The sequence below is a fragment of the Cricetibacter osteomyelitidis genome, assembly GCF_004340985.1.
GTDB lineage: Bacteria > Pseudomonadota > Gammaproteobacteria > Enterobacterales > Pasteurellaceae > Cricetibacter > Cricetibacter osteomyelitidis.
The window spans coordinates 1-57671 of sequence record NZ_SLYB01000013.1; the positions used below are offsets into that span (position 1 = coordinate 1).

The following is a 57671-nucleotide window of genomic DNA, read 5'->3' on the forward strand; positions in this document are numbered from 1 at the left end:
TTTGTTTAGATTGAATTTTGACACTCATATTCTAAACGGGAAACTCTCACTTTTTATAGTGATTTGTCAGATCAAGTCTGATCTTCTACAAATTAAGTAGCTTTATTAATGGTCTGAGGGCGTATTCAATACGCCCTCTAACTATATTACAACATGGTTTTATCACGCACTGCGCCTTTATCGGCAGAGGTTGCAAAGTGACCAAATACTTTCAAGGCAAAAGACACCTCACGTTCGCGATTAGTCGGTTTCCAGCCTTTAGCATCCTGCGTGGCACGGCGTTGTGCCATCTCTTCATCACTGACTTTCATATTGATTGAACGGTTTGGAATGTCGATTTCGATGATATCGCCGTCACACACTAAACCGATTGCACCGCCTGATGCTGCTTCCGGTGAAACGTGACCGATTGAAAGACCTGATGTACCGCCGGAGAAACGACCGTCGGTTAATAACGCACAGGCTTTACCCAAGCCCATGGATTTTAAGTAGCTGGTCGGATAAAGCATTTCCTGCATACCCGGGCCGCCTTTCGGACCTTCGTAACGGATCACAACTACATGGCCGGCACGCACTTTGCCACCCAAAATACCGTCAACGGCATCTTCTTGGCTTTCAAAGACAATCGCCTCGCCGGTAAATTTCCAGATTGATTCATCCACGCCCGCGGTTTTTACAATACAGCCGTCGAGTGCGATATTGCCTGATAACATTGCCAATCCGCCTTCTTGGCTATAAGCAAACTCTTTGCTGCGGATACAGCCGTTTTCTCGGTCGTTATCTACCGAATCCCAACGACAATCTTGTGAAAAGGCTTGCGTAGTACGAATCCCCGCCGGCCCCGCACGGTAGAATTTTAATAATTCCTGATCTTGATTACGCATAATATCGTATTGCTCTAACTGTTCTTTCAGGCTTAAACCTAAAATAGTACGGGTTTGGTTATGCAATAACCCTGCACGATCCAATTCGCCTAAAATTCCCATAATCCCGCCTGCACGGTGCACGTCTTCCATATGGTATTTATTGGTATTTGGCGCAACTTTACTTAAACATGGCACACGACGCGAAATGCGATCGATATCACTCATAGTGAAATTAACACCCGCTTCTTGTGCGGTTGCAAGCAGGTGCAATACGGTATTTGACGAACCACCCATGGCTACATCCAGGCTCATCGCATTTTCAAAGGCATCAAATGTGCCGATTGAACGCGGCAATACCGATGTATCGTCTTGTTCGTAATAACGTTTGGTAATTTCAACTATTTGACGCCCCGCTTTAAGAAATAACGCTTTACGATCAGCGTGCGTTGCCAGCATCGAACCGTTCCCCGGCAAACTTAAACCTAATGCTTCGGTTAAACAATTCATTGAGTTAGCGGTGAACATACCTGAACAGGAGCCACAGGTCGGGCAGGCTGAACGTTCGATTACATCAATATCCGCTTCGCTGACAGAAACATCTGCCGCATCAATCATCGCATCGACTAAATCTAAACGACGCACATCAATTAAGTTGCCGGAAAGTTTGGCTTTCCCCGCTTCCATCGGACCGCCTGAAACAAAAATAGTCGGAATATTCAAACGCATTGCTGCCATTAACATTCCCGGAGTAATTTTATCGCAGTTGGAAATACACACCATTGCATCGGCACAGTGTGCATTCACCATATATTCCACCGAATCTGCAATCAAGTCACGGCTTGGGAGAGAATACAACATACCGCCGTGTCCCATTGCAATACCGTCATCCACCGCAATGGTGTTAAATTCTTTTGCCACCGCTAAGCCGGTTTTCTCAATTTCGGCGGCAACTAATTGTCCCATATCTTTTAAATGCACATGCCCCGGCACAAATTGGGTGAATGAGTTCACCACCGCGATAATCGGTTTGCCGAAATCGTTTTCTTTCATTCCGGTAGCGCGCCATAATGCACGTGCACCTGCCATATTACGACCTTGAGTACTGGTCGCCGAACGTAGTTTAGGCATAAATATCTCCAAGTAAATTTTGTTAGGGTATTTGATTAAATTAATTCCACGGTTTCCACATCATACAACTTTACTAGCTGATTCACTAATAAGCTTGAAGTGCGGTCGGATTTTACTGAAAAATCTAACTGCACTTTTTCATCTTTTAACTGCATAGTCATTTCAGTGATCACAAATCCGCGGTGGCGGACGACACGTAAAATTCGCTCCAACACTTCAGGACGATGATGAGCAATAAGCGTTAATTTATAGTTGTTCATTATTTCATCTCCTCAAGCATATCGGAATTTGTCGCACCCGGTGGCACTAACGGCCAGACATTTTCATTTTGGTGAATACACACATGCAAGAAATACGCCCCTTCCGCATTTAACAAACGCTCCAACGCCTCTTCCACTTCGCCGGCTTTTGTGATGCTTTCCCCCGGAATATCAAAGGCATTGGCGAGCATCACAAAATTAGGATTATCCTCTAAAATGGTCTCGCTGTGGCGGGAATTAAAGAACAATGATTGCCATTGACGCACCATGCCTAAACGTTGGTTATCCAACAATAAAATCTTAATAGGCAATTTGCCGCGTTTGATCGTACCGAGTTCTTGAATATTCATCATAATAGAACCGTCGCCGGTCACCAGAATCACCGGATCTTGCGGGCGGGATTTTTGTGCCCCCACGGCGGCCGGTAAACCGAATCCCATGGTGCCGAAACCTGCGGAGGTAATAAAGTTTTCCGGTGCGAAATGATCCATATGCTGTGCCGTCCACATTTGGTGCTGACCGACATCGGTGGTAATCACGGCATTTTGCAGGCGTTTTTGCGATAAACGATGTAACACTGAAAGCGGATTAATGGCTTTGTCACCTTCATTCGGTTCATAATACGTTGCAGCCTGTTGTTTTAAACGGGTTACTTCGGCGTGCCATTCGCTGATATAAAGCGGCTGTTTTAAAAAGTGTAATACTTGCGTTAAATCGCCCAATAAAGTGACTTCGGAAGAACGCAATTTACCCATTTCCGCAATATCAATATCGGCATGAATCACTTTGGCATTCGGTGCAAAGGTATCCAGTTTGCCTGTCACGCGGTCGTCAAAACGCGCCCCGAGCACAATCAGTAAATCCGATTCCTGCGTAGCAAGATTAGATACTTTTGTACCGTGCATTCCGATCATCCCCATATAATAGGGATGATCCGGCGGAATCGCCCCCAAGCCTTTTAAGGTGGATATTGCCGGAATTTGGGTTTCTGCAATAAATTCACGTAATGCAGGAACCGCATTAGCCATTCCCACGCCGCCGCCTACATAAAGTAACGGACGTTTGGCTTGCGTTAATAAATCAAAAGCTTTTTTCAGATTTTTATCGCTGATTTCAGGTGGCGTTTCCGGATAATAAGTAAACGGTTGGGCATCAATTTCGGCAAATTGTACATCTTTCGGCACATCAATTAATACCGGTCCCGGTCTGCCGCTTCGTGCGATTTGGAAAGCACGAGCCATAATCTCCGGCAATTCGGCAACATTTTGCACAATAAAGCTATGTTTGCAGCAGGCTAAGGAAAGACCTAATACATCCGCTTCCTGGAAAGCATCCGTACCGATTAAAGGGTAAGCCACTTGCCCGGTAATGGCTACGATAGGAATGGAATCCGACAACGCATCGCCCAAACCGGTGACTAAGTTAGTAGCCCCCGGACCCGATGTGGCGATACACACGCCCACCTTGCCGCTGGCGCGGGCATAACCGATAGCCGCCATTGCCGCCCCTTGTTCGTTACGACAAAGCAGATGATCTAATCCCGAATCATAAAGAGCGTCATAAGTCGGCATAATCGCCCCGCCCGGATAACCGAATAAGGTAGTGACCTGATGAGCTTTCAAGCTTTCAATAATAAATTTTGCACCGTTCATTTTTTACCTATTTGTGCTAGTGTTGTGTTTATTTTACGCTGTAAATTTTCCCATTCTAGCTTGTTCGGCATTATTTTTTAAGCAAAAAATAATGTTTTTACAGAATTATCCGAAAGTGCGGTCATTTTAAGCAAAATTTTGTTATTATTAACCGCACTTAGTCTTTATATTGGAATATTTTATGCAAAAAATGCCTTTCCGTGCCGTGGTATCCGATCTAGACGGCACGCTGCTCAATGCAAAGCATGTTATCGGTGATTTCACTATCGATACACTCAATAAACTGGAACAAAAAGGGTTGGATATCATACTCGCAACCGGGCGTAACCATACAGATGTGGGGTCAATTCTCGGCAAAGTGGGCGCAGAACATGCGGTGATGATTACCTCAAACGGGGCACGGGTACATGATTTACAAGGTAATTTGATTTATGCTAATAATTTACCGGAACGCATTGCCTTTGAGCTGATTAATTTTCCCGTAGATACCACCAGAGTACGAACCAATATTTACCAAGATGACGGCTGGTTTATGGATTTAGATTTGCCGGAGCTGAAAAAATATCACAAAGATTCAGGCTTTATGTATAAGCTGGTGGATTTCAAGCAACATCACGGACGGGGCACGGAAAAAGTCTTTTTTATCGGTAAAACCTTGGCGGATTTAGAACCTATCGCACAGTGCCTGCGGGAAAAATACGCCGATCAAATCACCGTGGTGTATTCCACGCCGCAATGTTTGGAAGTGATGAATAAAAACGTGTCAAAAGCGACCGCCCTTGCCCATCTGATCGCACAACGGGAATACGGATTGGCCGATTGTATTGCCTTTGGTGACGGCATGAATGATGAAGAAATGCTGAAAGAAGTGGGTAAAGGTTTATTGATGGGCAATGCGGATCCGCGCCTAAAAGCGGTATGCTGTGGTCTGGAACAAATCGGCTTTAACAAAGACGAAGCGGTGGCAAGCTATCTGCGCGCGACCTTCGGTATTTATTAAAATTTACGAAATTATGACCGCACTTTTCTACGTTATCGGCGGCGCGGCAATCGGCGCGAGCTTGCGCTGGCTATTGGGATTATGGCTGAACACTTTATTTGCCGGCATCGTATTCGGCACCTTGGCGGCAAACTGTTTGGGCTGCTTATTAATGGGCATCGCAATGGGTGTACTGCTGCATTTTCCACAAATCCCGACGGAATGGCGGCTGTTTTTTATCACCGGTTTTCTCGGCAGCCTGACTACGTTTTCCTCCCTTGCAGGTGAAATTATCGATAATTTTATCAACGAAAAATGGTTCAACGGGTTTGCCGTGCTGTCCGTGCATGTCGCACTGGGTCTGGCTTTCACCGCACTCGGTTTATGGTTGTGGCGACTCGCCTCTTAAAAAACGGGCGATATGCCCGTTTCCTACAATTTCAACCAGTCTTTTACCAGATCCTGCGTCACTTCTTCATGGGACCACATTGTGCTGATATCCGGTTCCGGAAACTTGCTGTGGTTATAGCCCACCAACCGTTCGAAATCAAACACCGCATGCGGATAATCATTAATAAACAACAATGCCATTTTGCCGTTTTTCGCCCAGCAAATTTCCAGTTTCCGCAGCAATTGACGCTCTTCAACACTATTAACATTATACACAAACAAGGAATCCACAATCGGACTTTCCTTTGCTGTATCAATAGCATAGAAATAACCGCTTTCGCCGTCATCCACAAACATCACGGATAAATTCGCGTGTTCCATAGATGTCGTGCCAACTTGCTTTTCCGTGCCGATATATAAATCATCTTCCAGTGCGAGCAGCATAAGCCCTCCTCAAAATTTTCTAAAAAAATACCGCACTTTCGTGAAAAAGTGCGGTCGGATTTTTAAAAATTTTACATCATGGATGCAAAATTACGCTTGACCTTTTACCGCTTTCAAGCCTAAGAACGGAGCTTTGTCACCTAATGCTTCTTCGATACGGATTAATTGATTGTATTTAGCAACACGGTCAGAACGGCTCATTGAACCGGTTTTGATTTGACCTGCGGCAGTACCAACCGCTAAATCTGCGATAGTTGCATCTTCGGTTTCACCGCTGCGGTGAGAGATTACCGCAGTATAGCCTGCGTCTTTCGCCATTTTAATTGCATCTAAAGTTTCAGATAATGAACCGATTTGGTTGAATTTGATTAAAATTGAGTTTGCGATACCTTTTTCGATACCTTCTTTTAAGATTTTAGTGTTAGTTACGAATAAGTCATCACCTACTAATTGAACGCGGTCACCCAATACTTTGGTTTGATATGCGAAACCGTCCCAGTCAGATTCGTCTTGACCGTCTTCGATAGATACGATTGGGTATTCTTTGGTTAATTCTTCAAGGTAGTGTGTGAATTCTTGAGAAGTGAATGTACGACCTTCACCTTTTAATTCATAGTTACCGGTTTCTTTGTTATAGAATTCAGATGACGCACAGTCCATCGCTAAAGTGACATCTTTACCTAACACATAACCTGCTTTTTCAACCGCTTCTTTAATGCACGCTAATGCTTCTGCATTTGAAGATAAGTTAGGCGCGAAACCACCTTCATCACCCACAGCAGTGTTGTAACCTTTTGATTTTAATACTTTAGCCAAGTTGTGGAACACTTCGGCACCGATACGTAATGCTTCACGTAAAGTTTTCGCACCAACCGGTTGAATCATAAATTCTTGGATATCAACATTGTTGTCTGCATGTTCACCACCGTTGATGATGTTCATCATTGGAAGTGGCATAGAGTAAACGCCCGGAGTACCGTTTAATTCTGCAATGTAAGCATAAAGCGGTAAACCTTTAGATGCGGCTGCCGCTTTAGCATTTGCTAAAGAAACCGCTAAGATTGCGTTCGCACCGAATTTTGATTTGTTTTCCGTACCGTCTAAATCGATCATGATCTGGTCGATAGCACGTTGTTCAGTCGCTTCTTTACCAACGATTGCCGCAGCGATTTCGTTGTTTACCGCAGAAACGGCTTTTAATACACCTTTACCTAAGAAACGTGCTTTGTCGCCGTCACGTAATTCTAACGCTTCACGAGAACCGGTAGAAGCTCCGGATGGAGCAGCTGCAAGACCAACAAAGCCGCCTTCTAAATGTACTTCTGCTTCTACAGTAGGGTTACCACGTGAGTCGATGATTTCACGACCGATTACTTTAACGATTTTTGCCATTTTGATTTTCCTCTGTGAGTTAAAATTAAACTTGAGAACTGCCCTATATTAAAGGGATTTTTTATTTTTGTCTTGTAAAAAATCTCTTTTTGTTGATCTTGATCTAATAAATTTTAGGTATTGTACAAATATTGCTATTCTTTATTCGCCCTTCACAAACAAATGTAAACTGTAACAGCAAAAGTGCGGTGATTTTTTAACTTATTTTCGGGCACTGTTGCAATCAAAAGCAGGCCGTATTTATCAAGAATTAGCACAAGGCTAAAGTGTAAAACAACCGTCTAAAATTAAATATCGCAATCAGTTCCCAAGCATAAGCAAATTGAACCGAATAAAAAAGCTGTCTGCAAAACGCTAGACAGCTTTTAAATTCTTAGCTAAAACTTTTTAGAAAGTTACCGCACTTTAAAATTACTTCCCTTGATTCGCTTTCGCCGCTTTCACGAAACCTTCAAATAACGGATGTCCGTCACGCGGTGTAGACGTAAATTCCGGGTGGAACTGACAAGCCACAAACCAAGGGTGATTCGGCACTTCGATGATTTCCACTAATTTTCTATCCGCAGATAAACCGGTGATTTTCAACCCTGCATTTTCTACTTGCGGACGTAATACGTTGTTCACTTCATAACGGTGACGGTGGCGTTCTTTAATGGTTTCTTTGCCGTATAATTGACGGGCAAGGCTGCCTTCTGCCAAATGACATTCTTGCGAACCTAAACGCATTGTGCCGCCGAGATCGGATTCGTCCGTGCGTTTTTCCGTGTTGCCTTCCGCATCCTGCCATTCCGTAATCAAACCGATCACCGGTTGGCTACAAGTGCGGTCAAATTCTGAAGAGTTTGCTTCTTTCAAGCCGGCAACATTGCGAGCATATTCAATGTACGCCACTTGCATACCCAAACAGATGCCTAAATACGGCACGTTATTTTCACGCGCATATTGTGCAGTACGGATTTTGCCTTCTACGCCGCGATAGCCGAAACCGCCCGGCACTAAAATACCGTCCACGCCTTTTAGCACTTCAACGCCTTTGCTTTCCACATCTTCGGAGTCGATATATTTAATAGTGACAGCTAAACGATTTTTAAGACCTGCGTGTTTTAAGGCTTCATTGACGGATTTATAGGCATCCGGCAATTCGGTGTATTTGCCTACCATGCCGATGGTCACTTCGCCGGTCGGGTTGGCTTCTTGATATAACACTTGTTCCCATTCGCTAAGATCCGCTTCCGGACAAGTTAAATGGAAACGGTCACAAATGAACTGATCCAAGCCTTGTGATTTTAACATTGCCGGAATTTGATAAATAGAATTTGCATCTTTCAATGAAATGACCGCACGCTCCGGTACATTACAGAAAAGGGCAATTTTTGCACGTTCATTTGGTGGAATCATGCGATCGCTACGACAAATTAACACATCAGGCTGAATGCCGATGGAGAGTAATTCTTTCACCGAATGCTGGGTCGGTTTGGTTTTCACTTCGCCGGCAGTCGGGATATAAGGCACTAAAGTCAAGTGCATAAATAAAGTACGTTCACGACCGACCTGCACCGCAAGCTGACGCAACGCTTCTAAAAATGGTAGAGATTCGATATCGCCTACTGTGCCGCCCACTTCGATAATCGCCACATCATGACCGGCCGCACCATCAATCACACGAGCCTTAATTTCATTGGTAATGTGTGGAATCACTTGAATGGTTGCGCCAAGATAGTCACCGCGACGTTCTTTACGTAACACTTCGGAGTAAATTTTACCGGTGGTGAAATTGTTACGTTTGGTCATTTTGGTACGGATAAAACGCTCATAATGACCTAAGTCTAAATCGGTTTCTGCGCCGTCTTGGGTCACAAACACTTCGCCGTGCTGAGTCGGGCTCATTGTGCCGGGATCAACATTAATATAAGGATCAAGTTTCATCATGGTCACATTCAGACCACGAGCTTCCAAAATCGCAGCTAAAGAAGCTGCTGCAATGCCTTTACCAAGGGAAGATACAACACCGCCCGTTACAAAAATATAATTAGTTGCCATTTTGAAACCTAATTTTATGTATGGATTGAAAGAAAATAGATGAGATACCTAAGTATTAGGACGGGATAGTAGTTTACAGCAAAGATCCGCAGAATTCAAATTTTCTGTGAAACTGACCGCACTTTTTACGCGTAACGAGGAGTAACAAACGATAAAATAACCTTAGTAAAAATACATTTGATAATTAATATCATTTAAGTTAATATTCCTAATGCTTATAAATGCAGCAATTTTTATTCTAAATATTTCTAAGGAAAACTGACTTATGAAAAAATCTAACTTTGTTTTACTACCGCTTGCAGTATTTGTTGCAGCGAGTGTCCATGCTGAAAATACGGATGGACTTGATACGATTGAAGTAGTGAGTGATAACTACTCGCCGCAGGTTGCCAATGTGGCGGCTAAAGGTGTGGTAAAAGTACGTCAGGCAACCAAAATGTCCGACGTGCTGCGCGGTGTACCGGGTGTGAATGTGAACGGTGCACGTTCTATTGTGGAACGCTATAATATCCGCGGCGTAAGTGAAGAATATTTAAATATCACCGTGGACGGTGCACGTCAGGAAGGCTATTCATTCCACCATTCAGGTAACTACGGAATCGACCCTGAAATTTTAAAACGCGTAGATATTGACGTAGGCGGTAACTCCATTGCCACGGGTGCAGGCTCATTAGGCGGTTCAATGAAATTTGAAACCGTTGATGCGTCCGATATGCTGGAAGACGGTGAAAACTTCGGCGGTAAAGTGAAATACGGTTGGGGCAGCAACGGTAATTCTCATCAAACTACGGCGATGTTATTCGGGCGTGCGGGCAACTTGGATTTATTAGGTTATTTTAACTACCGTAACCAAAAAGACGGTGAAAACGGCAATGGTTTAGAGAATCGCAATAAAGGTCATTTACAAAATTATTTATTTAAAGCCAAATATAATTTCGGTGAAAATCACTGGCTGAAACTTTCCGCCGAACATTATACCAACACCGCCATTAACTGTTATCGTGCCAATATGGCGATGTGCTTGGGCGATGTACCGCAGGAAGGCCAATCTGGTTATAAACCGGCAAACCACGGTAAAGCCAGATCCGAAATCGAACGTTCAACTTATACTTTAGGCTATGCTTATAATCCGAGCGATAACAAATGGGTGAATGTTAAGGCTAACGCCTATTATACCGAAACCGAAAACTCTTCCATGAACCGCAAACAAACTAAAGTGGAAACGGCGGGCGGAACCTTATCCAACCGTTCCGAATTTGATTTGGGCGTGACCAATCACAGCGTATTGTTAGGCGGAGAATATTATAAAACCACCGCACTTCGTTACGGCGGTAAGGAAAGAAATTCTCAAACTATTCGACCTGATTACACGCAACACGCTTATTCTACATCCGTTTACTTGGAAGATGCGATCGGCATCGGTAATTTTACTATTACTCCGGGTGTGCGTTTTGACCACTTCAAAGCAGACTACATCAGTTTGGATAAAACCTATCACCGCTTCTCTAAAGCCTTGGGCTTAAAATACGGTGTTACCGACAGCTTAGTGTTATTTGCTAACTATACCGAACTGTTTAAAGGTCCGGGCTTCGGCGAATTAGCGTTGGTGGCGCCAAAACGCTACACCGGCAGCCTTGAACCGACTCGCGGTGATAATAAAGAAGTCGGCTTCAACTATGCACAAGACGGTATTTTCGCCAATACGGACGGCTTCTCTATTACGGCAAAATACTTCCGCACGGATTATGACAATATTAATCAATCCGTGACGAATCCGGCAAATGGCGGCAGAGGCGGTAAAGGCGGCAGTATTTACGCAAGTTTAGGTGAAGTTAAATTACGCGGTGTAGAAGCACAGGCTCGTTACTGGATTGATAACTTCGGTGCCAGCGTAAGTTATGCCCGTGCACGCAGCGAACAAAAATCTAATGGTTATTCTGCCTTTCCTGATTCCGGTGACCGCTATACCTTCGGTTTGAACTACCGTGTACCTAGCGTGAACATGGAAATGGGCTGGAATACGATGTGGGTACGCGGATTAGCTTATGCAGCTAACGCTAAATCTATTACCACTAAAGATGAATACGCGGTCAGCAATGCTTATATCACTTGGGCACCGCAACAAGTTAAAGGTCTGGAACTTACCTTCGGTATCGATAATATCTTCGACCGAGCTTATAAAGATCACAGTACGCAATATTATGGTGCTGTAGATTTAGATCCGGGTCGTAACTATAAACTTTCCGTTTCCTATAAATTCTAATGATATCCTCTATTTAGTCATTATGAATATCATCAAATCCGACCGCACTTTGGTCGGATTTTTTGTTATTATTCAAAACGCTGAAATCCGTACATCAAAAATGTTTGTAGGCTGTCTCCCATATTGGCGATACTCGGATAACGTCCCCATTGTTGGAAACCTAGTTTTTCAAACATAAAGCGGCTGATGTGGTTTTCCTCAATCACATACGCCATGAGTGTATTAATACCGCAATGGAGCATCTGATTTTTCATAAATTCCACCGCACTTTTCCCATAGCCTTTGCTTTTTGCTGAATTGTCGAGGTAAATGCTGATTTCAGCGGTTTGATCGAAAGCTTTACGCGGATAAAAAGGCGAAAAGCTGCACCAGCCGACAATCTGCCGTTCGTCCGTTTCCAATACCCATAAAGGATAGCGGGGATTATTATAGTGAAATGCAAACCAGCTTTGGCGCTCCTCTACTGTGACAGGATCAAGATCTGCGGTTATGCGACGACTTGGGATCGCTTGATTATAAATTTCCACGATTCTTGCCAAATCGTCGGAAAGTGCGGTTCTAATTTTCATTTTTTTATTGCTATACTAATTCTAGTGCGTTAGGTAATGTAATTTTTACTTCCGTACCGCCCTCGGGGCGATTACTAATGCTTAATACTGCGTTTAATTGTGCACTGCGTTCCGACATTATATTTAAACCGTAATGTCCGTCCGGTTCTTTTAAGCTTGGAATGCCGATACCGTTATCGGTAATAATCAATTCATTTTCACCGTCATGATTAGTGCGGGCGATCACGTCAATTTGCGTACCTTTTGAATGTTTGATGGCGTTTAAAATCGCTTCCCGAACAATTTGCAACGCATGAACCTGTTGTTGTGCGGTAAAGGTTTGCGACGGCAGACTGCAATCCAGTGAAATAGTCATATCCGTTTGATTTTTCAATGAATCAATGACTTGTTCCAATGCCAATTGTAAATTCGCTTCTTGTACCGTTAAACGGAACGTGGCCAATAATTCACGCAGTTGAATATAGCCGTCTCTTAAGGCTTGTTCAAATGCTTTAATAATTGCCATGCTTTTTTCTTTCGCCGTCTCGTCGGATTTATTCAATGCGTGCTTCAACAATGTAAGCTGAATTTGCAAAAACGACAATACTTGTGCTAATGAATCATGTAATTCCCGTGCGATAATCGACCGCTCTTCCATTAACAATAAGTGCTGTTGTTGACGCTGTGTTTGTTGGAAATATAACGCCCGCCCCAACAATTGGGCAATATTCGGCATAGTGCGCGGATCAGGACAAGGCAAACCGGATTGCCATGAAAGCTTAGCCAAACTGTGACCTTCGATTCCCACCTCTTCTTGCTCTAATTGAACGTTTTTCGGTTCATTGCCAATGGCAATGTCCCAATGCTCCATGCCGTAAATTTCTATTTTGAGAAAACGTAAATGCTCATTGGCAAATACGCTTTGCAATACTTGTTGCAGTTTATCACGATTCAATTCGCTCACCGTCAATAATTGCGAACAATAATACAACATCGACAAAGTGCGGTTGGCCTGGCTCAATTTTAAGGTTTTTTCGCTGACTCTTGACTCAAGTGCGGTATAAAATTTTTGTAATTCTGATGACATTTGGGTAAACACGCGGGCCAATGAGCCTAATTCATTTTGTTTTTGCGTATCTAATGTCACGTGATTGAATTGATGCAGTTGCACTTGTGTGCTGGCTAATGCCAATTGCTGCAAAGGAATTACCACTTGTTTACGCGTGTACCAAATCACATAAGCCACCATGGCGACAATCAACAAAAGAGAAAGCGTGATAGTCGTGGTAGCGATAATCAGTTTTTGCTCCGAGAATCGTTGCAATTCATAGACGAATTTATCCAATTGATTAACGTAATTATGAATCTCATATTGATATCGGTCAAATTGCTGTTGCAAGATATAATTTTCCATCACTTTCCAGCGATCTAAAATATCTCGATAGGCATCGGCTACCGTATCAGTCACCCAAATGCTGTTTTGTGTATCCAACAACGCATGGGAATGCAGGGTAAAACGATATTGCTTCAAATCACGAACCACATTTTCCGGCGAACGTTCAGCTTCATAAATAAGCCGATACGCCTGCATCCGCAAGGAACCGGACACGTTGATCAATTCGGCATCGGATTTATTGCTGATCATCACGACAAAACTCAAAGTAGTAATCACGCCCACAAACGCGATAATCATAAATAAATATTGAGCAATGCGGGTCGATACGGAATTTTTCTTATTCATCGGGACACTCGACTATTTCGGCGGAATAAAGCAAATTGTGCATAGTGTATCAAAAAAATGCTTTCTGTCATAACTAAAGCCGTTAATGTTAAAATATTGTTAAATCATTGTTATTTTTAATAAAGTTCGGTGTATTTTTAACGAGAAATACCCCTTTCTAGTGATTAAAACTTCATCGCCAAAGACTGATAATAACCCCCAGAAATTTCTATCTGATCTTATGGGGCTAAATGTGCGAATGACGGAAAAAGAACTGCCGCGACGACGTTTTTTACGTGGCGAGTTTCTGACCTCATTACAATCCTCAAAAGTCAAAACACAAGGGTTTCAGGGAATTCGCCCGCCCTGGTCGGTGGATAACGCCCTGTTTGTAGAAAATTGTACCCGCTGCGGCGATTGTGTCAATGTTTGTGAAACACAGATTATCATAAAAGGCAGCGGTGATTTTCCCGAAATCAGTTTCAGCAACGGTGAATGTACTTTCTGCGATAAATGTGTCGATGTGTGCCAACAACCGATTTTTCGTTCGCGAGAAGAAGCCGCATGGCCACATAAAATTGAGATTGCACAGAACTGCTTAACCAAAAGTAACGTTGAATGCCGTAGTTGCGAAGACAGTTGCGAAATGCGGGCCATTCGTTTTAGACCAATGTTGGGTATGACATCGCAAGTCAGCGTCAATCCGGATCAATGTAATGGTTGCGGAGCCTGTATTCAAACCTGTCCGGTCAATGCCATTAAGATTAGTTATCCGCGAGAAGAATATAACAATGAGTGAACAATATAATAAACAAACATCTCCGGAATGGCATGTTGTGGGGTTAATGATCCAATGTAATCCGGAAAAAATTGATGAAATAAAGACCGCACTTTTAGCGATTGAAAATACTGAAGTGTCGGCAATGGAACGGGAAAAAGGTCGTTTGGTTGTGGCGATGGAATCCTACGATCAACACGTATTATTGGACAATATTGAAAAGGCTCGTGATGTCGAAGGCGTGATTGTTGTATCTTTGGTTTATCACGAACAAGACAAGTAAACATTTTTATTTTATATAGTGGGGGAAACGCTATGAGTTTAAGTCGTCGTGACTTTATGAAAGTCAATGCGATTGCAGCAGCAAGCGCAGCAGCCGGATTAACGATTCCGGTAAAGGCCATTGCAGCCGGTGCCGATAAGACTATTTATACGGATGAAAACGGAATTAAATGGGATAAAGCCGTGTGCCGTTTCTGTGGTACCGGCTGTGCGGTACTAGTAGGCACAAAAGATGGTCGCGTAGTGGCATCACAAGGGGATCCGGAATCTCAAGTGAACCGTGGTTTGAACTGTATCAAAGGTTATTTCTTACCGAAAATTATGTACGGTGCGGACCGTCTAACCAGCCCTATGCTGCGTATGAAAAACGGTAAATATGATAAAGAAGGCGATTTCACTCCGATCAGCTGGGATGACGCGTTCAAAATCATGAAAGAAAAAATCATGGCGGCACAAGCAAAAAACGGTAAAAACGGTTTCGGAATGTTTTCTTCCGGTCAAACCACCATTTTTGAAGGTTATGCCAAAGTCAAATTGTGGAAAGGCGGTTTCCTTTCTAACAATATCGATCCGAACGCCCGTCACTGTATGGCATCTGCAGCTGTTGCCTTTATGCGTACCTTCGGTATGGATGAACCGATGGGAAGCTACGATGATATCGAAGAAGCCGATGCTTTTGTGCTTTGGGGTTCCAATATGGCGGAAATGCACCCAATCTTATGGTCACGCATATCCGATCGTCGTTTATCCAATCCAAACGTACACGTTGCTGTACTTTCCACCTATGAACAGCGCTGTTTTGAATTAGCCGATAACGGTATGGTATTTATACCGCAATCCGATTTGGCAATCATGAACTACATCATTAATTATTTGATCCAAAATGATGCGATTAACTGGGATTTCGTGAACAAACACACTAAATTCAAACGTGGTGAAACCGATATCGGTTACGGCTTGCGCGATAATCATCCGTTACAAAAAGCAGCAAAAAATCCAAACAGCGGTAAAATGTACGACAGTAACTTTGACGAACTCAAAGCGTTAGTGTCCGAATATACTTTAGATAAAGCCCACCAAATGTCCGGTGTGCCTAAAGAGCAACTTGAATCTTTGGCAAAATTATATGCGGATCCGAATAAAAAAATCGTATCGTTCTGGACTATGGGCTTTAACCAACACACCCGCGGTGTATGGGCGAACCATTTAATCTATAACATTCACTTGCTCACCGGCAAAATCTCACTACCGGGTTGCGGTCCTATGTCCTTAACCGGTCAACCGTCTGCTTGTGGTACGGCACGTGAAGTCGGAACCTTTATCCACCGTTTGCCGGCGGATATGGTGATTACTAATCCGAAACACCGTGAGTTTGCCGAAAAAATGTGGAAATTACCGGCAGGTATCCTTTCCGATAAATTAGGCTATCATGCCGTTGCACAAAGTCGTGCATTAAAAGACGGCAAAATGAATGTATTGTGGCAAATGTGTACCAACAATATGCAGGGCGGTCCGAACATCAATAAAGAAACGTTCCCCGGCTGGCGTAATCCGGAAAACTTTATTATCGTATCAGACCCATACCCGTCAGCAAGCTGCTTAGCGGCAGACTTAATGTTACCGACCGCAATGTGGGTTGAAAAAGAAGGTGCATACGGTAATGCGGAACGCCGTACCCAATTCTGGCGTCAGCAAGTAAAAGCACCGGGTGAGGCAAAATCCGATACTTGGCAGTTGGTCGAATTCTCTAAATATTTCACCACTGATGAAATGTGGCCGGCAGAAATTTTAGCGAAAAACCCGGAATACAAAGGTAAAACCTTATATGAAGTGCTTTATCGTAATGGCGAAACCGATAAATTCTCTAATGATGAAATTCCGGAAGGTCAATTAAACGATGAAGCGGAACATTTCGGTTTTTACATCCAAAAAGGATTATTCGAAGAATATGCCAATTTCGGTCGCGGCCATGGTCACGACTTGGCAAGTTTCGATATGTACCACAAAGCCCGCGGTTTACGTTGGCCGGTATTGAAAAATGCAAAAGGCGAATTTGAAGAAACCGTTATTCGTTACCGTGCCGGTTTTGACCCGTATGTAACCGAAGAAGAAGGGGTGAAATTCTACGGAAATCCGGACGGTAAAGCGGTGATTTTAGCCGTACCGTACGAGCCGCCCGGTGAAATGCCCGATGCAGAATACGATCTGTGGCTATGCACAGGTCGTGTGCTTGAACATTGGCATACCGGTACGATGACTCGCCGTGTACCGGAATTACACCGTTCGTTCCCGAATAACCTAGTGTGGATGCACCCGGAAGATGCGAAAAAACGCGGTTTACGCCACGGCGATAAAATTAAAGTCATCAGCCGTCGCGGTGAAATCGTATCGCATATTGATACTCGCGGACGTAACAAAGTACCGAAAGGTTTGATTTATACCACGTTCTTTGATGCGGGTCAGTTGACAAATAAATTAACCTTGGATGCAACGGATCCGATTTCCAAAGAAACTGACTTTAAAAAATGTGCGGTTAAAGTGGAAAAAGCGGCGTAAAAGTGACCGCACTTTACGGTTTCTACTCTAATTAGACGGGAAGTGATATTCCCGTCACGTGAGGTACTATGGATAAATCAGTCAAAGCACCGGAACGTCGCAAGTTTTTTAAAGATGCAGCCCGCACTACGGGCGGTTTGGCGGGATTGGGATTGTTACTTGCCTTACAGCAGGAACAAAGTCTGGCTCGCGAAGGCGTGGCATTGCGTCCGCCTTTTGCTATTCCCGATGAAAAACAATTTTCCGCTGCCTGCATTCGTTGCGGTCAGTGCGTGCAAGCCTGTCCTTACGATATGTTGCATTTAGCTTCCTTGCTCTCACCAATGGAAGCGGGGACACCGTATTTTATCGCACGGGATAAACCTTGCGAAATGTGTCCGGATATTCCTTGTGCCAAAGCCTGTCCCACAGGGGCATTGGACAGTACGCAAGATGATATCAACGATTCCCGTATGGGCTTATCGGTATTATTGGATCACGAAACCTGCCTGAACTGGCAGGGCTTGCGTTGTGATGTATGCTATCGTGTCTGTCCGTTAATGGGTAAAGCCATCACATTGGAAATGCAACGCAATGATCGTACCGGAAAACATGCGTTCTTTATTCCGACAGTGCATTCCGATGCCTGTACCGGTTGCGGTAAATGTGAAGAAGCTTGCGTTTTGGAAGAAGCGGCAATCAAAGTATTACCGGTATCTTTAGCAAAAGGCATGCTTGGCAAACATTATCGTTTAGGTTGGATTGAAGAAGAAAAAACCGGTCATTCATTGGCACCGGAAGACATGATCTCCTTACCAGTTCGTAAACCGGAGGGATTCTAATGGCAAATTCACCGAAATATGCCGGCAAAGAAGCCCGGGAAAAATTAGGTTGGTGGCAAGCAAATCGTTTTTTATTTTGGCGTCGTTTAAGTCAATTAGCGATTTTATCCATGTTTTTAAGCGGTCCTTGGTTCGGCGTATGGATTTTAAAAGGCAATTACAGCGGCAGTATGCTGTTTGATGTCATTCCGTTCACCGATCCCTTAATGGCGATGGAGAGTTTGGCAACCGGTTATTTACCGAATTTCACTTCCGTATTAGGTGTGATTATTATAGTCGCCTTTTATGCGTTGGTCGGCAGCAAAGTTTTTTGCGGCTGGGTATGTCCGCTTAATGTTGTCACTGACTGTGCCGCTTGGTTACGTCGTAAACTGGGAATCCGCCAAACTGCAAAAATCCCGCGTAATTTACGTTACGGCATTTTATTAATGATTTTAATCGGCAGTGCCTTAACCGGTATTTTACTCTGGGAATGGCTGAATCCGGTTGCCGCATTAGGTCGTGCATTAATCTACGGATTCGGTGCGACATTATGGTTAGTATTGGCGGTGTTCTTATTGGATTTATTGGTCGCCGAGCATGGCTGGTGCGGTCATATCTGCCCTATCGGTGCAGCTTATGGCATCATCGGTGCGAAAAGTTTGATCCGCGTTAAAGTGATTGATCGCGACAGATGTGATAATTGCATGGACTGCTATAACGTTTGTCCGGAACCGCAAGTGTTGCGTTCACCATTACACGGTAAAAAAGATGAAAGTTTATTAGTGCTTTCCAAAGATTGTATCAGTTGCGGACGTTGTATTGATGTCTGCCCTGAAAATGTATTTCAATTTTCGACAAGATTTAATCATTCGGGGGAATAAAAATGATTAAAAAACTATTATTGGCGTTTACAATGGTATTTGCCGCCAGTGCATTTGCCGCTGAACAGGAGCCGCCTAAATTAGGCAAAAACATTGAAGATGCGGCAGAAAACATTGCTCCTGCATTTCATAATCCGCCGAAAGATGTAGGTAATATTCCGACCACTTTCCCATATCAGCCGCCGCTGGTGCCGCATAGTATTCGCGGCTTACAAGTGACCAAAAACGTTAACCAATGTTTAATGTGTCACGGCTTGGATGTGTATAAAACCACCGGTGCACCGCGCGCACCTGCCAGTCACTTTATGGATCGCAGCGGTAAATCCCACGAAACCGAATCGCCGCGTCGTTATTTCTGCTTACAATGTCACGTGCAACAGGCAGAAGTGGATCCGATCGTAAATAATAAACACCAAAGTTTGCGTGCAGCTAAAGGCATTAAGGTAGAGGGAGAATAATCATTATGCTTAACTTAATTAAAAAATTTTGGCGTTGGTTCAGAACCCCAAGCCGTATTGCTATCGGCACATTACTTTCTTTAGCATTTATTGCAGGCATCGTGTTTTGGGGCGGCTTTAATACTGCATTGGAATATACCAATACGGAAGAATTTTGTTCGGATTGTCACACTAATGACGTAGTGCCGGAATATCATATGTCCAGCCACTACGCTAACCGCAGCGGTGTGAAAGCGATTTGTTCGGATTGTCACTTGCCACATGAATTTATTCCGAAATGGACACGTAAAATCCAAGCCAGCCGCGAAGTGTACGCCCATATCATGGGACACGTAGATACCAAAGAAAAATTTGAAGCGGCACGTTTGGAAATGGCGGAACGCGAATGGGCTCGTATGAAAGCCAACGATTCGCAAGAATGCCGGAACTGCCACAAATTTGACAGCATGGATTTCACCCAACAAAAAAACGTAGCGGAAAAAATGCACCGTATGGCGATTGATGAAGGCAAAACCTGTATCGACTGCCACAAAGGTATTGCCCATAAATTACCTGACATGAGCGGTGTAAAATCCGGCTTTACTTCTGACGAGAAAAAATAATTTTCACCCCAATCAAACCGCACTTTAAAGCTAATTTTGAATTTTCTTTTAAAGTGCGGTTATTTTTATCTGCATTTTTTATTATTTCACGGTAAACTATAAACAAATTTTTTATTAACGAACATCAATCAAATGCGAATACTCTTAATCTTACTTGGCGGACTACTGGTATTATTCCAATACAATTTTTGGTTTGGTAAAAACGGTTATGCGGACTACAAAGAGACAGAAGCCGAAATTGCCGTGCATAAAGCAGAAAATGAAAAGCTCACTCAACGCAATCAACAGATCGAGGCGGAAATCAAAGATCTGCAAACCGGTTTTAACGCCGTGGAAGAACGTGCCCGTTTAAATTATGAAATGGTAAAACCGAACGAAACCTTCTATCGCATTGTAAAAGATCAATAAAACGCCAAAAATTATGACCGCACTTTCCCGTCAAATTATCGCAATTGTGCCTGCTGCCGGTATCGGAACCAGAATGCTGGTGGACAAGCCGAAACAATATTTGCAATTACAAGGTAAAACCATTTTAGAACATACCTTGCAAGTGTTACTGGATTACTCGCCTATCCGTAAAATCGTGATGGCGATTGCGGAAAACGATCCTTTTATCTCGCAGTTAGCATTGATTCACAATCCCAAAATTCAACTGGTACAAGGCGGAGCAACTCGTGCGGATTCTGTTTTAGCGGGATTAAATACCATTACCGATCACCGTGCGTGGGCATTGGTACACGATGCCGCACGTCCTTGTTTAACCCACAGCGATTTAGATAAGTTAGTGCAGATTCACGATGAACAAGGGGCGATTTTAGCCACTCCGGTAATTGATACCATTAAGCGAGCCACTGCTCACAATCAAATTCAGCGAACGGAAGATCGCTCCCGGCTGTGGCACGCTCTCACGCCACAATTTTTCCACGCCCACACATTACGGAATGCCTTGGTTAAAGGCTTGAATCAAGGGCTGACCATTACCGATGAAGCATCAGCAATGGAACTTGCCGGATTTCAACCGCACTTAATTGCCGGGCGGGCGGATAATATCAAAATCACCCGACCGGAAGATTTAACACTGGCGGAATTTTATTTATCGAAAAGAACATAGGTAATACAATATGATACGAATCGGACACGGCTTTGATGTACACGCTTTCGGCGAAAACCGCCCGCTAATTATCGGCGGTGTAGAAGTGCCTTATCACACGGGGTTTATCGCTCATTCCGACGGTGATGTAGCATTACATGCACTCACTGATGCCCTGCTGGGTGCTGTTGCGTTAGGTGATATCGGCAAACTGTTCCCCGACACTGATATGCAGTTTAAAAATATAGACAGCCGTATTCTATTGCGGGAAGCCTTCCGCCAAGTACAAGAAAAGGGTTATAAAATCGGCAACATAGACGTTACCATTATCGCTCAAGCCCCGAAAATGCGTCCGCATATCGATGCTATGCGGGCAGTTATTGCTACAGATTTGGTTTGTGAGCCGGAGCAAGTCAACATCAAAGCCACCACCACAGAAAAACTAGGCTTCACCGGCCGTTCCGAAGGCATTGCTACGGAAGCGGTGGTGTTGTTAATCAAGGCATAATCACAATGCAAGAACTCACATACTTACAATCTCCCCCAAAACAGACCGCACTTTTAAAAGCCGAATGTGCGGATTTTATTGTAAAAGAACATCTCGGCTATGAAATGTCCGGTGACGGGGAATTTGTGGCGGTAAAAATCCGTAAAACCGATGCCAACACGTTATTTGTGGGGGAAAAACTGGCTCATTTTGCGGGAATTTCCGATCGCAATATGGGCTATGCCGGGTTAAAAGATCGTAAAGCAGTGACGGAACAATGGTTCTGCCTGCAAATGCCGGGGCAGCCAACGCCGGATTTCAGCCAATTTCAGTTAGATGGCGTGGAAATTTTGGAGGTTACCCGCCATAACCGCAAAATCCGCACCGGCAGTTTAGACGGCAATTATTTTGAGGTTTTACTGCGTAACGCCTCAGAAAACCACAAACTGGAAACCGACGAGCTGAAAGTGCGGTTGGAAAATTTGAAAATTCACGGTTTTCCCAATTATTTTACAGAACAACGTTTCGGACGGGACGGCAACAATCTCACCCAGGCAATGAGATGGGCAAATGGCGAAATTAAAGTGAAAGATCGCAAAAAACGCAGTTTTTATCTTTCTGCCGCCCGTAGCGAAGTGTTTAATTTAGTGGTGGCAGATCGCATTCAGAAAGGCTTACTCCACCAAGTACAGCAGGGCGACGTACTGCAATTAAACGGCTCCCACAGTTGGTTTGTAGCCGATGAAACGGAAGATCTGAATACACTTCAAATGCGACTGGAAAATCAGGATATTTTGCTCACTGCCCCGTTAATCGGGGAAAATTCGCTGGAAACCACCGCACTTTTAGAGCGGGATATTGTATTGCAGCATGAAAATTTGCTGACATTAATGAAACAAGAGCGGTTAAAATCCGCCCGTCGCCCAATGTTAATACACGCCAAAGAACTAAGCTGGCAATTTGAGCATGAAGGTTTGCGGTTAAAATTCTATTTGCCTGCAGGCAGCTATGCTACGGCATTGGTGCGGGAATTAGTAAAAATAGATGAAAAATAACCCAAAAGCACGATCCAAAATCGTGCTTTTTTCGTTATAATGCTGAACTCGATTTTAAAGGAAGGACTATGCATATTTTATTAAGCAACGACGATGGCATTCATGCGGAAGGCATTCAGGTGATGGCGGAAGCCTTACGCCGCTTTGCCGATGTGACGATAGTTGCCCCGGATCGTAACCGCAGTGCGGCATCCAGCTCGCTCACATTAATCGAGCCGTTACGCCCGCGTAAATTAGATAACGGCGATTTCTGCGTGAACGGTACACCTGCGGATTGCGTTCATCTTGCTTTAAACGGCTTTTTATCCGGCCGCGTGGATTTAGTGGTATCCGGCATTAACGCCGGCGCAAATTTGGGCGACGACACCATTTATTCCGGCACAGTAGCCGCTGCGTTGGAAGGCCGTCATTTGGGACTGCCGTCTATTGCCGTATCCCTCGACGGCCGTCAGCATTATGAAACGGCGGCACGTGTAGTATGCGATTTAATTCCTAAACTGCACAATGAAATGATTAACCAACGTGAAATTATTAATATTAACGTACCGGATGTGCCTTATGATGAGCTCAAAGGCATTAAAGTCTGTCAATTAGGTTATCGCCAACAAGCAGCGGAAATTATTAAACAGCAAGATCCCCGCGGCGAAGCTATTTATTGGGTGGGGCCTGCGGGTTTGCCGGAACACAGCAGCGAAGGCACTGATTTTCACGCGGTGGCAAACAATTATGTGTCGATCACGCCGATTCAGGCGGATATGACCGCCCACAGTTCGTTGCAATCTTTGCAACAATGGTTGGAAAAAGAATAACTTATTTAAATAAGGATAATTTGTGAATATTTTTGGTGCAATGTACGATAAAACAATGCAATGGTCACGCCACCGTTTTGCGACCTTTTGGCTGTCATTCGTGAGTTTTATCGAAGCGATTTTCTTCCCGATTCCGCCGGATGTGATGTTGATTCCAATGTCCATGACTAAACCGCAAAATGCCGTAAAATATGCGATTTATTGTGCCGTAGCATCTGCTATAGGCGGCATGATTGGCTATGCCTTGGGCTATTATGCCTTTGATTGGGTGCAACATTATGTGACACAATGGGGCTATCAACATCATCTCGATACCGCAATGTCCTGGTTTGAACAATGGGGCATTCTGATTGTATTTGTGGCCGGTTTCTCACCGATTCCTTATAAAGTATTTACAATTTGTGCCGGTGTAATGCAAATGGCATTCCTGCCTTTTGTGTTAACCGCTTTCATTTCCCGTGCCATTCGTTTCTTATTAGTGGCGAAACTCTCCGCTTGGGGCGGTAAACGTTTTGAAGCAAAATTACGCAAATATATTGAAATTATCGGTTGGGCTGTTGTTGTGCTTGCCGTGATCGTATATTTAATTTTCCGATAAGGCTGATTATGAAAAACTTATTACTTATTCTTGCTGTCACAGTATTAACAACGGCTTGCAGTTCTGAGCCGGTTTATGATGAAAACAATTTAGCACCGGGTATTATGCAACCGGTCAACGGCGCTGACGATGCAATACTTGCCGAACCTGAACTTGAGCGGCAATCCATGCCGGATACTATGAAATAAATTTTAATTGAAAGGACATTAGCAAATGAAAAAAAGATTTTTATTACTTCCGACCGCACTTTTTGTACTTGCCGCTTGTAGCTCAAACACAACCGCACCTATTGAAAATGCCGACGGTAATTTATCACCGGGTATCATGCAACCGGTAGACTCATCTTCCGGTACAACCTCAAACGGCACTTGGCAACCGGAAATTCAACAGCAAAGCATGCCTGCCGGAATGAATAATCAAACCGTTTCGCCAGCTCAAAACTATCCGAATTTGCAAGCAGTACAAGCCAATGCTCCGCAAACACAGGCGGCACAACCTTCCACAACTACACAACAAGTGACCAAAACGGTGAAAAAAGCGGAAACGCAAGATATTAATATTCCGCGTAATCCGCAAACCAATGCACCGGATTATAGCCAAATCGACAAAGGTTCTTATAAAGCCTGCAAATATCAAGTACGCAAAGGCGATACCATGTTCTTAATCGCTTATATTTCAGGGCTTGATGTGAAGGAATTGGCAGGCTTAAATAATATGAGCGAGCCATACACTTTAAAAGTAGGTCAATCATTAAATGTAAGCAGCTGTACTGAAACGGTCACCACTACAGAAACCGTGACCGTACCGGCAAAACCGATCGAGCCGCAAGTCACTTATACCCAAGCCGCTAACGGCACACAATATGGTTCCGACGGTTCTATAATCGGTCCGGTGAAAGCGGCAACCGGCGGTGTAGTTGCCGGTGTCGGCACAGCGGCATCCGGCAGCACGGTGTCAAGTGCGGTCAATAATCGTCCGATTAATGCAGGAACGGTCAGCAACTCCTCTGCTGTGGCGTCCAACATTGCATGGCAATGGCCGACCAACGGCAGAATTATTCAACAATTCTCCAGCTCAGACGGAGGTAACAAAGGTATTGATATCGGCGGTTCACGCGGTCAAGCAGTTACCGCGGCAGCGGCAGGTACGGTGGTGTATGCGGGTAACGCATTGCGTGGTTACGGTAACTTAATCATCATCAAGCATAACGATGATTTCTTAAGTGCCTATGCTCACAACGAAAGCATTTCCGTGAAAGACCAACAAACCGTTAAAGCGGGGCAACAAATTGCGAAAATGGGAAGTTCCGGTACAAACAGCGTGAAATTACACTTTGAAATTCGTTACAAAGGTAAGTCTGTTAATCCAATTAACTATTTACCGCGTCGTTAATTATTATCAGGCGGGCATTATTGCCCGCTTTTTCATCTTATAGGTATATTGTGGCATTAAAACTTCCCCCGCCTTTGGTTTGGCTGATTTGTGCACTGTTGATTTTATATTCGGCAGAAAATCAGACTGACTACAACATTACTTTTCACCGAATACTCGGGATACTGATTTTGCTGTGCTCAGTCGTTATTGCCGCATTAAGCCTGCGGATTTTTCACCAAACCCAAACCACCATAGATCCCCGTAATCCGCAACATACCAATCAACTGATTCAGCACGGCATTTTTAGTATCAGCCGCAATCCTATGTATTTAAGTCTTGCTTTGGCTTTAACTGCATTGAGCTTCTGGCTGGCAAGTGCGGTAGGTTTTATCATTATTTTACTCTTTATCGGCTATATAACTTATTTTCAAATCATTCCCGAAGAACAAACCTTACAACAAAAATTCGGCCAACAATATCACCAATATTGTCGCCGGGTCAGACGTTGGATATAACGATAAATTACCGGAATTTCAATCTCTTATCCGCACTATTTGCGACAATTTCCATTTTTTGATACAATCTATCGCTTTGAAAAATATAAACTATTTTCATTTTTTGAAAAAACATCCTATTTTTCGTATAAAAACACGTTCATTTTTCCACCTGAAAAACAAGGTATTTTTATGCTACAACTTGATGTATTCGGTATGGCGTTTATGGCATTTTTTGCCATTATGAACCCGGTTTCCAGTTTACCGATCTATCTTTCTATCACAGAACAAGAAGATAATGACACGGCACGTTTGGTCGCCCGCAAAGGATTGTTTGTTGCATTTTTAATTGTTGCCGCATTTTCATTAAGCGGAAAATTGATCTTTGAAATATTCGGCATGACCATGCCTGCACTGCGGTTAGCCGGCGGAGTGATCGTGTTTTTGATTGGTTTGCAAATGTTACAGGGCGGACAAAATTCCACGGTCACGCACCCTATTAATCCCGAAAGTGCGGTAAAAAATCGGGAAGATGTTCTTGGCGTGGCGATTTCCCCATTAGCAACCCCAATGTTAGCCGGACCGGGAACCATTGCAACCGCAATGAACTTATCGGCGGATGCCTCTTTCGTCAATGTGATTGTCACTATTATGGCCTTTGCCGTTTTGTGTTTAAGTACCTATGTTTTATTTTTATACGGTAAACGTATCGTGAAATTACTCGGTAAAAGTGCAATGCGGGTAATGACCCGAATGATGGGTTTGATTCTGGCAGTTATCGGCACACAGATGATTATCAACGGCATTTACGATGCCTTTCCAATGTTAAAATCTTAAAGGAGAAGTTTTGACTGTTAAAAATTTAATTCGACAATATTCTAGTTTTAATCCGCCGGTTATTATCGGTAGTCTCTTGATTGTATCGGCTATTTTTATCGCGGCAACCTTCTTTCCGCACGATACACTGACCGCTTTAAATGCAAGTAAACAAGCCGTATTCAGTCACTTCAGCTGGTTTTATATTCTCTCCGTAGCCGTATTCTTTGTCTTTATGCTGTTTCTCGCCTTAGGTCGCCTAGGAGATATCAAACTCGGTACCGATGAAGAAGAACCTGAATTCAAATTCAGCACTTGGCTGGCCATGCTTTTCGCTGCAGGCATGGGAGTAGGATTAATGTTCTTTGGTGTCGCCGAACCATTGAGCCATTTTTTATCACCGATTATTGACGGTTCCGGTGAACAACTAGCCAAAGAAGCTTTATTACAAACCAGCTTTCACTGGGGCATTCATGCCTGGACGATTTATGCCGTAGTCGCCTTAGCACTGGCCTATTTCGGTTTCCGCTATAAACTACCACTCTCATTGCGTTCATGTTTCTACCCGTTATTAAAAGAAAAAATCAATGGTCCGTTGGGGCACGGCATTGATATTGTGGCATTATGCGTGACTATTTTCGGTATTATCACCACTCTCGGTTTCGGTGCCGTACAGTTGACGGCAGGTTTGGAAAAAGTCGGTATTTTGAACAATAGCGGTTCATTAATGCAATCATTGATTATTGTTGCAGTCATGTCTATTGCGGTGATTTCTGCCGCATCCGGCGTAGGTAAAGGGGTTAAAATTCTCAGTGAAATCAATATCGGTTTAGCCGTGGCATTATTGATTTTCGTCTCAGTTACCGGACCGACGCTTTATTTACTTTCCGCTTACCCGGAAAACCTTGGCTATTATTTCAGCCGCTTAATTGAAGTCAGCTTCCGCACCTTTGCTTATGATACGGAACACACGGGGTGGTTCTCCGGTTGGACGGTTCTATATTGGGCTTGGTGGCTGTCCTGGTCGCCGTTTGTAGGCTTGTTTATCGCCCGTATTTCACGGGGACGCACTATTCGTGAATTTATCTTTGGCGTATTAGTGCTACCGACTTTATTTAATATTTTATGGTTTACCGTGTTTGGTAACAGTGCGATTTGGTTAAACGAACACGTTGCAAATGGTGCTTTAGGCGCGTTAGTCTCCGCACCGGAAAAATTATTATTTGAATTTTTAGATTATTTACCATTATCCACAGTAACCGGTATTGTAGCATTGTTAGTATTGGCATTATTTTTTATTACATCAGCGGATTCCGGCATTTATGTGCTGAATAATATTTCAGCGGAAGATAAATCCGTATCAGCCCCACGCTGGCAAGTGTTTATGTGGGGAATTGTGCTTTCAGTGGTGGCAATCAGTCTGCTAAATACCGGCACAGAAGGATTAAGCACCTTACAAGCCGTTACTTTAATGGTAGCACTGCCTTTCGCCTTTTTAATGATCTTAATGTGTTACAGCTTATGGCAAGCTCTGTTGGTGGATAACAAATACTTCAATACCAAACTCACCGCTACCAGCGTATTCTGGACGGGCGATAATTGGCAAGAGCGTTTAAGCCAAATCTTAAACCAAACACAAGAAGAAGATGTATTGAAGTTCTTTAAGAAAGTCGGCCTGCCTGCCATGTATCGCCTGCAGAACGAATTAGTAGAAGAACACGGCTTAACCGCTTATGTAAACAAATTACTGGATACAGAACAACCGGCTATTGAACTGGTTATCGAGAAAGATAAACTGCGCAACTTTGTGTACGGCATTCGATCCACAAGCCGCGAAGTGGGTGAGCATTTAATTGAAGATCCGAATCTGCCGAATATTCAACACAAAGAAATCGTCGAACCGCTCACCTATTTCAGCGACGGTCGCACCGGCTACGATGTACAATATATGAAAAAAGACGAGCTCATCGCCGATATTCTGAAACAATACGAACGCTATTTACAGCTATTAGATGAAGTAGGTCAAGAAATCATGGCTCACGAACAAGAAGAATTGGCAGAATAACCTTAAATAGACATGCTCTCTTCCCTCATTCTTTGCTATGATTCGCAAAAATAACAAGGAGAAAAATCATGACAACACGTTGTACTTGGGTTGGTAGCGAGCCTATTTATGTGGATTACCACGATCAAGAATGGGGAAAACCGCAGTTTGACAGTCAAAAACTATTTGAAAAAATTTGTCTGGAAGGGCAACAAGCGGGGCTTTCTTGGATTACGGTGTTAAAAAAACGGGAAAATTATCGTCAGGCATTTTTCAATTTCGAGGCGGAAAAAATCGTAAAAATGACCGCACTTGATGTAGATAAATTGATGCAAAATGCGGGGCTGATCCGTCATCGAGCCAAATTGGAAGCCATTATTAAAAATGCCAAGGCTTGCTTAGCTATGCAAAAGTGCGGTGAAAATTTCAGCGATTTTATTTGGTCTTTCGTCAATCATAAACCACAAATTAACGATGTACCGGATTTATCTGTAATACCGGCTAAAACCGAGACATCAAAAGCTTTATCCAGAGCCTTAAAAAAACGGGGTTTTGTATTTGTCGGTGAAACCACGTGCTATGCCTTTATGCAATCGATGGGGTTGGTGAATGATCATCTCAATGATTGCTTTTGTAAAGCTAAATAAATTGTGCGAAGCCCTAGATTTTCCAGTATAATCGACCCAATATTCGATGATTAATACGATGGTTAGTAAATGAAAAAACATCATTATACCTTACTTTCTCTGTCAATTTTGACCGCACTTTACAGTACGGGAGCATCGGCAGATTTACAGTCTCAATGTTTGCATGGCGTGCCGTACTTTAGCGGTGAACCGGTACAGGGCGATCCAAATGAACTGCCGGTTTATATTGAAGCGGATGATGCGGTGCTCAACCAGCCGACCAATGCAAAATATATCGGTAACGTGGATATTAAACAGGGTAACCGTCACCTCACAACCGATTCCGCGGAAATTATTCAATCCGGTGATAAAAACAATCCGCAGCGTGTGGCATTGGTTAACGGAAATATTGATTATAAAGACGACACCATTAATTTATTGGGTTCCGATGCGAAAATTAATTTAAATACCAATGATACGAATTTAAAAGATGCGGATTATCAACTGGTGAATCGTCAAGGTCGGGGAACCGCAGAAGAAGTAGAAATTCGTCAACGTTATCGTAAAATGAAAAACGCGACCTTTACTTCGTGTCTGCCTAACGATGATGCGTGGACTATCCAAGCCAGCGAGATGACGCAGGATTTAGAAGACGAAGTGGCTGAAATGTGGCATGCGCGTTTTAAAGTGAAAGGCGTACCGATTTTCTATACGCCGTATTTGCAACTGCCGATTGGTGATCGTCGCCGTTCGGGTCTGTTAATTCCGCCTGAATTCGGTCATTCCAGCCGCGACGGTTTTTTCTATGGACAGCCGATTTATTGGAACATTGCACCTAACTACGATGCGACATTCACGCCAAAATACATGACAAGCCGCGGTTGGCAACTTAACGGCGAATTCCGCTATCTGACGCATATCGGCGAAGGTAAATTTGCCGGCGAATATATTAATGATGATCGTTACACGGATTACACCGGTGAGAATCGCTCTCGTCATTTATTCTATTGGCAACATAGTTCCAGTTTCTTACAAAATTGGCGTTTGAATGTAAACTACACAAAAGTAAGCGATAAACGTTATTTTAACGACTTTGACTCAGATTACGGCTCCAGCACCGACGGTTATGCCACACAATATGCCCGCATTGCCTATTATCAACCGAATTGGAATTTCTCTGTTTCGGCGAAACAATATCAAATTTTTGATGAAAACGTAAACATCGGTCCGTATAAAGCGTTACCGCAAATTGACTTCAACTATTATAAAAACGACTTGTTAAATGGTTGGGTTGATTTCAAATTATACTCTCAAGCGGTACATTTTGATAATGATAGTGCGCTGATGCCCACAGCTTGGCGTTTTCATGCAGAACCAAGTTTGAATATTCCGTTATCCAATTCTTACGGTAGTTTGAATATTGAAACAAAATTATATGCTACCCATTATCAACAAAAAAAAGGGAAAGGCATCGGAGCGGAAAATGTGGAACGTAGAGTCAATCGTACCATTCCGCAATTGAAAGTGGATTTACAAACCGTTTTAGCCACTAAAGAAACCTTTATTAAAGACTATACGCAAACTATTGAGCCGCACGTGCAATACTTGTATCGTCCGTATCGTAATCAAAATAATATCGGTTCAAGCTTGAAAAATAACTATTTAGGTTATGGGTATGACTCAAGTTTGTTACAACAAGACTACTTTGCCCTATTTCGTGACCGTCGATACAGCGGTTTAGACCGAATTGCATCCGCTAACCAAATTACCGTCGGCGGAACCACGCGAATTTTTGATAAAAATGCCAACGAACGTTTTAATTTATCCTTAGGTCAAATTTATTACATCAATCCGTCACGCATTGATGATAGCGAAGATAGCGGCACTGCCGAGCATTCATCCTCTTGGGCGTTGGAATCCAACTGGAAAATCAATAATGAGTGGAACTGGCGGGGCAGCTATCAATATGATACGCGTTTAAATGAAACTTCATTAGCCAATATGACCTTGGAATATAATCCGGAAAAAATGAATTTGGTACAATTAAGCTATCGTTTTGCCAGCCAACGCTATATTGATCAAAACTTAGGTTCCGCCGCTAACAGTATCTATATCAATGGTGTTCGCTACGGTCAAAATATTAACCAAGTAGGAATGACCGTGGCTTGGGAAGTAGCAGACAATTGGGCGTTAGTGGGACGGTATTATCACGATATCGCATTAAACAAACCTATTGAGCAATATGCCGGTGTGCAATATAGCACTTGTTGTTGGTCGGCGGGCGTTGGCGTGCGTCGTTATGCCACCAGTAAATCCAATCAAGCCTATTCGGATTCCAAAGATGTATTTTATGACAACAGCGTACACTTTACTGTGGAATTGCGCGGTTTAGGCAGCAGTCATCACAGTGGCATCAGCAGAATGTTGGATCGCGGTTTAATTCCTTACACAAAACCTTTTGATCTGTAAACTTCGGGAGCGATAAAATGAAAGCGTACTGTTTTAAACGATACGCTCAGACCATTAACAAACCACCTGATTTCTAAAATCAGGTGGTTATCCGCTTCATTAAAACCGGTGAGATACCAGAAATAACCCTTAATGTAATACCGGTTTTTGTTGTGGTTCGGGGCGAAAATGGCTGTAGAAAATGGTGGCGATGGTTCGCACATATTCAATGATTTCTTCTAAGGCTTCCGTTAATTCTTCTTGATCGTCCTTGTCGTCGTAACCCAGTTGACAGATATCTTTTAAGTCGTCCACCGCTTCACCGATTTCGTTGCGTTCCTGATCAAGTTTCGGTTGAGCCAAGCCCAAACCAAGTAAGAAATTATTTACCCACTCCGATAAAGCATCCGCTTGAGCGAAAATTGTGATGTTTTCATCAGGCAACCATAATTCAAAATTGAAACCATCGATATCGCCTAGTTGATTATTGATTTGGCGGTGAATTTGTTCTGCTTCTTTGAGAATGGCAATGGGGTAAGCTTCATCGTTATTGGTGAATTGATAAAGCAACGGTTGCCAGCTTTGATCTGCCACGCCACCACAAATTAACCCGCTTAAAAAGCCGTGCAATTCCGCTGGTGTCACGGCAATGCCGGCAGTGCGAAGTTGGTGGGCAAATTGGGCATAAGATGAAATTTGATCTGTCATAATATTTGTCTATTTGTTGTTAATATTTGCTTTATTTTAACATTGATTGATGAAAGCATATAGATCAGCAAGGGGAAAAAATGGCATAATAGTCCACATAAAGATCGCATTTAAGGGACAAATTATGTCATCTAAAAGTATTACTTTAAATGTATTGGGCCACACATTACGGCTTAATGCGGAAGAAGAACACCATGAAGCACTACGCACATCGGTTCATCAGTTGGAACAACGGGTATCGGAAATGAAAGAACGTTCCGGCATTATTCAGCTGGAAAAAGTGCTGGCTATTGTGGCGTTGAACTTAACCTATGAACTCGGGCAAGAACAACAAAAAACCAATTCTAACGAAAATTTATTAGTCTCTCGAATTCAACAACTAGATCATTCTCTTGAGAATGTTTTAGCTCAACAAAATTTAAACAAACCGCTCAATTAGGACTAGCGAAGGATCCTAATTTGCGATACTATTGATTCAAAGATTTACCTGGAATGTTCGTCAGCGGATTACGTCCCTGAGCCGATACTTAAAACTTTTAGAATTAGTTACTAGTTATTGGTGTGCAAGCTTAGCTTGACTAAGAAGCCTAAAAATAATCTCAACTGATTCCCTTGAACCGTCGGGTTCAAGGACCGACCATCCGCAACGGCATTCCGGGTTCCTTTCTCGCTTAATGAGTTTCCCTTTATGCCACAAACCACAACGCAAACCATCGCTCAAGCCCGTCAGCAAATTCGTCGTCAAATTCGTAAAATACGGCAAAATCTCACCGCACTTAAACAGCAACAAGCAGAACAACAGATCACAGCACAAGCTCTGGCGTTAATTGTACAAAAACAGGCGCAACATATCGGTCTATATCTTTCTTTCGACGGCGAACTTTCAACAAAATTATTGATTGAAACCTTATGGCAACAAGGCAAATCCGTCTATCTACCGCTGCTTCATCCGTTTTGTAAAGGGCATTTATTATTCTTACATTACACGCCGGACACGCCGATGCTTGCCAATCAATTCAGTATTCCCGAACCGCAATTAGACGTCACGAAAATTATTCCCATCAACAAACTAGATATTATTTTCACTCCGTTGGTGGCTTTTGATCACAAGGGCAATCGCTTAGGAATGGGCGGCGGATTTTACGACCGTACATTACAAGATTGGCAACAAAAACATTTTATTCCCGTGGGATTGGCACACAAATGCCAACAAGTAGATAAACTGCCGGTGGAAAGTTGGGATATTCCTCTGGAGCGGATTTTGGCGGGATAAAAATGCCGAGCGATAAACCCGGCATTTATCATTATTTTACAAGATCACCTTTTAAGGTTACACCGCCGGTAATATGACCTGCATGACATTCATATTGTGTCGTGCTTTTGTAGGTATTCTTTTTATAGTAACTCACTAAATTACCCACTTTTTTCGCTCCCATTGATTTTGCACGATCTTGGAATTGTTTCACCGCAGATAAGAAAGCCCAAGTACAACCATCTTGGTCGGATTTATTGGCAAAATTCGTTTTCTTATTGCTCACCAAACCTGTTTTCACTACTTTACCCGGTGCAGCTTTACCAAAATATAACTTAATGTTTGGATCTAATACTTTTGACGCTTGCGGCGAATTTAACGCATCTTGAATTGAATAATAATGCATCGTATCACGTGGTGCACAAGCGGCAACACTAACTGCAGCCAGACAAACCAATAATAATTTTTTCATACTGTTTCCTTTTGGTTGTTGAATAAAAATATGACTACGATGAATATAACAAAGCTTGCTAAAATTTCAACTTAAATTTAATCGGTTTCCATTAGGAAAAACAGGACTTTACTTGAACAAGCACCTGAAATCCTATATCATTCAGAAAATAATTTTTATTCAGTTTAAGGGCGTTAATTTGCAATTTTCACTTTCCATCGCACAATATAAAACCGTGTCGCCTTTATTGCATAACCAAGCGGATTGGTTAACGTGGGCGAATGGACGGTTGTTGATGGAATTTGAACAAAAACCACTGGATTTATCCTTTTTACCTGTAATGCAACGTCGCCGTTTAAGTGCGTTGCCACGATTGGTGTTTGTCGCCGCTTGGGAAATAATGCAGGATAAACAATGTCCCGTCGTCTATCTTTCCCGTGACGGGGAATTTTCCCGCAGTTTCAGTTTATTGAAAGAATTGGGGAGCGGAGAGCAACTTTCACCCACATCTTTCGGACTATCCGTACACAATTCCGTTGTCGGGCAATGGTCTATGATCCGCAAAGATACCTCAGAAATGACCGCACTTGCCGCCCGTGAAGACGGTTTGGAAACCGCATTTTTAGAAGCCTATTTATTATTACAAAGCGGACACGATGAAGTGTTAGTAATTATCACGGATGAATCACTGTGCGAAGATAATCCGGTCGGAGAAAATTATTTAGAAAAATTCGCTTATGCCGCCGCATTTTTGGTGACGAAAGGCAATGAACTGACATTGCGTTTAACACCGCACCGGGCAAAACCGTATACAACAGACTATTCTGCCAATCTGGAAAATTTACGCAATCTTATTTTAACCAAACCACAGTGGCAACATCATTTAATTCACCAAAATAAAAGCTGGCATTGGACCTATAATAAATGACACAAAACCGCAAAAAAACACAAAATTTTGACCGCTCTTGGCGTATTTTTGCAAACGCCGTCGGTTTTTTTGTGTTCGGGTTATTCGGTGTCATCATGAAAGTGATTTTATTGCCGTTCACCTTAAGAACTGCCACAACCTTAAACCAACAATTACAAGCACGTACCATTATTTCCACCAGCTGGCGTTATTATTTGAAGTTCTTAAATTTTATCGGGGTGTTTAGTTTTGAATTTCACGGTGCAGAAAAGCTTGGCAAAAGCGGACAGCTGATTATTGCCAATCACCCGTCTTTATTGGATGTGGTGTTTATGATCGCCTATGCAAAAAATTGTAATTGCGTGGTAAAACAAAGTCTGCAGCAAAACACCTTTTTAAACAGCCCTATTCGGGCTTGCGGTTATATTCCCAACGACGGTTCGCCAGAGATGATCGAACATTGTGCTGAAGTGTTAAAGTGCGGTGAATCTTTGCTGATTTTTCCAGAAGGTACCAGAACCGGCGATGATGGTACGATTAATTTTCACCGCGGTGCTTGTGCCATTGCATTACGCGGGGCAAAAACCATTACGCCGGTGGTGATAAAAATGTCCCCACGGGCATTTAAAAAAGATCAGGCTTGGTATCAGGTAGCCGAGCATAAAATTCATTATAAATTTATTGTGGGTGATAATCTCGATCCGCAAGATTGGTTAAAAGAAAAACCGGCACCCATTGCGGCACGCCAATTAAATCAATATTTACAGCATTATTTTGAGGAGAAATTAAATGAGTGATGCCCTAGAACTCGAATTAAAACAATTAATTATTGACACCTTAGGATTAGAGGACATCAGCACGGACGATATTGAAACCGACGCCCCGTTATTTGTGGACGGTCTGGGATTGGATTCCGTGGATGCCTTGGAATTAGGTTTAGCCATTCAGAAAAAATACAATTTCCAAATGGATAACCAGAATCAGGATTTGCGTAAAAACTTTTATAGCGTTGCCACCTTAGCCGACTATATTCGCTCTCGATAGGAACAGAAAATGACCGAACAAGAAATTTATCAAACCTTGCGTAACGCATTGGAAAATCTTTTTGAAATCGAATCGGAACGCATTACGCCGGAAGCCAATTTATATACGGATTTGGAAATCGACAGCATTGATGCCATTGATTTAATGGACTATATCAAAAAAGAAACCGGTCATAAATTGCAAGCGGAAGACTTCCGTACCGTGCGTACCGTACAAGATGTCGTGACGGCGGTATTAAATAAATTCAATCAATCCGCTGAATAATTGTAATGAACAAAGGGGTAAAAATTGCTGTGGGTGCGGCCGTTGCCGTGCTATCCGTCAGTTACCCTTTTTTACTTTATTTTGCCCGCGAGTACATTGATTTTCGTTATTTATTGTTGTTGATGTTGGGATTATGGCTGTTGCGTAGTGTTTGGCAAAAAAATCAATCTCAACAAATTATTAGCTGGGTAATCAGCCTGTTTTTGGCTTGTTCGTGGTTTATCAACAATGAAAATTTAATGTATTGGTATCCGGTTCTAATAAGCGGTGCAATGTTCTTTGTTTTTGCAATGAGCTTGTTTTCAGCACAAAGTATGATAGAACGCTTTGCCCGCCTGCAATATTCGGATTTGCCGCCGGAAGGGGTGATTTATACCAGACAAGTGACTAAAATTTGGTTAGGATTTTTTATGCTTAACTCAGCAATCACCATTGTGTTAATCTATTGGGATAAAAGCTGGTGGGCTATTTATACGGGATTGATTTCCTATTTATTAATGGGCGGCTTGTTCGCCGGTGAATGGTGTTATCGCAAATTTAAATTAAAAATATAACTATGAATGCATTTTCCCCTTTTGATTTGTCACAATTTTCCTATTACGTGCAAGCTGAAAAACGTTGCGAAAACGCACCGCACTTTGCTGCAGAAACCCTTGCCCTTGCCGCACATTTACCGCCAAAAGCCAAAGTTGTATTGTGGTTTCGCGAAAGCCAATATTTTATTCAAGCGTTAATCGCCGCCTGGAAAACGCAAGCAGAAATATTTGTCTTGCCGGATTTATCGGATAGCAATCTGCAATGGGCCAATGCACAGGATTACTGTTTAACGGACGATGGAAATTTAATTCTCAGTATTCCTGTTTATTCCTTAACGGAACAAGCCCGTCATCCCGTCAATCTATTACCGGCACAAACCGTTGACAGTACGCAAGCGATTTCACCCGATGCAGTATTGTGGCTGAAAACCTCCGGTTCCAGCGGCACGCCGAAACTGATTAAGAAAACCTTGTGGCAATTCCAAGCGGAAGCGGAAATGCTGAAAAATCACTTTAAAATTTCTATTGATGATTTAATTCTCAACACGGTGAGCCAACAACATTTATACGGCTTAACATTTTGTATTATGTTGCCGCTGTTTTCTTATGCGGCGATTTGTTCGGAACAATGGATTTTTCCTGAAATGCTGATTGAGCAAACCTTGCAATCGGATCGCAAAGTCACGTGGATTGCCAGCCCGATGTTGCTCAATCATTTTGCCGAACATCATAAATGGTCGGTATTTCAAGATAAAGTTTGTCGTATTTTTTCTGCCGGCGGGAAGTTGCCGGAGACCACCGCAGAGCTGTTTGCTCAGCACGGTTTAGCCATTGATGAAATTTACGGCAGCACAGAAACCGGTGTTATTGCCACCCGCAAAGGGCAGCTTGAATGGCAAGCCATGCCGAGCGTGCAATTCCGACACAATGAAAATCAACTCAATGTAATGTCAAATTGGATCGCTCAGCCAGAGTCTTTAAATGATGTGCTGGAATTTAAAGATGAAAACCGCTTTGTGTTGCAAGGTCGTCAAGATCGCATAATGAAACTGGCGGACAAACGTATTTCCTTGGATTTGGTAGAAGACAAATTAAATCAATCGGATTGGGTGAAAGAATGTTATTGTTTTAAACATCCGGAACAACCCCGTTTAATCGCCTTAACCGTATTAACTCAAGACGGTATTCGTTTTTTGCAAGAGAAAGGGCGCAAAACCTTGATTAATGCGTTGTCTGCCGAACTCAAACAGCAATTAGGCAATTTAGCCACACCGCGTTTTTGGCGATTTATTACTGCATTACCGCGTAATACGCAGGGCAAAATTATTAAAGCCGAAGCCTTAGCGTTATTTGAACATAAACTGAAAGAACCTGCTTGGCAACCGGTTCAATCGGTGACGAGCCGGGATCTTAAACAATCTCAAGAACAACAATTTATCGGCACTATTCCCTTAGATTTACGCTATTTTACCGGTCATTTCGCCGATTTTCCTTTGGTTCCCGGCGTGGTACAGTTGCAATGGGCGATTCAGCTGGCAGAATCTTTGGGCTTGCCGCCACATATTAAAGGCGTAGAAAATTTAAAATATCAGCAATTCATCCGCCCCGATAATGACATTACAGTGAACCTGCGTTGGGATGCCTGCAAAGGCAAACTGAATTTCAGTGTGACCAAGCAAGACAATGAGCAAACCTTAACCTGTGCTTCCGGTCGTATTGTTTATCAGGTGGCAGAATGAAAACCGTAGCTTTAATTCCCTACTATAATCACCCGGCTACCATTGAGGCGGTAGTAGAAAAAATTCAAACTCAAGGGTTAAATTGCATTGTGGTGGATGATGGTTCCGATACTGAAAGCAAAGCCGCATTAATCCCCTTAAAAAACCTAAAAGGCGTGACGGTAATTCATCGGGAACAAAACGGCGGCAAGGGAGCTGCTGTAAAAACCGGATTTTTATATGCCATTGAACAAGGCTATGATTATGCCTTGCAAGTGGATGCGGATGGCCAGCACAATTTATCGGACATCGGTCAATTTCTGCAATTAAGCCAAGCCCATCCCAATGAGTTGATTTGCGGCATTCCCATTTATGGCAATGATGTGCCGAAAGCCCGTTTATACGGTCGTAAAATTACCAATTTTTGGATTGCAATCAATACATTATCAATGAGCATTCCGGACGGAATGTGTGGTTTTCGTTTATATCCGCTGCAAGCGATTAGTCGATTAAATTTTGCCGAAATCGGCGATTTTATGGATTTCGATGTGGAAATTTTAGTGCGTTTACATTGGCTCGGCATCAAAATGCAATGGTTACCCACTGCCGTACATTATACCGATGGCGGAGTTTCCCATTTCCGAGCCTGGCAGGATAATTTGCTGATTAGCAAAATGCACTCACGTTTATTTTTTACAATGATTTTTAACAAAATCAAACAATTATTGAGAATAAAATAATGAGTCATTGGGCACAAAAACGGGAACGTGGCAATCGGTTTGTTCTCAAACTCAGTGCGTTATTAGTGAAATATACTCCGGCATGGATGATGAAAATCATCACCGTGTTGATTGTAAGCTATTTTTATCTTACCTCCCCGCAAGAACGCCGAGCCATTGCGGAATATCAACAAAAATTAGCGGCTTATACGGGTAAAACACCCTTTAAAGTGCGGTCGGTTTTCACCCAGTTTTTACAATTCGCCGAAGCTATTCAAGATCGTTTCGCCGTTTGGCAACAACGGCTGACTTATGAGGATATTGCCATATTCGATCCCGATAATTTGTATGCGGATATTCGCAACAGCGGTAACGGCGAACGCGGGCAAATGCTGGTTTGCTCTCATTTGGGCAATGTGGAAATTTGCCGCACCTTAGCCGTTCATCACAAAATGCTGAAACTCAATGTATTGGTTCACAGCAAACACGCCGAAGCCTTTAATGCGGTGCTACAAGAATTAGGCGGCAGCACATTGAATTTAATTCAAGTGAGCGAGCTGGATATGGCAACTATGTTGCAATTAGAGGAACGGGTGGCACAGGGCGAATGGATTGCTATCGCCGCGGATCGCGTACCGGTGCGGGGTGAAAAAACCGTAGAAGTGGATTTTCTAAACGCCAGTGCGGATTTTCCGCAAGGCCCGTGGCTATTAGCCGGCTTACTGAAAACACCGGTAAATTTGCTGTTTTGTCATAAAGTCAGCGGCAAATATCAACTGCATTTATCTCGTTTGACGGATAAAATCAACTGGGGAAAACGTCAACGTGAGGAATCGGTAAAATACTGGTCGCAACGTTTTGCGGATGAATTGGCCAAACGCTGTGCAGAAGTGCCGTTACAATGGTTTAATTTTTATTCTTTTTGGAAAAAATAAAATGCGGAAAAAAGGTTGTTTTGCGGTCGAAACCGAAATTAAAGTACCATTTTTTGATGTGGATAGTTTAAATATCGTGTGGCACGGCAACTATGTGAAATACTTGGAAGTGGCTCGCTGTGCCTTGCTTGATGCTTTGGATTACAACTATATCACAATGAAACAATGCGGCTATATGTGGCCGGTGATTGCAGTGGAATTAAAATATGTGAAACCGGCAATATTCGGAGCGGATTTAATCGTGCGAGCCGAACTGGTGGAATGGGAAACCCGCTTAAAAGTAAATTACACTATTTTTGATAAAGCCAGCGGCGAGCGTTTAACCCGAGCCAGTACCACGCAAGTGGCGGTGGATTTAATCACCCACGAAATGCAATTTACTACACCTGAAAGCTGGCAAAGTGCGGTGAGAAAAGTGATCAATTTATAGGAAATATAATGAAAAAGTTACTCGCTATTATTTTAATTTTTACTAATTTGTGTTCTTACGCTTTCGATGTGGCGGAACTGGAACAGCAGCTACGTCAAACCAAAATCGTGCAAGGACAATTTATACAACAACGTTTTTTAAAAGGCTTGGACAAACCTATCGTAAGTTCCGGGCAATTTGCGTTGGCACAAGGGAAAGGCTTGCTATGGCAAATGGAAAAGCCGATTACTAACACAATGCGTGTCACACCGCAACAGGGCATTGAATATCTCATCAATAATCAATGGGCGAAAAAGAAACAATCTACTGCAGCGGAAACTCAACAGATTCAATTATTTTTAAACCTATTGGAAGGCAATACCCAAGGCTTAAAAGAACAATTTAATTTGCAGCTGCAAGGCAATGCCGCTCAATGGCAATTACAACTTACGCCGAATTCCTTTTTAATTAAAAATATTTTCAATAAAATTGAAATTCAAGGCGGCAAAACAGTGCAACAAATCGACCTATACGAAACCCAAGGTGATAACAGTCGGATTTTATTGCAGCAACAACGCCTCAATCAATCATTGACAGGACTACCGCCAAATGCACTCTAATTCCGAGAAAAAGCCGTTATTTGCCGCAATTTGTTATTTAATTGCGGTCACTGCATTACTTTTTTACGGAATTTGGACAGCCCAACAACGAACGGTGGTGGATGGCGATTTAATGTCGCTTTTACCGTCGGAATCACAATCTGCGTTGCAACAGCAAGCGGTAAGTCAAATCAATCAACAGCTCAATCAACAAATTCTCGCTTTAGTCGGTGCGAAAGACAGCGAAAGTGCGGTGAGTTTTGCTAAAGATTTGGTAGAAAGTTGGCAGCACAGCGACTTATTTCAACGGATTGATTGGCAAGCCAATTCAGCACCGGAAATATTACAACAAAATCTGACCGCACTTCGCCTCGCGGCCTTGCCAAAAGACATTGCGGCACTTTCACCGCAGGATTTTCTCACCCAACGGGCGCAACAAATCGCCGATCCTTTTGCTTTGTCATTATTACCGCTGTCACAAGATTGGCTTGGCTTCGGCAATGCGATATTAAGCCGCTTAAGCAATCATTCTAACGTTACCTTAGATCTCAACAGCAACAGCTTCCAAGTGCAGGAACAAGATAAAACCTGGGTGTTGGTGCGGGCAATATTAAAGCCTGCAAGCAAAGGCAATTTACTACATTTACTGCAAACGAACCAACAACATATTCAGCACCGACAAGGCGAATTATTACTTACCGGCGGGGCAATTTATGCCGCACTTGGTCAGGCTCAGGGACAACAAGAAAGCAGCATAATGTCTGCCATTGGCTTATCGGCAATGTTACTAATTTTGTGGTTGGCGTTTCGCACCGTAAGATTACTGTATTTGATTTTGCCAATGGGATTAGGCTTGGCAAGCGGGGCTGTCGCCTGTATTCTGATTTTCGGCAAAATTCATTTGCTTACCTTGGTGATTGGCACCAGCTTAATCGGCTTAGCGATTGATTTCCCGTTGCATTGGTTGGCTCATAGCTGGCAAACGCAATGGCAGGCTTTTTATTTTATCCGTACTACGTGGAAGCCTTTTGCAATCGGATTGTTTACCACTATTATCGGCTATTTAATGTTACTGTGGACACCTTTAACGATTTTGCAGCAAACCGCCGTATTTTCTATTTTTGCCTTGTTGTCGGCTTTTTGTTGCACTCTTTGGATATTGCCGTTTTGCTTTGCCAAATGGCAGCCAAAAACGACCGCACTTTTACCGCATATCATTGAAAAAGTGCGGTGTAAAATCGAGCAATTTTGGTGCATTGCTAACAGCAAAATATATTGGGTGATTGGACTAATGCTGATTGCCGGCCTTGTTAAACCACCGCTGTGGCACGATGATATTCGCGATTGGATTTCTACGCCAATGCAATGGCTTAGCCAAGCACAACAGATTGCAGAAAAAACAGGGATTAATCCGACGGGGCAATTTTTTATTTTGCAGGCAGACAACGAATCGGATTTGTTAGCTTTAGATGCCAAGGTTACCGCACAATTAGAACAAATGAAACAACAAGGCAAGTTAGGCGATTTCAATGCTATCAGTCAATTTGTAAATTCCGTGGAAAAACAACGTGAAATTCGGCAAAATCTCGGCAAAATCGCACAATTTGATGCACATTCCCCGCTTGCTCAATTAGGTGTACCGCAATCAGCGTGGCAGCAAGAAATTCAGCAACTACAACAATTAAAAACTGTGGATATCTCCACCGCACTTGCTTCTCCTTTAGCAGAACGTTGGGCGAATTTATGGTTAGGTTCGCAGCCAAAAGGTGTTGCCACAATGATCACCCTGAATCATTTAACGGATATTCAGGCGGTGGCACAAATCGCCGATCAATTTAATGAGCCGTTGAATCACGTGCAATGGGTTGATTATCGCCAAAATTTAAATCATACTTTCGACCAAGCACGCTGGCAGGCTGCGGGATTAAAATTAGTCTCGTTTTTATTGGTGTGGTTATTATTATGGCGGGTTTATGGTCGCAAGCAAGCCGGTAAAATTATTGCCGTGCCGTTGCTGTCTGTTTTGTTGACCGTGTTAATGCTTGGTTGGTTAAACGTGCCAATCGGATTATTCAGCATTTTCGGTTTACTGTTGGCATCAGCTATTGGTGTGGATTACGCCATTTACGCCCAGTTAAAAAATATCCGGCCACAAGAACGCCTGAACGGCGTATTTTTAGCTTCTGCCACTACTTTTATTTCATTCGTGCTATTGGCTTTCAGTCAAACTACGGCGGTTGCCCATTTCGGTCTGAGCGTGTCCATCGGCATTGTGTGGAATTTATTATTAGCCGTAAAATTAAATCAAACATCAACATATTTAGAGTCACATAAGGGAAAATTATGAAAACCGTTCATACTGATATTGCTATTATTGGTGCCGGTCCGTCCGGATCTGTGGCAGCAGGTTTATTGCGTAAAAAAGGCTACAAAGTGCTTGTGTTAGAACGCCAAGTCTTTCCGCGTTTTAGCATCGGTGAAAGTCTGCTACCTCATTGTATGGAACTGATTGAAAAAGCGGGAATGGCTGAAACCATTAAAGCCGCAGGCTTCCAACATAAAAACGGTGCTGCCTTTACTTGGGGTAATCGTTACACTTATTTCGATTTCACCGATAAATTCACACCGGGTCCGGGCACCACATATCAAGTGCAACGTGGCATTTTCGATAAAGTGTTAATTGATGAAGCGGAAAAACAAGGTGCGGACGTGTGGTATGAGCATACCGTTCTGGCGGCTGAAACCAATAGCGAGCGGGCAAAATTATTGGTGCGTAATGATAAAACCGGTGAGGAATTTAACGTAGCAGCCAAATTCTTATTGGATGCCAGTGGTTACGGCCGTGTACTAGCCCGTTTATTTGATTTGGAAACGCCAAGTTGTTTGCCGGTGCGTCACGCCCATTTCACCCATATTGAGGACAATATTACAGACGGCGACTTTGATCGTAATAAAATCTTAATCTGTACTCATCCGACACAACGGGATGTGTGGCTATGGTTTATTCCGTTCTCTAACGGCCGTTGTTCTATCGGTGTGGTATCCGAACCGCATAATTTTGCTCACATCAAAGAACAGACTTCCGAAGGGATTTTACGTCAATACGCCAGTGAAATTCCAATGCTAAGCCGTTTAATTCGCAATGCAAAATGGGATACGCCGTTTAACACATTGCAAGGCTATTCCGCCAATGTGAAATCCTTATACGGCGAGCGTTGGGCGTTATTAGGCAATGCCTCTGAATTTCTTGATCCGGTATTTTCATCGGGCGTGACGGTAGCAATGCACTCGTCCGATTTAGCGGTGGAAACCTTAGATAAACAACTTCGCGGCGAACCGACGGATTGGCAAAAAGACTTTGTGGAACCGCTAATGGTGGGCATTAATACCTTCCGTACCTATGTGTTCGGTTGGTATGATAATTCCTTCCAAGATGTGATTTATGAACGCAATCCGAATCCGAAAATCCGTGCAATGATTAGTTCTATCTTGGCAGGCTATGCCTGGGATAGCAATAATCCTTACGTGGAAAAATCCGAACGTCGCTTAAAAGCCTTGGCAGACATTTGCGGCACAGCAACACAAGATTAAATTTAAGATTAAAGGTAAAACTTCAATGAAATTGACCGCACTTTTTTATTCCGCCGCCGTCTTGTTGTTAACCGCCTGCACACAAAGTCAGGTGTTGCCTTCATCGGTGCCGCCGTTGGAGCAAGTACGTCAATATTCATTAGTGAATGAACAAACTCAAGAAAGTTCATTGTTGGTGGTGCAACCTTTTGAGCTTTTTGATCAGAGAGGTCAACGCTGGGTGCAAACCGATGGATTGGGTGCTCCTTTGGCACGCCAAATTCTAACGGAAAAAGGCTGGCAAAACGACGGTTTTTTGCCGCCTAACGCACAGGCTTCACGCCTTTTTTCCGCCATTTTATATTGGCAAACGCCGGAAAAAGTGCGGTCGGATTTATACCAAAATTTAGCTGTCGAGCAATATTGGCAGATCACCAATCTGGGACAACAAGCCATTATCCAAATTAAACAGGATAAATGGCGTGTAATCCCGTTAAATTAAGCAAAAGGATTTTCAATGATTTATTTGCAGCAACCGAGTTTAGTCAGTGCAATGGGCGATAGTCTCAAAGCCAATATTGATTTTTTACTCAGCAATCAACCGCATCCGTTACAACAAAGTCAAAAATGGATTGAAAATCGTTCTATTTTTGTGGGAAATACGCCTAACTTACAAGATCTGCCGGAAAATACCGCAGAAATCTATCGCACACGTAATAATCAATTATTATGGACGGCGGTGCTTCAGCTGGATGCACAAATTCGGCAAGCCATCAAAAAATACGGCAAAGATCGTATTGCAGTGATTATCGGCACGACAAATACGGGAAACGAAGAAAATGTCCCTGCATTTCAACAGCATGCCACACAGCAAAACTGGCAAAACAGCAACTATTGTCACGAATTTCAGCTGCTGTCCTCACCGGCTGATTTTATTGCGGTGCATTATGGTTTAACCGGTCCGTCTTATAGCATTTCCACCGCCTGCACATCCGGGGCGAGAGCTATTATCAGTGCAGAACGCTTGCTTAAGGCCGATTTATGCGATGTAGTGATTTGCGGTGGTGTGGATTCATTGGCACAGCTTGCCATTAATGGTTTTCACACCTTAGAAGCCTTGTCGCAGTCTGTCGCTAACCCCTTTTCCGCAAACCGTGACGGTATTAATATCGGCGAAGGTGCGGCGGTATTTTTAGCAACTCGCGAGCCTAACGGCTTGCCTTTATTAGGTTATGGCAGCAGTTCTGACGCCTATCATATGTCTGCTCCCATTCCGGACGGCAGCGGTGCAATTTCTGCAATTTCCACCGCACTTTCCAGTGCAGGTATCGCCGAGGAGCAAATCGGCTGGGTCAACCTGCACGGCACGGGCACAGTACACAATGATGCAATGGAAAGCACCGCAATGGCACATTGTTTCCCGCAAGGCGTACCTTGCACCGGCACCAAAGCCTTAACAGGGCATACATTAGGTGCTGCCGGCGCGGTGGAAGCCGCTATTTTATGGGGCATTATCAGCCGCGAATTTAATCCTGAAGGAAAATTGCCAAAGCAGCATTGGGACAATCAGCCTGATACGAATTTGCCCGCCATTCAACTCACTGATGAGCACAGCCGTTGGGCGGAAAACCGACCGCGTATCGGCTTAAGTTCATCTTTTGCCTTTGGTGGCAATAATGTCATTTTAGTGATAGGGGAAACCGAATGCAGTTACCCATAATAAATGTGGCTAAATTATTACCGCATTCCGGTGAAATGGTATTGTTGGATGAAATCACACATTATGATGAAAACAACCTGACGGCCTATGCAAATATCACCGAACAGCATATTTTTGTGCAAAACCAACGTTTACCGATGTATATTGCCATTGAAATTATGGCACAAGGCGTGGCGGCTTGGTCGGGCTGTCATTCCACCGATCGTGGCGAGCCGATTAAACTGGGCTTCTTGCTTGGCAGCCGTAAATATGAATTATTTTGTGAAAGTTTGCCCATAAACTGTAAAGTACAAATCAAGGTGGAATCATCCTTGCAAGACAGTAACGGTTTCGGTGTATTTAATGCTACAATGCATTGGATAAGCGGTGAAAAGCCCATTGATTTGCCCGCTGATCATTTATTGGCACGGGCAACGTTGAGTGTGTATAGTCCCAATAATCTTGAGGATTTGCCGCAAAAATAGCACCAAATAAGATATGTTAATTTATTTTGAGAGAAACAATGATGAAAAAAACACTTTTAGGCCTTTGTGCCATTACTGTACTAACTGGTTGTTCCGCAATTAGCAGCACCCCGGTGGAAACCCCTAATAATATTAAACATATTTGTATCCGTAATGTGAAATCACAAATTCCTGATTTTGCTGATTATTTAGCTACCAGTTTACAGAAAAAAGGCATTAAGTCAGAAAAAATGAAAAACTATGCCGGACATTGCAAATACGGTTTGAGTTATACGGTGCGAGCAGATAATCATGCCAATGTTCGCCGTGCCAAATTAATTTTAAACGAATTGCAAAATGGTCAACGCGTTGCTGTGCTAGGTTCAATCTCCTATAAACAACGGGGCGAGGAAAAACAAAAAGCACGTAATGAAGGTATTCAAGCTCAAACCGATACAATGATTGCGGAATTATTCCCGAATAAATAAGAAATATAGGATATTCTATGAAAAAATCCGTCTTAGTCACCGGTTCCAGCCGTGGTATCGGCAAAGCCATTGCATTAGAACTTGCCAAGCAAGGCTATGAAATTGTGGTACATTGCCGTAGCCGTATAGAGGAAGCGGAAGCGGTGAAACAGGAGATTGAAAGTGCGGGCGGTTTTGCCCGGGTTTTGCAATTTGACGTTTCCGACCGCAACCAATGCAAAGCCTTATTGGAAGCCGATGTAGAACAATATGGAGCATATTATGGCGTGGTACTCAATGCCGGCCTAACCCGCGATAATGCTTTTCCGGCATTAAGTGATGAGGATTGGAATCAAGTGCTCCGCACCAACTTAGACGGATTTTATAACGTATTACATCCGGTGATGATGCCAATGATCCGCCGTCGTGCCTCAGGTCGTATTGTGTGTATTACTTCGGTTTCCGGCTTAATCGGGAATCGCGGACAAGTGAATTACAGTGCATCAAAAGCCGGTGTGATTGGTGCGGCAAAATCCTTGGCTATGGAATTGGCGAAACGCAAAATTACCGTTAACTGTGTCGCACCCGGTTTGATCGATACGGATATGTTAGATGAAAACGTACCTATTGATGAAATCCTGAAAATCATTCCGATGCAACGAATGGGCAAACCGGAGGATGTGGCTGCGGCCGTATCGTTTTTAATGTCAGAACAGGCGAATTATATTACTCGCCAAGTCTTAGCTGTGAATGGTGGCTTATGTTAAAAAGAGTTGTAATAACAGGTATCGGCGGCATTACCGCTTTAGGACGTGATTGGGCAACTATTCGGAGCTTCTTTGATCGCGGCGAAAACGCCGTTGTGCGAATGGACGATTGGGATCGCTTCCCTGAACTTAACACTCGCTTAGCAGCACCGATTTTCGATTATAAAGCACCAAATCATTGGACTCGTAAACAACTACGCAGCCTAGGACCGGTATCACAATATTGCGTTGAAGCCGCAGAAATGGCACTGGCCGATGCAGGGTTATCAGACGATCCAAGCATTAAAGACGGCAGAATGGGGGTAGCCAGCGGTTCATCCACCGGTAGCACCAAAGATGTATGCGATTTGGCTCAGCTCATCAGCTTAGGCAAATCCGACGGTTTTAATGCCAATACTTATGTGCGAATGATGCCGCATACCACAGCGGCAAATGTGGCGATTTTCTTTAGCTTAAAAGGTCGTGTCATACCTACTTCCAGTGCTTGTACATCCGGCAGTCAGGCGATCGGCTATGCCTATGAAGCCATTAAATTCGGTCGAATTCCGATGATGTTAGCCGGTGGCGGCGAGGAACTTTGTCCAAGCGAATCCCATGTATTTGATGCCTTATATGCTACCAGCTTGAAAAATGATACGCCAAAACTTACCCCAAGTCCTTACGACAGTAACCGCGACGGTTTAGTTATCGGTGAAGGAGCAGGAATGTTATTGTTAGAGGAATACGAACACGCCAAAGCCCGCGGGGCAAAAATTTACGCGGAAATCGTCGGATTCGGTACAAACTGCGACGGTACACATATTACCCGCCCGGAAAGCGAAACTATGTATCAAGCAATGAAACTTGCCTTAGATGATGCGGCAATACCGCCTTCTTTGATAGGTTATGTGAATGGCCACGGCACCGCCACCGAACAAGGTGATATTGCAGAAACCATCGCCACCAATCGCCTATTTGGCAACCGAGTTGCCATCAGCTCGCAAAAAAGTTATCTCGGTCACACCTTAGGGGCTTGCGGTGCTTTAGAATCCTGGTTCAGCATTGCGATGATGAATGATAACAGCTTCGTACAAACCGCCAATTTAGTGAATATCGACCCACGCTGCGGCGAGTTGGATTACATTCAAAACACAAGCCGTCATATTGAAACCGAGTATGTGATGAACAATAATTTCGCCTTTGGCGGTGTGAATACCTCATTGATATTTAAACGTCTTTAATCCGTAAAAAAGCCTAGCAAACGCTAGGCTTTCTCATATCTATCAATTACTCAACACGCGTGCCATAGAAATAACTATAACCAAACGGGCTTTGTTTATAGTCATGTACACGCAGGCTTAACGGAGCATAGTTGATTGAATGTGCTACGCTGATCCAAGGGGCTTGATCGTGAACGATTTCTTGAGTTTTTTTGTAGATTGTTGTACGTTGCACGTTGTCTTTTAAGCTGATGGCTTGGTTTAACAAATCAGTGTATTCTTTATTACACCAGCGGGAATAGTTGCTGAAACCGACGTTTTCACAGCCTAATAACGGGGATAGGAAGTTATCCGGATCGCCGTTATCGCCTGACCAACCATAGATACCCGCACCCAATTCACCGGCTTTGGTGCGTTTGATGTAATCACCCCACTCATAGCTGACTAATTTTGCTTTCACGCCGATTTTTGCCCAATCCGCTTGCAGTAATTCTGCCATACGGCGCGGATTCGGGTTAGATGCACGCACTACCGGTTGTACCCATAATTCGATTTCTACTCCATCCGCATAACCCGCTTCCGCCAGTAATTGCTTGGCTTTTTCCAAGTCATAAGGATAATCCCGGATTTCGTCGTCATAACCCCACACTGTCGGTGGCAACGGATTTTTCGCCGGAATACCGCCGCCTTGATACACCGCCTCTATAATGGTTTTCTTATCCACCGCATGATTTAAGGCTTGGCGGAATTTTTGATTGTCAAACGGAGCTTTTTCGTTATTTAATGCAATATAAGCCACGTTCATCCCTTCTTGCGACATTAATTGAATTTTCTTATCCGTTTTCATTTTTTCCAAATCTGATGCATTCGGGAAATCCATCATATCGCATTGACCGTTTTGTAATTTCGCATAGCGGGTGGTCGCATCCGGTGTGATGCTGAAAATCAGTGTATCAATAGCCGCTTTACCTTTCCAATAATCTTTATTGGCTAAATAACGGATGGCTTGATCCACTTTATAACCTGCAAACACGAACGGACCGGTGCCTATTGGATCGGTATCAATGGTTTCCGGTTTACCTGCTGCCAACATTTTATCCGCATATTCCGCAGAATAAATGGAAATAAAGTCCATACCCAGGCTGGATAAGAAGGTCGCATCCGGTTTGTTAATGGTGATACGCACAGTGTTATCATCTACTTTTTCCACGGATTTCAGCAAAGTCGGGAATTTCATTGCATTGAAATATGGGTAAGTCCCTTTGGATACCCCATGATAAGGATGATTTTTATCTAACTGACGCATAAAAGAAAACACCACGTCATCCGCATTAAAATCACGGCTTGGAATAAATGCCTTATTGGAATGGAATTTTACGCCTTTGCGTAAATGGAAAGTATAAATTAAACCGTCTTCAGAAATATCCCAACTTTCCGCCAATGCCGGTTCGATTTCCGTAGAACCGCGTTTGAATTCCACCAAGCGATTGAACACTTGTTGCGAACTGGCGTTATAGGAAATACCGTCCATCACCAACGCCGGGCTAAAACCCGACGGCGAACGGCTGGTACAGTTAATAAAGGTGACATCAGCCTGAGCAAACCCCGCAGCGGAAAACGCTACCGCCGCAAGCGATAATTTAGTCGTTAATTTCATTATTATTCCTCCTCATGGAGTGGATTGAGTTGATATCCTGTTAAAGATATAGCCAAAGGGGAATATTGTAAATAACAATATTTTATTTGTTATAACTCAAAGTAATTAATGCAAACTACTGCCGTCGGTTTTACGTAAATAAGTTAACGTCCACAGCAATAATAAACCGATCGCCGCCGAACTAAAGAACGTATAACTGAAAGATTGTTGTAACTGCTCACCGCTGCCGCCGATATATAAGCGGTATATACCCAATAATACGGAAGCCAAGGCAATGGCAAAACTCATTCCCACCTGTTGAATTACGCTTAAAAACGTCGATCCGCTGCTGGCGTCTTTATCATCCAAATCACTGATGGTTAAAGTATTGATGGAAGTAAACATTATCGACATACAACCGCCGTAAAATGCTACCAACATAATTAATAGCCACAACGGGGTATTTACGTTTAAGCCTCCCAATAACGCAACACTGGCAGACATCAAAAGTGCGGTGTAAATTAAGGCTTTTTTATAACCGAAAAATTTTAGAATTTTTGGAATATAAGGCTTAGTAATAATGGAACAAATAGCAACAGGTGTCATCAATAACCCCACCGTATCCGCACGATAGTGGAAACTCACCTGCAGCATTAAGGGCAATAAAAACGGCACGCCGGAACCGCATAGACGCAACAGCAAATTAGCGAGCATTCCCACCCGAAAACTACGAATGCGGAACAACGCCAGTGATAACAAAGGATTTTTTGCCTGTTTAGAATAAAGATAATAAGCCAGCAACAAGCTGCTACCGATTAAACTGATAATAAGTGCGGTCATTTTTTTCGGCGTTTGTTCAGCGATTAATTCCAACCCCAGCGTTAACGCCACCAAACCACCGGCAAACAGAATAAATCCCACCACATCCAGTTTGGTAATTTTCCCTTTCACATCAGGCATAAAACGGTTGGCAACCAAAATTCCTACAATACTAATCGGCAGATTAATCAGAAAAATCCAATGCCAAGTGGCGTAAGTCACCAACCAACCGCCGAGAATCGGACCTAAAATCGGCCCGATCAAACCCGCCATCGCCATAAAATTCCACACATTGATTAATTGCTTTTTCGGTACCCGCTTAATAATCGCCAGGCGAGCCACAGGCATCATCAACGCACCGCCCACACCTTGCAGCACGCGGGAAGCAATCAGCATATTCAATGAACCGGACATGGCACAAAACAGCGATCCCAAAGCAAATAACAGCACCGCTCCGCGGAAAATATTCCGTGTGCCGTATTTATCCGCCAGCCAACCGCTAAGAGGAATTAACAACGCTAAGGTTAAGGCATAACTAATTACCGCCAACTCCATGCCCAACGGCGATTCATTCAGGCTTTTCGCAATGGCAGGTAATGCAGTATTTAAAATCGTGGTATCCAACGCCTGCATAAAAAACGCCATCGCCGCTACCCAAGACAGCCCCTTAAAATTCTCTGTTTCTGTCATTTCATATTCCAACTCATAATAAATTCAGCAATTTGCTCAATATTATTAATATCCAACCGCACTTTATTGGTGGCAAGCGCATAATCCGTTGCGACGGCAACTGTATATTCGTCTAATTCCGGCAAAGGTTTTGTCATTGCTTGACGATGCAATAGGATTTTTGCGATAGGTTCCTGCTTAAAACCTTCCACCAAAATTAAATCCGTGAGTTGCGGATCAAATTGCTGTGCCAGATAATCTAACGTGGCCGGTTGCGGAGTTTCCGTCATCAACGCCCAACGCTGATCACAGGTGACAAGCACCTGAGCGGCTCCCGCTTCTTTCATTTTCCAACTGTCTTTGCCCGGTTTGTCGGTTTGTACATCGTGGTGCGTGTGCTTAATCACCGCCACCCGCACGCCGCGGGCGATTAAGTGCGGTAGGATTTTTTCCAATAATGTGGTTTTGCCGCTACCGCTGTAACCGCTGATACCCAGCATCGGGATAGTTATTTTCATTATCTTCTCCATAAACTCGGCAAGCGATAGACAATAATTGCGGTTAAAATCAATGAACAACCGACAGTTTTCGCCACCGTTAAGGCTTCACCTAAAATCAATACGCTGAGAGTCAGCGTCCACACCGGTTCCAATACCATAATCAAAGCAGCGGTGACGATATTACAATAACGCAAGCCTTGAATTTGTAAAAAATAGCGAAAATTGGTGGCAAGCAGCGTACTGGCCGCAAACCAACACCAAGTCTCAAATGAAATGGATTGCGGCCAATCTTCAAAGAAAAATGAATAAGCACAACACACAAGGCAAACAAGACTAAATTGAACGGTTAATAATGCCATTGTGGGAATATTTTTCGCATATTGGCTGCTCAAAACAAAAAACACCGCTGCAGAAAGTGCGGTGAAAAAAAACAAAATTGTGCCGATATCAAAGTCAAAATCGCCAAATTGACTGCCGGTTAATACAAATAAACCAATCATTGCTATGGGCATGGACAACCAAAAGGTTCGGGCCGGTTTTTGTTTAAATGCCAGCCATGCCAATAAAGGTGCGATCAACATCGCCAAACTGATAATAAATGCGCCTTCACCAAAATTAGTGCTAAATGTAATGGCTAAAACCCAGATGGTAATGTTACAGGTGAGTGCCAATCCTACGGCACCGGCACGCAATATTTGAGAACTATTGAGCGTATTTAACTGTGAAAATGAAAAAGGTAAAAAAATGAGCGTAGCAACTGCAAAACGCAAGCCGATAAAACCCACGGACGGCATTTCTTCAATAGCTTCTTTAGAAAAAAACCATCCGATTGCAGCAATAAACGCCACCACAAACATTAAAATTTCACCACGATATTTTTGCATTATTTTCTCTTATTTTCTCTTTAATTTAAACCGGATAGGCGGTTTCTATCATAGCACAACGGATCCTAATGTGATATATTTTCACTCGGTACAGTTCTTTAGGAAACGGCGATGAATCAATCTCTTTTTACCCCAAGCAAACAGCAAGAGCACTGCCCGCAATGCGGTTCGCCGTTGCAGTTGAAACAGGGCAAAAAAGGCTTGTTTTTAGGTTGCTCGGCCTATCCGGATTGTGATTATTTAAAGCCTTTGCACAGTCATTCCGAGCATAAAATCATTAAAGAATTAACGGAATCCTGCCCTGAATGCGGTGAACATTTGCAGTTAAAACAAGGCAGTTTCGGGATGTTTATCGGTTGCAGCGGTTATCCCGCCTGTCATTTTATTGTGCATGAACAAGCGGAGTCTGAAACTCCGCAATATCCCTGTCCCGAATGTGGCAAAGGGCATTTAATCGCCCGCAAGGGACGACAAGGCAAAACCTTTTACGGCTGCGACAACTACCCGAAATGCAAATTCACCTTAAGCAACGAACCGCATTTGATTACTTGCCCGCAATGCGGTGGCGAACTTTGCACGATAAAGAAACAATCGGAGCAATATATTACGTGGCAATGTGCAAAACGTGCCTGCCGGCATCTCTTCACAGTAGAAAAATAGAAAATGAACATCACACAAATCGTCGAACAACTGAAACAACGGCAAGTGGTAGCCTATCCCACCGAAGCGGTGTTCGGCCTGGGCTGTAATCCGCACAGCGAAAGTGCGGTACAAAATCTGTTAATTTTGAAAAATCGCCCGATAGAAAAAGGCCTGATTTTAATTGCCCCAACCCTCGATTTACTGCTGCCTTTTATTGATGAAAATCAGTTAAATGAAAAAAATTTAGCAAAATTAACCGCACTTTATGTTCATCCCGTCACTTGGATTGTGCCCGCCAAAGCCGATGTGCCGATATATTTGACCGGTCGGTTCGACAGCATTGCGGTGCGGTTGTGCCGTCATCCTGCGGTTGTTGCATTATGTGAACAAACCGGTTTTGCGCTCACCTCCACCAGTGCCAATTTATCCGGCTTCGAACCGTGCAAAACGGCAATACAAGTGCGGTCGCAATTTGGCGAGAATTTTCCCGTGTTGGATATGGATGTCGGCAACGCCGAGCGACCGTCGGAAATTCGTGATATTTTTACCGATCAAATAATTAGACAAGGTTAAACCGAATGACAATAGACAAATACGCCGTATGGGGCAACCCCATCGCTCAAAGCAAATCCCCGCAGATTCACAAAATCTTTGCGGAACAAACCGGGCAAATATTGGAATACGGAGCAATGTTAGGCGATGAACAAAACTTTGAACAGCAACTGAAAAACTTTTTTGCCAAAGGAGCAAAAGGCTGTAATATCACCGCGCCTTTTAAAGAACGGGCATTCAAACTGGCGGACGAACACAGCGAACGCTGCTTAACCGCCGAGGCCTGCAACACCTTAAAACGTTTAGACGATGGCAGATTGTACGCCGACAACACCGACGGAGCCGGTTTGGTGACGGATTTGCAACGCTTAAATCGGCTCAAACCAAATCAAAAAATCTTAATTTTAGGGGCAGGCGGTGCTACCAAAGGCGTGTTATTACCGCTATTGCAAGCTCAACAAAATATCACATTGGCAAACCGCACATTAGCCAAAGCCGCCAATTTAGCGGAAAAATTCAGTAAATACGGCAACATTCAAGCGATGGAATTGGCGGATATTCCCGTGCAACAATTTGATGTAGTGATCAACGCCACATCCTTAGGATTGCAAGGCAAAGTGGTGGAAATCAACCCCGAAATTCTGCAAAAAGCTACCGCACTTTACGATATGCAATACGCCAAACAAACGGACACCCCGTTTATTGCCTATGCTAAATCTCTCGGTGTTATGAATATCAACGATGGTTTCGGAATGTTAGTGGCTCAAGCGGCACATTCGTTTTTATTATGGCGGGGCGTAATGCCGGAAATTGCCGGTTTGATTGAACAGAAAATTTAACCGAATAATAAACCGTTATAATTAACCTGCCTTGGCGTGTTAGCAAAGCGGTTACCGGATTGCAAAGCCATGTAGCTCGATTCGACTACGGGACAGGCTATATTGAGCCGATTGCTCTTTTTGATAATTCATTTCAATACAGTATTTACAGGACTTATCCCCCTCGCTATACTACGCCCAATCAACTATTTGATTCAGATTGCTGCCAAACCTTCTCCCGTTTACGGGAGAGCGTTTAAAATTATTGACTTTGTCAATAAACACAATTAACTATTTAATTTTATTTGGGTAGAGTTGAAATGAAACAATTTTCTTTCATGGCCGCATTATTAGGCGCCATTTCCCCCTTACTGTATGCCGCCGAACCGGAGATTTCCGCGCTTAATCGCCTTGATGCCGCTCAGCAACAACGCCAAACCGAGCAAATTCAGCACCAAGCCTAACAATTTAGTCCGCACACCGATGTGCGTATGGATGTATCGACAGAAAAAATTACTGCATTGCCTGCCAATGAATCACCTTGTTACCCTATCCATCAAATTTTGCTTTCCGATTATTCAACTGACAAAACACTCAAACCAAGCCAATTTTACCGGGCACTCAATAAAGCCATCTATCAATTAAAATTAAAACTGCCACATTGTTTCGGTGGTGAGGGCTTGGGTGTGTTGATGAAGCAAATCCAAAATAATATTATTGAGCGAGGTTATGTCACCACGCGTGTAGTTGCCGGTGAACAGGATTTAACTCAAGGTGTGTTTCATTTAACCGTTATTCCGGGCAAAGTAAGACATACCATTGTGGCGGATGCCAGCCGTGTGCCGTGGTTTAGCAAACTCACTGCCAAAACCGCCACAACATTTTCTCAAGGTGATGTGCTCAATGTACGAGACATTGAACAAAGTTTAGAAAATCTCAAACGTGTTCCTACCGCTGATGCCAATATTGAAATCCTGCCGTCTGAAAACAGTGAACAAGTAGGCGAAAGCGATATTAAAATTACCTATCAACAACGCTTTCCTTTTCGCCTGAATTTAAGTCTGGACGATTCCGGTTCAAAATCTACCGGCAAATGGCAAGGCTCCGCTGTGCTATCATGGGATAATTTATTTTCAGCCAATGACTTATTTTACGGCAGCTTCACGCATAGTTTAAAACGTCATACCGATGATGACGGTCGTCGAGCCACACAAAATTACGGCTTCAATTATTCTATCCCCTTTGGTTACTGGACACTCTCCGCTTCCCTGTATAAAACACGTTATCACCAAGAGGTCTTTGCTGCCTTTAATAACAGCTATATTTATGCCGGTCGCAGTGAATATACCAACGTCAATCTGGCTTATTTGCTCTACCGTGATGCTGTGCGTAAAACCACCGTTTCCGGCGGATTTTGGTCTCGTCATTCACAAAATTATATTGATGATGCGGAAATCGACGTACAACGCCGTCGTATGGCAGGTTGGCAGCTAAACCTTAGCCATATTGAATATATTGATACGGCAACACTTAAACTTTCCGGCGGTTTTAAATGGGGAA

General features: G+C 43.3%; 60 protein-coding genes, 1 other RNA gene and 1 pseudogene (1 of these 62 running past the window's edge). 48 read left to right on the forward strand and 14 right to left on the reverse strand.

The window, feature by feature from the left end; translation table 11 throughout:
• Window positions 1-146 precede the first annotated feature (146 nt).
• Genes ilvD through ilvG form a run of 3 tightly spaced genes read right to left on the reverse strand, consistent with a single transcriptional unit; the run spans window position 147 to window position 3906 of the window.
• Window positions 147-1994, reverse strand: coding sequence for a dihydroxy-acid dehydratase (gene ilvD / locus EDC44_RS07375; RefSeq protein ID WP_131976901.1), 1848 nt, complete (start codon window positions 1992-1994; stop codon window positions 147-149).
• Window positions 1995-2029: 35 nt separating this feature from the next.
• Window positions 2030-2254, reverse strand: coding sequence for an acetolactate synthase 2 small subunit (ilvM, locus tag EDC44_RS07380; RefSeq protein WP_131976903.1), 225 nt, complete (start codon window positions 2252-2254; stop codon window positions 2030-2032).
• Window positions 2254-3906, reverse strand: coding sequence for an acetolactate synthase 2 catalytic subunit (gene ilvG, locus EDC44_RS07385; RefSeq protein ID WP_131976905.1), 1653 nt, complete (start codon window positions 3904-3906; stop codon window positions 2254-2256). The genes ilvM and ilvG overlap by 1 nt, the downstream gene beginning before the upstream one ends.
• 181 nt (window positions 3907-4087) lie before the next feature.
• Here ilvG and EDC44_RS07390 point away from each other — a divergent pair, with 181 nt between their 5' ends.
• Together EDC44_RS07390 and EDC44_RS07395 are read left to right on the forward strand one after the other, a co-directional pair.
• Window positions 4088-4906, forward strand: a complete 819-nt coding sequence (locus tag EDC44_RS07390) for a Cof-type HAD-IIB family hydrolase (RefSeq protein ID WP_131976907.1) — start codon at window positions 4088-4090, stop codon at window positions 4904-4906.
• Window positions 4907-4919: 13 nt separating this feature from the next.
• Entirely contained in the window at window positions 4920-5294 is a 375-nt protein-coding gene (locus tag EDC44_RS07395) for a CrcB family protein (RefSeq protein ID WP_131976909.1), read from the forward strand.
• A 23-nt stretch (window positions 5295-5317) separates the two neighbouring features.
• On the opposite strand, the gene EDC44_RS07400 is transcribed toward EDC44_RS07395, so the two are convergent.
• The 3 genes from EDC44_RS07400 to pyrG all read right to left on the reverse strand — a co-directional run bounded on the left by EDC44_RS07400 (window position 5318) and on the right by pyrG (window position 9151).
• On the reverse strand, window positions 5318-5719 hold the full coding sequence (locus EDC44_RS07400) for a DUF2251 domain-containing protein (RefSeq protein ID WP_131976911.1): 402 nt from the start codon (window positions 5717-5719) through the stop codon (window positions 5318-5320).
• Between the two features lie 90 nt (window positions 5720-5809).
• Entirely contained in the window at window positions 5810-7111 is a 1302-nt protein-coding gene (gene eno / locus EDC44_RS07405; RefSeq protein WP_131976913.1) for a phosphopyruvate hydratase, read from the reverse strand.
• 411 nt (window positions 7112-7522) lie between these two features.
• Window positions 7523-9151 (reverse strand): glutamine hydrolyzing CTP synthase, encoded by a 1629-nt coding sequence (gene pyrG, locus EDC44_RS07410; RefSeq protein ID WP_131976915.1) that lies wholly within the window; start codon window positions 9149-9151, stop codon window positions 7523-7525.
• Window positions 9152-9416: 265 nt separating this feature from the next.
• Between pyrG and EDC44_RS07415 the strand changes: the two genes are divergently transcribed.
• The gene (locus EDC44_RS07415) at window positions 9417-11414 is read left to right on the forward strand and encodes a TonB-dependent receptor domain-containing protein (RefSeq protein ID WP_131976917.1); all 1998 of its coding nucleotides are present in this window, start codon (window positions 9417-9419) and stop codon (window positions 11412-11414) included.
• A gap of 68 nt (window positions 11415-11482) precedes the next feature.
• Here the strand turns inward: EDC44_RS07415 and EDC44_RS07420 are convergent, their stop codons facing one another.
• Window positions 11483-11983, reverse strand: a complete 501-nt coding sequence (locus EDC44_RS07420; protein ID WP_131976919.1) for a GNAT family N-acetyltransferase — start codon at window positions 11981-11983, stop codon at window positions 11483-11485.
• Between the two features lie 10 nt (window positions 11984-11993).
• Window positions 11994-13703 (reverse strand): nitrate/nitrite two-component system sensor histidine kinase NarQ, encoded by a 1710-nt coding sequence (gene narQ, locus EDC44_RS07425; protein ID WP_131976920.1) that lies wholly within the window; start codon window positions 13701-13703, stop codon window positions 11994-11996.
• Between the two features lie 238 nt (window positions 13704-13941).
• On the opposite strand from narQ, the gene napF reads away from it, so the two are divergent.
• The 20 genes from napF (at window position 13942) to lptD (ending at window position 31904) form a co-directional block, all read left to right on the forward strand.
• Complete coding sequence (gene napF / locus EDC44_RS07430) at window positions 13942-14481, forward strand: ferredoxin-type protein NapF (protein WP_131977022.1); 540 nt, start codon at window positions 13942-13944, stop codon at window positions 14479-14481.
• Window positions 14474-14743, forward strand: a complete 270-nt coding sequence (locus tag EDC44_RS07435; RefSeq protein WP_131976922.1) for a chaperone NapD — start codon at window positions 14474-14476, stop codon at window positions 14741-14743. The genes napF and EDC44_RS07435 overlap by 8 nt, the downstream gene beginning before the upstream one ends.
• Before the next feature lie 32 nt (window positions 14744-14775).
• Window positions 14776-17298 (forward strand): nitrate reductase catalytic subunit NapA, encoded by a 2523-nt coding sequence (gene napA, locus EDC44_RS07440; RefSeq protein WP_131976924.1) that lies wholly within the window; start codon window positions 14776-14778, stop codon window positions 17296-17298.
• 68 nt (window positions 17299-17366) lie between these two features.
• Window positions 17367-18119: a ferredoxin-type protein NapG gene (napG, locus tag EDC44_RS07445; protein WP_131976926.1), complete on the forward strand. Its 753-nt coding sequence runs from the start codon at window positions 17367-17369 to the stop codon at window positions 18117-18119.
• Window positions 18119-18982, forward strand: a complete 864-nt coding sequence (napH, locus tag EDC44_RS07450; protein WP_131976928.1) for a quinol dehydrogenase ferredoxin subunit NapH — start codon at window positions 18119-18121, stop codon at window positions 18980-18982. The genes napG and napH overlap by 1 nt, the downstream gene beginning before the upstream one ends.
• A gap of 32 nt (window positions 18983-19014) precedes the next feature.
• On the forward strand, window positions 19015-19440 hold the full coding sequence (locus EDC44_RS07455) for a nitrate reductase cytochrome c-type subunit (protein ID WP_243647920.1): 426 nt from the start codon (window positions 19015-19017) through the stop codon (window positions 19438-19440).
• 5 nt (window positions 19441-19445) lie between these two features.
• Window positions 19446-20042 (forward strand): NapC/NirT family cytochrome c, encoded by a 597-nt coding sequence (locus EDC44_RS07460; protein ID WP_131976932.1) that lies wholly within the window; start codon window positions 19446-19448, stop codon window positions 20040-20042.
• A gap of 132 nt (window positions 20043-20174) precedes the next feature.
• Window positions 20175-20450: a cell division protein FtsB gene (gene ftsB / locus EDC44_RS07465; protein WP_131976934.1), complete on the forward strand. Its 276-nt coding sequence runs from the start codon at window positions 20175-20177 to the stop codon at window positions 20448-20450.
• Window positions 20451-20463: 13 nt separating this feature from the next.
• Entirely contained in the window at window positions 20464-21153 is a 690-nt protein-coding gene (ispD, locus tag EDC44_RS07470; RefSeq protein WP_131976936.1) for a 2-C-methyl-D-erythritol 4-phosphate cytidylyltransferase, read from the forward strand.
• A gap of 10 nt (window positions 21154-21163) precedes the next feature.
• Entirely contained in the window at window positions 21164-21640 is a 477-nt protein-coding gene (gene ispF / locus EDC44_RS07475; protein ID WP_131976938.1) for a 2-C-methyl-D-erythritol 2,4-cyclodiphosphate synthase, read from the forward strand.
• A gap of 5 nt (window positions 21641-21645) precedes the next feature.
• Complete coding sequence (gene truD, locus EDC44_RS07480; RefSeq protein ID WP_131976940.1) at window positions 21646-22674, forward strand: tRNA pseudouridine(13) synthase TruD; 1029 nt, start codon at window positions 21646-21648, stop codon at window positions 22672-22674.
• A 68-nt stretch (window positions 22675-22742) separates the two neighbouring features.
• A complete protein-coding gene (gene surE / locus EDC44_RS07485) occupies window positions 22743-23483 on the forward strand; it encodes a 5'/3'-nucleotidase SurE (protein ID WP_131976942.1) in 741 nt (246 codons plus the stop codon).
• 22 nt (window positions 23484-23505) lie between these two features.
• Window positions 23506-24081: a YqaA family protein gene (locus EDC44_RS07490; RefSeq protein WP_131976944.1), complete on the forward strand. Its 576-nt coding sequence runs from the start codon at window positions 23506-23508 to the stop codon at window positions 24079-24081.
• An 8-nt stretch (window positions 24082-24089) separates the two neighbouring features.
• Window positions 24090-24269, forward strand: coding sequence for a putative periplasmic lipoprotein (locus EDC44_RS07495; protein WP_131976946.1), 180 nt, complete (start codon window positions 24090-24092; stop codon window positions 24267-24269).
• Window positions 24270-24294: 25 nt separating this feature from the next.
• Window positions 24295-25473: a murein hydrolase activator NlpD gene (nlpD, locus tag EDC44_RS07500; RefSeq protein WP_131976948.1), complete on the forward strand. Its 1179-nt coding sequence runs from the start codon at window positions 24295-24297 to the stop codon at window positions 25471-25473.
• 50 nt (window positions 25474-25523) lie between these two features.
• Window positions 25524-25970: a methyltransferase family protein gene (locus tag EDC44_RS07505; RefSeq protein WP_165870240.1), complete on the forward strand. Its 447-nt coding sequence runs from the start codon at window positions 25524-25526 to the stop codon at window positions 25968-25970.
• A gap of 171 nt (window positions 25971-26141) precedes the next feature.
• The gene (locus EDC44_RS07510) at window positions 26142-26786 is read left to right on the forward strand and encodes a MarC family protein (RefSeq protein WP_131976952.1); all 645 of its coding nucleotides are present in this window, start codon (window positions 26142-26144) and stop codon (window positions 26784-26786) included.
• Between the two features lie 10 nt (window positions 26787-26796).
• Window positions 26797-28830: a BCCT family transporter gene (locus tag EDC44_RS07515; RefSeq protein ID WP_131976953.1), complete on the forward strand. Its 2034-nt coding sequence runs from the start codon at window positions 26797-26799 to the stop codon at window positions 28828-28830.
• A gap of 68 nt (window positions 28831-28898) precedes the next feature.
• Window positions 28899-29456, forward strand: coding sequence for a DNA-3-methyladenine glycosylase I (locus tag EDC44_RS07520; RefSeq protein WP_131976955.1), 558 nt, complete (start codon window positions 28899-28901; stop codon window positions 29454-29456).
• A 69-nt stretch (window positions 29457-29525) separates the two neighbouring features.
• Complete coding sequence (lptD, locus tag EDC44_RS07525) at window positions 29526-31904, forward strand: LPS assembly protein LptD (RefSeq protein WP_131976957.1); 2379 nt, start codon at window positions 29526-29528, stop codon at window positions 31902-31904.
• A gap of 129 nt (window positions 31905-32033) precedes the next feature.
• Here lptD and EDC44_RS07535 read toward each other — a convergent pair whose 3' ends face one another.
• Entirely contained in the window at window positions 32034-32579 is a 546-nt protein-coding gene (locus tag EDC44_RS07535) for a YecA/YgfB family protein (RefSeq protein ID WP_207896748.1), read from the reverse strand.
• A 136-nt stretch (window positions 32580-32715) separates the two neighbouring features.
• Here EDC44_RS07535 and EDC44_RS07540 point away from each other — a divergent pair, with 136 nt between their 5' ends.
• The 3 genes from EDC44_RS07540 to EDC44_RS07550 all read left to right on the forward strand — a co-directional run bounded on the left by EDC44_RS07540 (window position 32716) and on the right by EDC44_RS07550 (window position 33864).
• Window positions 32716-33030, forward strand: a complete 315-nt coding sequence (locus tag EDC44_RS07540; protein ID WP_131976964.1) for a cell division protein ZapA — start codon at window positions 32716-32718, stop codon at window positions 33028-33030.
• Window positions 33031-33072: 42 nt separating this feature from the next.
• A non-coding RNA gene (gene ssrS / locus EDC44_RS07545) (6S RNA) lies at window positions 33073-33256 on the forward strand.
• 23 nt (window positions 33257-33279) lie between these two features.
• A complete protein-coding gene (locus EDC44_RS07550) occupies window positions 33280-33864 on the forward strand; it encodes a 5-formyltetrahydrofolate cyclo-ligase (protein ID WP_131976966.1) in 585 nt (194 codons plus the stop codon).
• 31 nt (window positions 33865-33895) lie between these two features.
• On the opposite strand, the gene EDC44_RS07555 is transcribed toward EDC44_RS07550, so the two are convergent.
• Entirely contained in the window at window positions 33896-34315 is a 420-nt protein-coding gene (locus EDC44_RS07555) for an excinuclease ABC subunit A (protein ID WP_131976968.1), read from the reverse strand.
• Window positions 34316-34493: 178 nt separating this feature from the next.
• On the opposite strand from EDC44_RS07555, the gene EDC44_RS07560 reads away from it, so the two are divergent.
• From EDC44_RS07560 to EDC44_RS07645, 18 genes are read left to right on the forward strand one after another with little or no spacing between them, the layout of a single operon-like run.
• Window positions 34494-35222, forward strand: a complete 729-nt coding sequence (locus EDC44_RS07560) for a beta-ketoacyl synthase chain length factor (RefSeq protein ID WP_131976970.1) — start codon at window positions 34494-34496, stop codon at window positions 35220-35222.
• Window positions 35219-35998: a lysophospholipid acyltransferase family protein gene (locus EDC44_RS07565; protein WP_131976972.1), complete on the forward strand. Its 780-nt coding sequence runs from the start codon at window positions 35219-35221 to the stop codon at window positions 35996-35998. Before EDC44_RS07560 ends, EDC44_RS07565 begins: the two co-directional genes overlap by 4 nt.
• Window positions 35991-36245 carry a phosphopantetheine-binding protein gene (locus EDC44_RS07570; RefSeq protein WP_131976974.1) on the forward strand — a complete coding sequence of 85 codons (255 nt, stop codon included), beginning with the start codon at window positions 35991-35993 and terminating at the stop codon, window positions 36243-36245. The genes EDC44_RS07565 and EDC44_RS07570 overlap by 8 nt, the downstream gene beginning before the upstream one ends.
• Window positions 36246-36254: 9 nt before the next feature.
• Window positions 36255-36509: an acyl carrier protein gene (locus tag EDC44_RS07575; protein WP_131976976.1), complete on the forward strand. Its 255-nt coding sequence runs from the start codon at window positions 36255-36257 to the stop codon at window positions 36507-36509.
• A 5-nt stretch (window positions 36510-36514) separates the two neighbouring features.
• Window positions 36515-37063 (forward strand): COG4648 family protein, encoded by a 549-nt coding sequence (locus EDC44_RS07580; protein WP_131976978.1) that lies wholly within the window; start codon window positions 36515-36517, stop codon window positions 37061-37063.
• Window positions 37064-37065: 2 nt separating this feature from the next.
• The gene (locus EDC44_RS07585) at window positions 37066-38784 is read left to right on the forward strand and encodes an ApeI family dehydratase (protein WP_131976980.1); all 1719 of its coding nucleotides are present in this window, start codon (window positions 37066-37068) and stop codon (window positions 38782-38784) included.
• Entirely contained in the window at window positions 38781-39503 is a 723-nt protein-coding gene (locus EDC44_RS07590; RefSeq protein ID WP_131976982.1) for a glycosyltransferase family 2 protein, read from the forward strand. The genes EDC44_RS07585 and EDC44_RS07590 overlap by 4 nt, the downstream gene beginning before the upstream one ends.
• On the forward strand, window positions 39503-40417 hold the full coding sequence (locus EDC44_RS07595) for an LpxL/LpxP family acyltransferase (protein WP_131976984.1): 915 nt from the start codon (window positions 39503-39505) through the stop codon (window positions 40415-40417). Before EDC44_RS07590 ends, EDC44_RS07595 begins: the two co-directional genes overlap by 1 nt.
• A gap of 1 nt (window position 40418) precedes the next feature.
• A complete protein-coding gene (locus EDC44_RS07600) occupies window positions 40419-40847 on the forward strand; it encodes an acyl-CoA thioesterase (RefSeq protein WP_131976986.1) in 429 nt (142 codons plus the stop codon).
• Between the two features lie 8 nt (window positions 40848-40855).
• Entirely contained in the window at window positions 40856-41446 is a 591-nt protein-coding gene (locus tag EDC44_RS07605) for an outer membrane lipoprotein carrier protein LolA (protein ID WP_131976988.1), read from the forward strand.
• Entirely contained in the window at window positions 41436-43772 is a 2337-nt protein-coding gene (locus EDC44_RS07610) for an MMPL family transporter (RefSeq protein WP_131976990.1), read from the forward strand. Before EDC44_RS07605 ends, EDC44_RS07610 begins: the two co-directional genes overlap by 11 nt.
• Complete coding sequence (locus tag EDC44_RS07615; RefSeq protein ID WP_131976992.1) at window positions 43769-45016, forward strand: NAD(P)/FAD-dependent oxidoreductase; 1248 nt, start codon at window positions 43769-43771, stop codon at window positions 45014-45016. Before EDC44_RS07610 ends, EDC44_RS07615 begins: the two co-directional genes overlap by 4 nt.
• A 25-nt stretch (window positions 45017-45041) precedes the next feature.
• Complete coding sequence (locus EDC44_RS07620; RefSeq protein ID WP_131976994.1) at window positions 45042-45497, forward strand: hypothetical protein; 456 nt, start codon at window positions 45042-45044, stop codon at window positions 45495-45497.
• 15 nt (window positions 45498-45512) lie between these two features.
• Window positions 45513-46715, forward strand: coding sequence for a beta-ketoacyl-ACP synthase (locus EDC44_RS07625; protein WP_131976996.1), 1203 nt, complete (start codon window positions 45513-45515; stop codon window positions 46713-46715).
• Window positions 46700-47179, forward strand: coding sequence for a hotdog family protein (locus tag EDC44_RS07630; protein ID WP_131976998.1), 480 nt, complete (start codon window positions 46700-46702; stop codon window positions 47177-47179). The genes EDC44_RS07625 and EDC44_RS07630 overlap by 16 nt, the downstream gene beginning before the upstream one ends.
• 41 nt (window positions 47180-47220) lie before the next feature.
• Window positions 47221-47646, forward strand: coding sequence for a lipoprotein (locus tag EDC44_RS07635; protein ID WP_165870241.1), 426 nt, complete (start codon window positions 47221-47223; stop codon window positions 47644-47646).
• Window positions 47647-47663: 17 nt separating this feature from the next.
• The gene (fabG, locus tag EDC44_RS07640) at window positions 47664-48392 is read left to right on the forward strand and encodes a 3-oxoacyl-ACP reductase FabG (protein WP_131977002.1); all 729 of its coding nucleotides are present in this window, start codon (window positions 47664-47666) and stop codon (window positions 48390-48392) included.
• Entirely contained in the window at window positions 48386-49612 is a 1227-nt protein-coding gene (locus tag EDC44_RS07645; RefSeq protein WP_131977004.1) for a beta-ketoacyl-ACP synthase, read from the forward strand. Before fabG ends, EDC44_RS07645 begins: the two co-directional genes overlap by 7 nt.
• A gap of 46 nt (window positions 49613-49658) precedes the next feature.
• On the opposite strand, the gene EDC44_RS07650 is transcribed toward EDC44_RS07645, so the two are convergent.
• The 4 genes from EDC44_RS07650 to EDC44_RS07665 all read right to left on the reverse strand — a co-directional run bounded on the left by EDC44_RS07650 (window position 49659) and on the right by EDC44_RS07665 (window position 54099).
• On the reverse strand, window positions 49659-51248 hold the full coding sequence (locus EDC44_RS07650; protein ID WP_131977006.1) for an ABC transporter substrate-binding protein: 1590 nt from the start codon (window positions 51246-51248) through the stop codon (window positions 49659-49661).
• A 105-nt stretch (window positions 51249-51353) separates the two neighbouring features.
• Window positions 51354-52736 (reverse strand): DHA2 family efflux MFS transporter permease subunit, encoded by a 1383-nt coding sequence (locus EDC44_RS07655; protein ID WP_131977008.1) that lies wholly within the window; start codon window positions 52734-52736, stop codon window positions 51354-51356.
• Window positions 52733-53233 (reverse strand): molybdopterin-guanine dinucleotide biosynthesis protein MobB, encoded by a 501-nt coding sequence (mobB, locus tag EDC44_RS07660; RefSeq protein ID WP_131977010.1) that lies wholly within the window; start codon window positions 53231-53233, stop codon window positions 52733-52735. Before mobB ends, EDC44_RS07655 begins: the two co-directional genes overlap by 4 nt.
• A complete protein-coding gene (locus tag EDC44_RS07665; RefSeq protein WP_243647919.1) occupies window positions 53233-54099 on the reverse strand; it encodes a DMT family transporter in 867 nt (288 codons plus the stop codon). The genes mobB and EDC44_RS07665 overlap by 1 nt, the downstream gene beginning before the upstream one ends.
• Window positions 54100-54210: 111 nt before the next feature.
• Between EDC44_RS07665 and EDC44_RS07670 the strand changes: the two genes are divergently transcribed.
• The 4 genes and pseudogenes from EDC44_RS07670 to EDC44_RS07685 all read left to right on the forward strand — a co-directional run.
• Window positions 54211-54759, forward strand: coding sequence for a DNA topoisomerase family protein (locus EDC44_RS07670; protein WP_131977014.1), 549 nt, complete (start codon window positions 54211-54213; stop codon window positions 54757-54759).
• A gap of 3 nt (window positions 54760-54762) precedes the next feature.
• Window positions 54763-55314, forward strand: coding sequence for an L-threonylcarbamoyladenylate synthase type 1 TsaC (gene tsaC, locus EDC44_RS07675; RefSeq protein ID WP_131977016.1), 552 nt, complete (start codon window positions 54763-54765; stop codon window positions 55312-55314).
• Window positions 55315-55325: 11 nt separating this feature from the next.
• Window positions 55326-56132 carry a shikimate dehydrogenase gene (gene aroE, locus EDC44_RS07680; protein ID WP_131977024.1) on the forward strand — a complete coding sequence of 269 codons (807 nt, stop codon included), beginning with the start codon at window positions 55326-55328 and terminating at the stop codon, window positions 56130-56132.
• A 317-nt stretch (window positions 56133-56449) separates the two neighbouring features.
• A pseudogene (locus tag EDC44_RS07685) lies at window positions 56450-57671 on the forward strand (ShlB/FhaC/HecB family hemolysin secretion/activation protein) (it continues 509 nt past the right edge of the window).

Bases quoted from the DNA above. Each gene is read 5' to 3' on its own strand.
- ilvD (WP_131976901.1), bottom strand. From the start codon at position 1,994: ATGCCTAAACTACGTTCGGCGACCAGTACTCAAGGTCGTAATATGGCA.
- ilvM (WP_131976903.1), bottom strand. From the start codon at position 2,254: ATGAACAACTATAAATTAACGCTTATTGCTCATCATCGTCCTGAAGTG.
- ilvG (WP_131976905.1), bottom strand. From the start codon at position 3,906: ATGAACGGTGCAAAATTTATTATTGAAAGCTTGAAAGCTCATCAGGTC.
- EDC44_RS07390 (WP_131976907.1), top strand. From the start codon at position 4,088: ATGCAAAAAATGCCTTTCCGTGCCGTGGTATCCGATCTAGACGGCACG.
- EDC44_RS07395 (WP_131976909.1), top strand. From the start codon at position 4,920: ATGACCGCACTTTTCTACGTTATCGGCGGCGCGGCAATCGGCGCGAGC.
- EDC44_RS07400 (WP_131976911.1), bottom strand. From the start codon at position 5,719: ATGCTGCTCGCACTGGAAGATGATTTATATATCGGCACGGAAAAGCAA.
- eno (WP_131976913.1), bottom strand. From the start codon at position 7,111: ATGGCAAAAATCGTTAAAGTAATCGGTCGTGAAATCATCGACTCACGT.
- pyrG (WP_131976915.1), bottom strand. From the start codon at position 9,151: ATGGCAACTAATTATATTTTTGTAACGGGCGGTGTTGTATCTTCCCTT.
- EDC44_RS07415 (WP_131976917.1), top strand. From the start codon at position 9,417: ATGAAAAAATCTAACTTTGTTTTACTACCGCTTGCAGTATTTGTTGCA.
- EDC44_RS07420 (WP_131976919.1), bottom strand. From the start codon at position 11,983: ATGAAAATTAGAACCGCACTTTCCGACGATTTGGCAAGAATCGTGGAA.
- narQ (WP_131976920.1), bottom strand. From the start codon at position 13,703: ATGAATAAGAAAAATTCCGTATCGACCCGCATTGCTCAATATTTATTT.
- napF (WP_131977022.1), top strand. From the start codon at position 13,942: ATGACGGAAAAAGAACTGCCGCGACGACGTTTTTTACGTGGCGAGTTT.
- EDC44_RS07435 (WP_131976922.1), top strand. From the start codon at position 14,474: ATGAGTGAACAATATAATAAACAAACATCTCCGGAATGGCATGTTGTG.
- napA (WP_131976924.1), top strand. From the start codon at position 14,776: ATGAGTTTAAGTCGTCGTGACTTTATGAAAGTCAATGCGATTGCAGCA.
- napG (WP_131976926.1), top strand. From the start codon at position 17,367: ATGGATAAATCAGTCAAAGCACCGGAACGTCGCAAGTTTTTTAAAGAT.
- napH (WP_131976928.1), top strand. From the start codon at position 18,119: ATGGCAAATTCACCGAAATATGCCGGCAAAGAAGCCCGGGAAAAATTA.
- EDC44_RS07455 (WP_243647920.1), top strand. From the start codon at position 19,015: ATGGTATTTGCCGCCAGTGCATTTGCCGCTGAACAGGAGCCGCCTAAA.
- EDC44_RS07460 (WP_131976932.1), top strand. From the start codon at position 19,446: ATGCTTAACTTAATTAAAAAATTTTGGCGTTGGTTCAGAACCCCAAGC.
- ftsB (WP_131976934.1), top strand. From the start codon at position 20,175: ATGCGAATACTCTTAATCTTACTTGGCGGACTACTGGTATTATTCCAA.
- ispD (WP_131976936.1), top strand. From the start codon at position 20,464: ATGACCGCACTTTCCCGTCAAATTATCGCAATTGTGCCTGCTGCCGGT.
- ispF (WP_131976938.1), top strand. From the start codon at position 21,164: ATGATACGAATCGGACACGGCTTTGATGTACACGCTTTCGGCGAAAAC.
- truD (WP_131976940.1), top strand. From the start codon at position 21,646: ATGCAAGAACTCACATACTTACAATCTCCCCCAAAACAGACCGCACTT.
- surE (WP_131976942.1), top strand. From the start codon at position 22,743: ATGCATATTTTATTAAGCAACGACGATGGCATTCATGCGGAAGGCATT.
- EDC44_RS07495 (WP_131976946.1), top strand. From the start codon at position 24,090: ATGAAAAACTTATTACTTATTCTTGCTGTCACAGTATTAACAACGGCT.
- nlpD (WP_131976948.1), top strand. From the start codon at position 24,295: ATGAAAAAAAGATTTTTATTACTTCCGACCGCACTTTTTGTACTTGCC.
- EDC44_RS07510 (WP_131976952.1), top strand. From the start codon at position 26,142: ATGCTACAACTTGATGTATTCGGTATGGCGTTTATGGCATTTTTTGCC.
- EDC44_RS07520 (WP_131976955.1), top strand. From the start codon at position 28,899: ATGACAACACGTTGTACTTGGGTTGGTAGCGAGCCTATTTATGTGGAT.
- lptD (WP_131976957.1), top strand. From the start codon at position 29,526: ATGAAAAAACATCATTATACCTTACTTTCTCTGTCAATTTTGACCGCA.
- EDC44_RS07540 (WP_131976964.1), top strand. From the start codon at position 32,716: ATGTCATCTAAAAGTATTACTTTAAATGTATTGGGCCACACATTACGG.
- EDC44_RS07550 (WP_131976966.1), top strand. From the start codon at position 33,280: ATGCCACAAACCACAACGCAAACCATCGCTCAAGCCCGTCAGCAAATT.
- EDC44_RS07555 (WP_131976968.1), bottom strand. From the start codon at position 34,315: ATGAAAAAATTATTATTGGTTTGTCTGGCTGCAGTTAGTGTTGCCGCT.
- EDC44_RS07565 (WP_131976972.1), top strand. From the start codon at position 35,219: ATGACACAAAACCGCAAAAAAACACAAAATTTTGACCGCTCTTGGCGT.
- EDC44_RS07570 (WP_131976974.1), top strand. From the start codon at position 35,991: ATGAGTGATGCCCTAGAACTCGAATTAAAACAATTAATTATTGACACC.
- EDC44_RS07575 (WP_131976976.1), top strand. From the start codon at position 36,255: ATGACCGAACAAGAAATTTATCAAACCTTGCGTAACGCATTGGAAAAT.
- EDC44_RS07580 (WP_131976978.1), top strand. From the start codon at position 36,515: ATGAACAAAGGGGTAAAAATTGCTGTGGGTGCGGCCGTTGCCGTGCTA.
- EDC44_RS07585 (WP_131976980.1), top strand. From the start codon at position 37,066: ATGAATGCATTTTCCCCTTTTGATTTGTCACAATTTTCCTATTACGTG.
- EDC44_RS07590 (WP_131976982.1), top strand. From the start codon at position 38,781: ATGAAAACCGTAGCTTTAATTCCCTACTATAATCACCCGGCTACCATT.
- EDC44_RS07595 (WP_131976984.1), top strand. From the start codon at position 39,503: ATGAGTCATTGGGCACAAAAACGGGAACGTGGCAATCGGTTTGTTCTC.
- EDC44_RS07600 (WP_131976986.1), top strand. From the start codon at position 40,419: ATGCGGAAAAAAGGTTGTTTTGCGGTCGAAACCGAAATTAAAGTACCA.
- EDC44_RS07605 (WP_131976988.1), top strand. From the start codon at position 40,856: ATGAAAAAGTTACTCGCTATTATTTTAATTTTTACTAATTTGTGTTCT.
- EDC44_RS07610 (WP_131976990.1), top strand. From the start codon at position 41,436: ATGCACTCTAATTCCGAGAAAAAGCCGTTATTTGCCGCAATTTGTTAT.
- EDC44_RS07615 (WP_131976992.1), top strand. From the start codon at position 43,769: ATGAAAACCGTTCATACTGATATTGCTATTATTGGTGCCGGTCCGTCC.
- EDC44_RS07620 (WP_131976994.1), top strand. From the start codon at position 45,042: ATGAAATTGACCGCACTTTTTTATTCCGCCGCCGTCTTGTTGTTAACC.
- EDC44_RS07625 (WP_131976996.1), top strand. From the start codon at position 45,513: ATGATTTATTTGCAGCAACCGAGTTTAGTCAGTGCAATGGGCGATAGT.
- EDC44_RS07630 (WP_131976998.1), top strand. From the start codon at position 46,700: ATGCAGTTACCCATAATAAATGTGGCTAAATTATTACCGCATTCCGGT.
- EDC44_RS07635 (WP_165870241.1), top strand. From the start codon at position 47,221: ATGAAAAAAACACTTTTAGGCCTTTGTGCCATTACTGTACTAACTGGT.
- fabG (WP_131977002.1), top strand. From the start codon at position 47,664: ATGAAAAAATCCGTCTTAGTCACCGGTTCCAGCCGTGGTATCGGCAAA.
- EDC44_RS07645 (WP_131977004.1), top strand. From the start codon at position 48,386: ATGTTAAAAAGAGTTGTAATAACAGGTATCGGCGGCATTACCGCTTTA.
- EDC44_RS07650 (WP_131977006.1), bottom strand. From the start codon at position 51,248: ATGAAATTAACGACTAAATTATCGCTTGCGGCGGTAGCGTTTTCCGCT.
- EDC44_RS07655 (WP_131977008.1), bottom strand. From the start codon at position 52,736: ATGACAGAAACAGAGAATTTTAAGGGGCTGTCTTGGGTAGCGGCGATG.
- mobB (WP_131977010.1), bottom strand. From the start codon at position 53,233: ATGAAAATAACTATCCCGATGCTGGGTATCAGCGGTTACAGCGGTAGC.
- EDC44_RS07665 (WP_243647919.1), bottom strand. From the start codon at position 54,099: ATGCAAAAATATCGTGGTGAAATTTTAATGTTTGTGGTGGCGTTTATT.
- EDC44_RS07670 (WP_131977014.1), top strand. From the start codon at position 54,211: ATGAATCAATCTCTTTTTACCCCAAGCAAACAGCAAGAGCACTGCCCG.
- tsaC (WP_131977016.1), top strand. From the start codon at position 54,763: ATGAACATCACACAAATCGTCGAACAACTGAAACAACGGCAAGTGGTA.